This window comes from Arthrobacter sp. MYb213 (assembly GCF_002979915.1).
GTDB lineage: Bacteria > Actinomycetota > Actinomycetes > Actinomycetales > Micrococcaceae > Glutamicibacter.
The window spans coordinates 1-57,671 of record NZ_PCQA01000009.1 but is presented as its reverse complement, the minus strand read 5'-3'; the positions used below and the strand labels follow the sequence as shown (position 1 = coordinate 57,671).

At 59.4% G+C, this 57,671-nt stretch carries 52 protein-coding genes and 2 pseudogenes (1 of these 54 running past the window's edge); 26 read left to right on the top strand and 28 right to left on the bottom strand.

Annotated features, from left to right (window positions below):
• From CQ011_RS17260 to CQ011_RS17250, 3 genes are all read right to left on the bottom strand, one after another.
• A protein-coding gene (locus CQ011_RS17260) for a GMC family oxidoreductase (RefSeq protein ID WP_105678942.1) crosses the window boundary here: on the bottom strand, positions 1–184 show its 5' end (the start). Its footprint begins 1,337 nt before the window's first position; only the first 184 of its 1,521 coding nucleotides appear in the window; the start codon lies at positions 182–184; the stop codon falls past the left edge of the window.
• A 16-nt stretch (positions 185–200) separates the two neighbouring features.
• Positions 201–1,631: an aldehyde dehydrogenase family protein gene (locus CQ011_RS17255; RefSeq protein WP_105678941.1), complete on the bottom strand. Its 1,431-nt coding sequence runs from the start codon at positions 1,629–1,631 to the stop codon at positions 201–203.
• Between the two features lie 121 nt (positions 1,632–1,752).
• Positions 1,753–2,652, bottom strand: a complete 900-nt coding sequence (locus CQ011_RS17250; protein ID WP_286161250.1) for an AraC-like ligand-binding domain-containing protein — start codon at positions 2,650–2,652, stop codon at positions 1,753–1,755.
• A gap of 730 nt (positions 2,653–3,382) precedes the next feature.
• Here CQ011_RS17250 and CQ011_RS17245 point away from each other — a divergent pair.
• A complete protein-coding gene (locus CQ011_RS17245) occupies positions 3,383–3,805 on the top strand; it encodes a hypothetical protein (protein WP_105678939.1) in 423 nt (140 codons plus the stop codon).
• Between the two features lie 217 nt (positions 3,806–4,022).
• Here the strand turns inward: CQ011_RS17245 and CQ011_RS17240 are convergent, their stop codons facing one another.
• Positions 4,023–4,376, bottom strand: a complete 354-nt coding sequence (locus CQ011_RS17240; RefSeq protein WP_105678938.1) for a hypothetical protein — start codon at positions 4,374–4,376, stop codon at positions 4,023–4,025.
• 498 nt (positions 4,377–4,874) lie between these two features.
• On the opposite strand from CQ011_RS17240, the gene mobF reads away from it, so the two are divergent.
• A complete protein-coding gene (mobF, locus tag CQ011_RS17235) occupies positions 4,875–9,206 on the top strand; it encodes a MobF family relaxase (protein WP_105678937.1) in 4,332 nt (1,443 codons plus the stop codon).
• A 190-nt stretch (positions 9,207–9,396) separates the two neighbouring features.
• Here the strand turns inward: mobF and CQ011_RS17230 are convergent, their stop codons facing one another.
• The 9 genes from CQ011_RS17230 to CQ011_RS17190 are packed head-to-tail and all read right to left on the bottom strand — an operon-like array spanning position 9,397 to position 19,945.
• Positions 9,397–10,101, bottom strand: coding sequence for a DUF3800 domain-containing protein (locus CQ011_RS17230; RefSeq protein ID WP_105678936.1), 705 nt, complete (start codon positions 10,099–10,101; stop codon positions 9,397–9,399).
• Positions 10,102–10,149: 48 nt separating this feature from the next.
• Entirely contained in the window at positions 10,150–10,776 is a 627-nt protein-coding gene (locus CQ011_RS17225; protein ID WP_105678935.1) for a DUF4913 domain-containing protein, read from the bottom strand.
• Positions 10,760–12,505 (bottom strand): type IV secretory system conjugative DNA transfer family protein, encoded by a 1,746-nt coding sequence (locus tag CQ011_RS17220; protein ID WP_105678934.1) that lies wholly within the window; start codon positions 12,503–12,505, stop codon positions 10,760–10,762. Before CQ011_RS17220 ends, CQ011_RS17225 begins: the two co-directional genes overlap by 17 nt.
• Complete coding sequence (locus CQ011_RS17215; RefSeq protein WP_105678933.1) at positions 12,486–13,973, bottom strand: putative type IV secretion/conjugal transfer ATPase; 1,488 nt, start codon at positions 13,971–13,973, stop codon at positions 12,486–12,488. The genes CQ011_RS17220 and CQ011_RS17215 overlap by 20 nt, the downstream gene beginning before the upstream one ends.
• Positions 13,970–15,559, bottom strand: coding sequence for a hypothetical protein (locus CQ011_RS17210; RefSeq protein WP_105678932.1), 1,590 nt, complete (start codon positions 15,557–15,559; stop codon positions 13,970–13,972). Before CQ011_RS17210 ends, CQ011_RS17215 begins: the two co-directional genes overlap by 4 nt.
• Before the next feature lie 6 nt (positions 15,560–15,565).
• On the bottom strand, positions 15,566–17,659 hold the full coding sequence (locus CQ011_RS17205) for a TrbL/VirB6 family protein (protein ID WP_105678931.1): 2,094 nt from the start codon (positions 17,657–17,659) through the stop codon (positions 15,566–15,568).
• A complete protein-coding gene (locus tag CQ011_RS17200) occupies positions 17,656–18,417 on the bottom strand; it encodes a DUF8175 domain-containg protein (protein ID WP_105678930.1) in 762 nt (253 codons plus the stop codon). Before CQ011_RS17200 ends, CQ011_RS17205 begins: the two co-directional genes overlap by 4 nt.
• Positions 18,417–18,743, bottom strand: a complete 327-nt coding sequence (locus CQ011_RS17195) for a hypothetical protein (protein ID WP_105678929.1) — start codon at positions 18,741–18,743, stop codon at positions 18,417–18,419. The genes CQ011_RS17200 and CQ011_RS17195 overlap by 1 nt, the downstream gene beginning before the upstream one ends.
• 2 nt (positions 18,744–18,745) lie before the next feature.
• A complete protein-coding gene (locus CQ011_RS17190; RefSeq protein WP_105678928.1) occupies positions 18,746–19,945 on the bottom strand; it encodes a MinD/ParA family ATP-binding protein in 1,200 nt (399 codons plus the stop codon).
• Between the two features lie 89 nt (positions 19,946–20,034).
• Between CQ011_RS17190 and CQ011_RS17940 the strand changes: the two genes are divergently transcribed.
• Genes CQ011_RS17940 through CQ011_RS17180 form a run of 3 tightly spaced genes read left to right on the top strand, consistent with a single transcriptional unit; the run spans position 20,035 to position 22,325 of the window.
• Complete coding sequence (locus CQ011_RS17940; protein ID WP_181148187.1) at positions 20,035–20,508, top strand: hypothetical protein; 474 nt, start codon at positions 20,035–20,037, stop codon at positions 20,506–20,508.
• Entirely contained in the window at positions 20,508–21,728 is a 1,221-nt protein-coding gene (locus tag CQ011_RS17185) for a M23 family metallopeptidase (protein ID WP_181148186.1), read from the top strand. Before CQ011_RS17940 ends, CQ011_RS17185 begins: the two co-directional genes overlap by 1 nt.
• Positions 21,729–21,761: 33 nt before the next feature.
• Complete coding sequence (locus tag CQ011_RS17180; protein WP_105678926.1) at positions 21,762–22,325, top strand: phosphatase PAP2 family protein; 564 nt, start codon at positions 21,762–21,764, stop codon at positions 22,323–22,325.
• Here CQ011_RS17180 and CQ011_RS17175 read toward each other — a convergent pair.
• The 3 genes from CQ011_RS17175 to CQ011_RS17165 form a co-directional block, all read right to left on the bottom strand.
• Positions 22,302–23,054: a hypothetical protein gene (locus tag CQ011_RS17175; protein WP_105678925.1), complete on the bottom strand. Its 753-nt coding sequence runs from the start codon at positions 23,052–23,054 to the stop codon at positions 22,302–22,304. The genes CQ011_RS17180 and CQ011_RS17175 overlap by 24 nt on opposite strands.
• Before the next feature lie 6 nt (positions 23,055–23,060).
• Positions 23,061–23,690 (bottom strand): hypothetical protein, encoded by a 630-nt coding sequence (locus CQ011_RS17170; RefSeq protein WP_219844229.1) that lies wholly within the window; start codon positions 23,688–23,690, stop codon positions 23,061–23,063.
• Between the two features lie 456 nt (positions 23,691–24,146).
• Entirely contained in the window at positions 24,147–25,061 is a 915-nt protein-coding gene (locus CQ011_RS17165) for a hypothetical protein (RefSeq protein WP_105678923.1), read from the bottom strand.
• Positions 25,062–25,411: 350 nt separating this feature from the next.
• Between CQ011_RS17165 and CQ011_RS17160 the strand changes: the two genes are divergently transcribed.
• Entirely contained in the window at positions 25,412–26,413 is a 1,002-nt protein-coding gene (locus CQ011_RS17160) for a hypothetical protein (RefSeq protein WP_105678922.1), read from the top strand.
• Between the two features lie 440 nt (positions 26,414–26,853).
• Here CQ011_RS17160 and CQ011_RS17155 read toward each other — a convergent pair whose 3' ends face one another.
• The 4 genes from CQ011_RS17155 to CQ011_RS17140 form a co-directional block, all read right to left on the bottom strand.
• Positions 26,854–28,062, bottom strand: a complete 1,209-nt coding sequence (locus CQ011_RS17155; protein WP_105678921.1) for a site-specific integrase — start codon at positions 28,060–28,062, stop codon at positions 26,854–26,856.
• A 358-nt stretch (positions 28,063–28,420) separates the two neighbouring features.
• Complete coding sequence (locus CQ011_RS17150; protein WP_105678920.1) at positions 28,421–28,762, bottom strand: helix-turn-helix domain-containing protein; 342 nt, start codon at positions 28,760–28,762, stop codon at positions 28,421–28,423.
• A complete protein-coding gene (locus CQ011_RS17145; protein ID WP_105678919.1) occupies positions 28,759–29,868 on the bottom strand; it encodes a tyrosine-type recombinase/integrase in 1,110 nt (369 codons plus the stop codon). The genes CQ011_RS17150 and CQ011_RS17145 overlap by 4 nt, the downstream gene beginning before the upstream one ends.
• A gap of 343 nt (positions 29,869–30,211) precedes the next feature.
• Positions 30,212–30,685, bottom strand: a complete 474-nt coding sequence (locus CQ011_RS17140) for a DUF6036 family nucleotidyltransferase (RefSeq protein WP_286161249.1) — start codon at positions 30,683–30,685, stop codon at positions 30,212–30,214.
• Between the two features lie 66 nt (positions 30,686–30,751).
• Here CQ011_RS17140 and CQ011_RS17935 point away from each other — a divergent pair, with 66 nt between their 5' ends.
• Complete coding sequence (locus tag CQ011_RS17935; RefSeq protein WP_181148185.1) at positions 30,752–30,913, top strand: hypothetical protein; 162 nt, start codon at positions 30,752–30,754, stop codon at positions 30,911–30,913.
• A gap of 28 nt (positions 30,914–30,941) precedes the next feature.
• On the opposite strand, the gene CQ011_RS17135 is transcribed toward CQ011_RS17935, so the two are convergent.
• Positions 30,942–31,730, bottom strand: coding sequence for an IclR family transcriptional regulator (locus tag CQ011_RS17135; protein ID WP_105678918.1), 789 nt, complete (start codon positions 31,728–31,730; stop codon positions 30,942–30,944).
• 149 nt (positions 31,731–31,879) lie between these two features.
• Here CQ011_RS17135 and CQ011_RS17130 point away from each other — a divergent pair, with 149 nt between their 5' ends.
• The 3 genes from CQ011_RS17130 to CQ011_RS17930 all read left to right on the top strand — a co-directional run bounded on the left by CQ011_RS17130 (position 31,880) and on the right by CQ011_RS17930 (position 33,979).
• Entirely contained in the window at positions 31,880–32,449 is a 570-nt protein-coding gene (locus CQ011_RS17130; RefSeq protein WP_219844228.1) for a helix-turn-helix domain-containing protein, read from the top strand.
• A 337-nt stretch (positions 32,450–32,786) separates the two neighbouring features.
• Positions 32,787–33,758 carry a zinc-binding dehydrogenase gene (locus CQ011_RS17125; protein ID WP_105678917.1) on the top strand — a complete coding sequence of 324 codons (972 nt, stop codon included), beginning with the start codon at positions 32,787–32,789 and terminating at the stop codon, positions 33,756–33,758.
• Between the two features lie 44 nt (positions 33,759–33,802).
• Positions 33,803–33,979 carry a hypothetical protein gene (locus CQ011_RS17930; RefSeq protein WP_181148184.1) on the top strand — a complete coding sequence of 59 codons (177 nt, stop codon included), beginning with the start codon at positions 33,803–33,805 and terminating at the stop codon, positions 33,977–33,979.
• 470 nt (positions 33,980–34,449) lie between these two features.
• Here the strand turns inward: CQ011_RS17930 and CQ011_RS17120 are convergent, their stop codons facing one another.
• Positions 34,450–35,316, bottom strand: coding sequence for an alpha/beta fold hydrolase (locus CQ011_RS17120; protein ID WP_105678916.1), 867 nt, complete (start codon positions 35,314–35,316; stop codon positions 34,450–34,452).
• Positions 35,317–35,718: 402 nt separating this feature from the next.
• Here CQ011_RS17120 and CQ011_RS17115 point away from each other — a divergent pair, with 402 nt between their 5' ends.
• From CQ011_RS17115 to CQ011_RS17105, 3 genes are read left to right on the top strand one after another with little or no spacing between them, the layout of a single operon-like run.
• Positions 35,719–37,395, top strand: a complete 1,677-nt coding sequence (locus tag CQ011_RS17115) for a class I adenylate-forming enzyme family protein (RefSeq protein ID WP_219844227.1) — start codon at positions 35,719–35,721, stop codon at positions 37,393–37,395.
• Positions 37,392–37,850: a hotdog family protein gene (locus tag CQ011_RS17110; RefSeq protein ID WP_105678914.1), complete on the top strand. Its 459-nt coding sequence runs from the start codon at positions 37,392–37,394 to the stop codon at positions 37,848–37,850. The genes CQ011_RS17115 and CQ011_RS17110 overlap by 4 nt, the downstream gene beginning before the upstream one ends.
• An 8-nt stretch (positions 37,851–37,858) precedes the next feature.
• Positions 37,859–38,959, top strand: coding sequence for a YkvI family membrane protein (locus tag CQ011_RS17105; RefSeq protein WP_105678913.1), 1,101 nt, complete (start codon positions 37,859–37,861; stop codon positions 38,957–38,959).
• Between the two features lie 42 nt (positions 38,960–39,001).
• Here CQ011_RS17105 and CQ011_RS17100 read toward each other — a convergent pair whose 3' ends face one another.
• Entirely contained in the window at positions 39,002–39,577 is a 576-nt protein-coding gene (locus CQ011_RS17100; RefSeq protein WP_105678912.1) for a TetR/AcrR family transcriptional regulator, read from the bottom strand.
• Positions 39,578–40,145: 568 nt separating this feature from the next.
• Between CQ011_RS17100 and CQ011_RS17095 the strand changes: the two genes are divergently transcribed.
• Both CQ011_RS17095 and CQ011_RS17090 read left to right on the top strand, forming a co-directional pair.
• Complete coding sequence (locus CQ011_RS17095) at positions 40,146–41,285, top strand: mandelate racemase/muconate lactonizing enzyme family protein (RefSeq protein WP_105678911.1); 1,140 nt, start codon at positions 40,146–40,148, stop codon at positions 41,283–41,285.
• A gap of 87 nt (positions 41,286–41,372) precedes the next feature.
• Complete coding sequence (locus CQ011_RS17090; protein ID WP_105678910.1) at positions 41,373–42,530, top strand: YkvI family membrane protein; 1,158 nt, start codon at positions 41,373–41,375, stop codon at positions 42,528–42,530.
• A gap of 171 nt (positions 42,531–42,701) precedes the next feature.
• On the opposite strand, the gene CQ011_RS17085 is transcribed toward CQ011_RS17090, so the two are convergent.
• From CQ011_RS17085 to CQ011_RS18115, 3 genes are all read right to left on the bottom strand, one after another.
• Positions 42,702–43,412 (bottom strand): TetR family transcriptional regulator, encoded by a 711-nt coding sequence (locus CQ011_RS17085; protein ID WP_181148182.1) that lies wholly within the window; start codon positions 43,410–43,412, stop codon positions 42,702–42,704.
• Positions 43,413–43,489: 77 nt separating this feature from the next.
• Positions 43,490–43,924 (bottom strand): transposase, encoded by a 435-nt coding sequence (locus tag CQ011_RS18165; RefSeq protein WP_146112662.1) that lies wholly within the window; start codon positions 43,922–43,924, stop codon positions 43,490–43,492.
• Positions 43,925–44,051: 127 nt separating this feature from the next.
• Positions 44,052–44,183 carry a hypothetical protein gene (locus tag CQ011_RS18115; protein WP_286161248.1) on the bottom strand — a complete coding sequence of 44 codons (132 nt, stop codon included), beginning with the start codon at positions 44,181–44,183 and terminating at the stop codon, positions 44,052–44,054.
• 147 nt (positions 44,184–44,330) lie between these two features.
• Here CQ011_RS18115 and CQ011_RS17080 point away from each other — a divergent pair, with 147 nt between their 5' ends.
• On the top strand, positions 44,331–44,531 hold the full coding sequence (locus CQ011_RS17080) for a hypothetical protein (protein WP_146112656.1): 201 nt from the start codon (positions 44,331–44,333) through the stop codon (positions 44,529–44,531).
• A 72-nt stretch (positions 44,532–44,603) separates the two neighbouring features.
• On the opposite strand, the pseudogene CQ011_RS17075 reads toward CQ011_RS17080, so the two are convergent.
• Positions 44,604–45,719, bottom strand: a pseudogene (locus CQ011_RS17075) (ammonium transporter).
• Positions 45,720–45,887: 168 nt separating this feature from the next.
• Between CQ011_RS17075 and CQ011_RS17070 the strand changes: the two are divergent.
• The 10 genes and pseudogenes from CQ011_RS17070 to CQ011_RS17015 all read left to right on the top strand — a co-directional run bounded on the left by CQ011_RS17070 (position 45,888) and on the right by CQ011_RS17015 (position 57,401).
• Complete coding sequence (locus CQ011_RS17070) at positions 45,888–46,796, top strand: class II glutamine amidotransferase domain-containing protein (protein WP_105678907.1); 909 nt, start codon at positions 45,888–45,890, stop codon at positions 46,794–46,796.
• The gene (locus CQ011_RS17065) at positions 46,784–47,533 is read left to right on the top strand and encodes a GltB/FmdC/FwdC-like GXGXG domain-containing protein (RefSeq protein ID WP_105678906.1); all 750 of its coding nucleotides are present in this window, start codon (positions 46,784–46,786) and stop codon (positions 47,531–47,533) included. The genes CQ011_RS17070 and CQ011_RS17065 overlap by 13 nt, the downstream gene beginning before the upstream one ends.
• 9 nt (positions 47,534–47,542) lie before the next feature.
• Positions 47,543–48,853, top strand: a complete 1,311-nt coding sequence (locus CQ011_RS17060) for an FMN-binding glutamate synthase family protein (protein WP_105678905.1) — start codon at positions 47,543–47,545, stop codon at positions 48,851–48,853.
• Between the two features lie 20 nt (positions 48,854–48,873).
• Complete coding sequence (locus CQ011_RS17055; protein WP_105678904.1) at positions 48,874–50,019, top strand: FAD-dependent oxidoreductase; 1,146 nt, start codon at positions 48,874–48,876, stop codon at positions 50,017–50,019.
• Between the two features lie 109 nt (positions 50,020–50,128).
• On the top strand, positions 50,129–51,376 hold the full coding sequence (locus CQ011_RS17050; protein WP_181148191.1) for an allantoate amidohydrolase: 1,248 nt from the start codon (positions 50,129–50,131) through the stop codon (positions 51,374–51,376).
• Positions 51,377–51,415: 39 nt separating this feature from the next.
• Entirely contained in the window at positions 51,416–52,003 is a 588-nt protein-coding gene (locus CQ011_RS17045; protein ID WP_286161247.1) for a helix-turn-helix domain-containing protein, read from the top strand.
• A 1,018-nt stretch (positions 52,004–53,021) separates the two neighbouring features.
• Entirely contained in the window at positions 53,022–53,981 is a 960-nt protein-coding gene (locus CQ011_RS17035) for an alpha/beta fold hydrolase (protein ID WP_105678902.1), read from the top strand.
• 298 nt (positions 53,982–54,279) lie between these two features.
• Entirely contained in the window at positions 54,280–55,785 is a 1,506-nt protein-coding gene (locus CQ011_RS17030; RefSeq protein WP_105678901.1) for an MFS transporter, read from the top strand.
• A gap of 745 nt (positions 55,786–56,530) precedes the next feature.
• Positions 56,531–56,972 (top strand): annotated as a pseudogene (locus tag CQ011_RS17025) (IS5 family transposase); the annotation flags it as partial.
• Positions 56,973–57,089: 117 nt separating this feature from the next.
• Entirely contained in the window at positions 57,090–57,401 is a 312-nt protein-coding gene (locus CQ011_RS17015; protein ID WP_105678900.1) for a transposase, read from the top strand.
• Here the strand turns inward: CQ011_RS17015 and CQ011_RS17925 are convergent.
• Positions 57,398–57,571, bottom strand: coding sequence for a hypothetical protein (locus CQ011_RS17925; RefSeq protein WP_181148181.1), 174 nt, complete (start codon positions 57,569–57,571; stop codon positions 57,398–57,400). The genes CQ011_RS17015 and CQ011_RS17925 overlap by 4 nt on opposite strands.
• Between the last annotated feature and the right edge of the window lie 100 nt (positions 57,572–57,671).

Here is a 57,671-nt window from a genome sequence, read left to right as displayed (position 1 = left end):
TGTAGTAATTCCAATCCTGCTCACTGTGCCAGAGCAAGCCCAGTGTATAGAGCTGAGCAATGTTGGGGTTGGTGTCTTGGTCGCCAGCTTCCAGAATCGCCACGCGCTTTCCAGCGTCGAGCAGTCGGCGGGCGATGACGTTGCCGGCGGAGCCGGCGCCAATGACGAGATAGTCGTAGTTCATGGTTTTCCGTTTCTGGTTAGTAGCTGATGATCTGAGGCTGGCCCAAGTGCTTAAGACCGGCGACACCGAATTCCAGACCGTAGCCGGACTGCTTCGCACCGCCGAAGGGTACTCGTGGGTCTACGGCGCCGTGCTTGTTGATCCATACGGTGCCTGCCTGGATGCGGGCAGCGACTTCACGGGCTGCCTCAATGTTGCTGGACCAGACGGAGGCGCCCAAGCCCACATTTAGCCCGTTGGCCATTTGAATGGCCTGTTCGGTGGTGGAATATTTGATGATGGGAAGGGCTGGACCGAACTGTTCCTGTGCCACCAGCGCATTGGTGTTTTCGATGTCCGCGACCAACGTGGTCGGGTAGAAATATCCCGGCTGCCCGTCCTGTGGGTCTGCACCTACCAGCACTCGAGCACCGGATTCCTTCGCCTGTTGCACCAGAGAAGCCACGATATCGAACTGTGCTTTGTTCTGTAGTGGGCCCAGCACATTGTTTTCATCCAGTCCCACGCCCATCGGCATCTGGCTTGCAACGTCAACTAGTGCATCACACACAGCATCGTAGATGTCCTCATGCACGTACAGACGTTTGAGTGCAGCACAAGTCTGACCGGTGTTGATGAAGGCGCCCCAGAAGAGGTCCGTTGCAATAGCCTGCGGATCGGCGTCAGGCAGCACGATACCCGCGTCGTTTCCGCCAAGTTCAAGCGTGATGCGTTTGACCGTGTCTGCGCTGGAACGAATGATCGCCTTGCCCGTGGCGGTGGACCCGGTGAACATAATTTTGTCGATACTCGCATGGCCGGACAATGCTTCGCCAACCTCGCGTCCCCCGGAAATTACTTGGAGCACATGCTCTGGCAATGCGCTGTTGATGATTTTAGCCAAAGCCAATACCGAAAGCGGTGTGTATTCCGATGGTTTGAGAACCACGGTGTTGCCCATGCGTAGTGCCGGGGCTAGCTGCCACACTGAAATCATCATTGGCCAGTTCCATGGGCCAATGGCTCCCACCACACCCAACGGACGATAGTGCAATTCGGCTTTGCCGCCTTCGTCGTCTACGAGAATCTCTGGCTCCAGCTCGAATCCAGCCGTCGTACGCAGCCACGCAGCACAAGCTCCGACTTCGAAGCGTGCGTTGGGTCCGTTCAACGGTTTGCCTTGCTCTCGCGATAGCAGCACTGCCAAGGTTTCGGCATTGGATTCGATGGCATCCGCGGCGGCATTCATTGCCGCGCTGCGGGCTTCATGACCTAGTGCCGCCCAGGCTGGTTGGGCGGCATGGGCGGCATCGATGGCGGCATTCAGGTCGCTCACCGTGTGTTCTGGTGCACGACCTACCACCTCGCCGGTGGCCGGATCGAGCATTTCCCGACCGCCAGTTACAGGCTCAATGGAAGCGAGTAGATCTTCCGCGGTGGCAAAGATTTGGATGGATTCGGTGGACATAAGAGCTCCTTGAGATCGGGTCGTCCGGGGAATCCCGGCGGATAACGACTTACCTCAAGTGTGTCCCAGGTCATAGCACGGGGTCTTGGCTTTCCCCGCATGCTTCTTGTCTGTTCGCGTCCTAGCCTGTTAGTGGTATCGGATTGCTCCGATATTGAGTCGGCGAAAGGCCGTAGGTTGCACGGAAAACCCTGCTGAAATGAGCGCCGTCGGCGAATCCCCAACGCGCACCGATCTCACCCACGGGAACGTGGTTGCATAAAGGATCGGCAAGGTCGCGTCGGCATCTTTCCATGCGGCGTTCGCGGATCCAGCTGGCAACCGTAATCCCGGAGGCGGAGAAAATTTTCTGCAGGGTACGGGTGGCCATGTGGTGGGCACTGGCAATGGCATCAGGGCTCAAGTTCTGGTCCCCGAGGTTCGCCTCGATATGATGCTGGATCCTTCGCAGCAACCTTGCATGGTTATCGGTGTTCTGTTCAGGGCGGGAGTAGATTTCATCAGCCAGCATAGTAGATAGCAAATCAACGATATTCAGTGCCAGCCGGTGGCCAATCGGGCTCTTAAGCTCCGGAAGTTGCGCCGCAATACTTGCCACAAAAGGTGCTACAGATTCGGCTAGTCGGTTGCCCTTGCCCATGCGTACGGCGGTGAGCTCGGAAACGTCGTCAACTGACAGCCCGAGTAGGTGTTGCGGGAACATGAGTACTACACATTCGAAGTTTTCCTCGAAAGTCAGTGAGTAGGGGCGCTGGGTGTCATAAATTGCCACATCTCCTGGTTCCAGCACTGCCTCGCGCCCATCTTGTAACAGCAACCCATGACCAGAGAGCTGAAGGCTTAATTTGTAGTGCCCAATTCCCCCTCGAGCAATGAGTGATGGGGAGCGGAACACTGTTTGGGCACCAGCTTCCAGCCGCATGATGCCAACGTCATGTAGCTGCCTGCCATCAAGTCGGCCAGTGAATGGCGCGGAGGATAGCGGTTTGGCTTCTAATGGCACAAAGGTGCTTGAGATCATTTTCTTCCACTCAAGAAACGAATGTGCCTGCTGGCTTTGATACATGGAACCCCCAACGACATGTTCCTCTGTAGCTTACGCCACCTGGTGACTCGACTGTCTTGGGATTTTCCGGACTAGGCTGATAAGGAGCGCCGCGCGCTGTTAAGTAGCTATCGGATTTTGGGTGCTTCAAGTCAATATGCCAGCAAAAACACGCCAAGGGGGTCACCTAAAATATTCGCGTGTCCTCCAATAAACTCATGCCTGAATCAGGGACTGAGTCTTCGGCTCCGAGAACCAAAGGGGCTTCTGCTGCAAATTCTGATGGATCCGCCGGCTCGGCTCAGTCAAAGACGTATTCGGCAAGCTACGGGGTAACGGGAGAACCTAGAGCTGCTGTCTAGAAGAAGCGGGCGTCCGCTGGTGCGGCCGGCTGTGGACCGGCCTGGCGGCCGGTCTTCTTTTCTGTTTTTTGCTGCTGTCCTTCGGAGTGTACGGGCCACCTCCAAACCCACAAGCCACTCGCTGCGCTTCGGGCGTGCTCCACCCAGAAATTCTTAGGTCCGCGCTCCTTCGTCGCTTCTTCCGGCCAAAGATTTTCTGGGTGGAGCACCCCTGACGGGTTGATGGGTTTTCCGGCTAGCCCCGCTTCATTTCATTTCGCCAGCAGGCAAAAAACAACTGGGGGAGACGTTGGGCAGGTGGTTAGTTCCCTGTCCCTCTCACCCAAGGCGAAAGGAACCAAAAGATGCAGGCCAAAACCAAAGACACCCAGGAAACTGTCGCCGTCCCAGCCATGCCCGAGCGGGACGTCTACGGCGAAGGGTATGACTGGATGGCGAGCCTGACGGGCACTAGCTGGAATGAACTCTCAGCATGGGGACGGGACGGATGGGATCTAGGATCCTGGCCATACATTATCTTCGCCGTCGCGCAGACCGAAGACGAGCAAGGAAAGCTATTTGGGTACTGCACTTATGTCGAAGGGGACGTAACCGCACGTTGGTATCGCACGCGTGACGCGCGAAGTCTGGCGATCAGTAAAGAGGCGTACTGGTATTGGGCGAGTGGCCAAGCTGATGGGCCGGAAGCTCTGGAAGGGTTGGACCCGCAGGAGTTCCGACCCATTGATGGACTGTGCGAACCGTTTAACCCCAGCTGGGCTCAATAAGGTTCAAAGTGCCCTTCGTACTTCTTAGAGGAAGTGCGAAGGGCACTTTCGCGCGTGGCGCAGTAATCTTGCCGCGCTAGTCGTTCCTGTGTGATTTTGGGTCATTCCTAAAACGAGTCGGACAATCCAGAGCGTGCTTAGCTAAGGCACTGCTGGAGAAGTCAGCGGTTCGTGACTAGCGACAGATCACTGCTAAATATTGCACACGATGTCCCGTTTACTTTTCTTCCTGTGGCTTCGGGGCTACCGGCGGAATATACATTTTGAGCTCTGCGCTGCTCAACCCGAGACGTTCACCGATCGATTTCTTGGATTCACCCGTCTCCAGCATCTGGCCCACCACCTTCATGGCTTCGGCTTGCGTGGTGGTCTTTTTCTGCTCAGCTGCCGCGCGAAGTTCCGCAATCTTCTGTTCGGTGTCTTCGTCAATCTTGGCGAGCTGATCCTCGTGGACGAAGAACCCTGCCGCCAGCTCGATCAGCTCCTCGTTACGGCGGGTGATCTCTTCGGCCTTCGCGCGTGCTTTCTCCCTGGCGGCTAACGCGGCGGAGGATTTGCGTGGCTTACTCATCTAATATCTTTTCCTTCACCATCTACAACAACAACTTTTTGGCGAGGGGACACCCCTCGCGCACCCCGGCCCAAAAATGCGTTAACGGACTTCGCTGGCGCTCAGGCTCTGTCCTGCGTGGAGTTTCCCACCTGGGGACGGCCATGAGATCGCAAAACATCTCCACCCGCCCACACGTGGAAAACTCCACGCACGGTTTAACACAAGAGACTTGACCGGGCACAGCTGCGACCCTATCAAACCCACCTTGGCCACACCTGCACACAGCCAAGATCGCATGTGCAAAACCGCACCAAAAGAAAAAAGTTTTGATGGTCAGATCAATCTTTCTTCCCGTGTGCCCTCCATCCTCGTCCCTCAGCTGAACACGTCCAGTCGACTTTGAGAAACGGTCAACGACCTCCGGCCAGTATTTTTACCCGATTCTCAAAGACTTGGTCTGTCACACCTCTTGCATCTTCGATAACTTTGGCCAGGATTGCTAGAATCGTGTGTGTGATGACCCTGCATAAGCTCAGCGCAGGGGACGGGTATCAGTACTACACCCGTGAAGTCGCCTCGGCCGATGAACTGCGCACCGGTGACCGGACGCTGGGGGATTACTACACCGTGACGGGCCACCCGCCAGGGATCTGGGGCGGGCGTGGGGCGAAGAATCTTGGTGTGTCCGGCGCGGTGACTGAAGAGCAGATGGAACTGCTCTACGGACTGGGACAGCACCCCCTCGCAGGGCAGCTCGATCCGCAAACCGGTGCGAAGATTGACGCGAAGCTCGGCCAGCGCTACAAGCGTTTCGACCAGTTCGATGCAGCCCTGACCAAGAAAATCACCACAGCCATGGGTGACTTCACCCGCCTGAAGCACCGCGAACCTACCGCTGATGAACGCCGCATCATCCGTGCCAAAGCCGGCGGACAGCACTTCCACCAACTGCATGGACGCAAGCCCAAGAATAAGGAAGAGCTCTCCCAGTTCATCTCCCGCCAGACCCATAAAGGGTCCAACGCGGTCGCCGGATACGACATGGTGTTCTCCCCCTCCAAGAGCATCTCCTACCTCTGGGGAGTCAGCGACCGCAACGTCCAAGCCGTCATTGAGAAGGCGCATCATGCGGCGATCGAGGACGCGATGACGTACCTGGAAACCAACGCCACCTTCACCCGGCGTGGGAAGAACGGTGTGCGGTCCGAAGACGTGGCGGGAGGGTTGATCTACACCTCCTTCCGGCACTACGACTCACGTGACGGTGATCCGCAGCTGCACGATCACATCGTCGTCTCCAACAAGGTTCTGGGTATGGATGGCAAGTGGAGCGCCCTTGACGGGACGGTATTGCATAAGTACGCGGTGTCCGCGTCCGAGCATTACAACGCCAAAGTGATGCAGTACGTCTGCAAAGAACTAGGCGTTTCCCCAGTTGCTCGAGCGGTGGAGGGCAAGCGTCCGATCATCGAAATCGGCGGCGTGCCGGTGGCCGCGATCGAAGCGGCTTCCTCACGCCGGAGCAGCATTAAAGAGAACCTTGCACAGCTGGTCACTGATTTTGAAGAACGTCACGGACGCGCCCCGAATGCGAAACAGCTGATCAAACTCTCCCAGCAAGCCACACTGGAAACCCGTGCAGAAAAGAAGAAAGGCCGTTCTCTGTCTGAGCTCACCGGGCACTGGCAGACCAAATTCAGCGCTACTGAAGGCGCCCTGGTAGGCGATGACTTGTTCACCGCGGTGCGTTCCTATTCCAAAACTCGGAACCCGAACTACGACCTGGTGGACGTCCTGCCCGCCGAGCAGATCGAGGCTCTGGCGCAGTCGACGATCACCCGTCTGGAACAGAACCGGTCCACGTGGACGACGGCTCATGTGGAAGCCGAAGTGCGCCGACAACTCACCCACGAGTACCAAGCACAACCCGTCGCAGACAGCATCATCGTTCAGATCCGGGCCGCTGCTTTGGACTCCTTGAGCCTGAAAGTCACTCCTGATCTGCCCGTCCCAGCAGCCGTTCCCGGGGCAGTCACCGCGGTGCACCGGTACCAGAAACCCCACGCCGCCCTCTACACTTCCGAGACCATTCTGGAAGCTGAACATACCGCCGTGCAGGCCGCCCGCACAGATGTCATTCCTGCGGTGACGCAGGGTGAATTCCAGCGCGTCCTGGAGAACTTCGACGGCCGACTGAACGCCCAACAGATTGCGCTGGCTCAGCAATTCTCCTGCAGCCCCAAGCTACTGGTCGCCGGGATCGGGCCGGCCGGCACCGGCAAAACTACTTCCATGCGTCTTGCTGTCACGGCAATGCAGCACAGTGGCCATCATGTCGTCGCTGTCGCACCATCAGCGAAAGCAGCCTCCCTGCTAGGCAGCGAAGTCGGCGCAGAAGCAATGACCGTTGACCGTCTCCTGCGTGCACCGGACAAGCTGAACCCCGGTGACATTGTTCTGGTTGACGAGGCGGGGATGCTTGGCACCCCGCAGTTCGTGACCCTCATACTGCAAGCTAAAAAGCGCGGTGCTTTGGTGCGGGCCATCGGCGATGACAAGCAGCTTTCCGCCGTCGGAGCCGGCGGACTATTGCGTCTGCTGAACGCCGAAGAGCAGCTGGTGAACTTGGAGGAGATCCACCGTTTCCGCAACGAAGACGGCACCGCGAACCTGGAAGAAGCCGCCGCCTCCCTAGCACTGCGTGAAGCACCAGCTGTGGGTAAAGACGACCCGTGGGCGTACTACCGCGCCGAAGGCAAGATCCAAGCCGGCACTGTGGACCACATGGCTGACCAGGTTTTTGCTGCGTGGCAGAAAGACACCAACGAGGGCCGTAAATCCCTCATGCTCGCTGGAACCAACACGCACGTTGATCGCCTGAACCAGAAGGCCCAAGCCTACCGACTGCACCATGGACAGCTTGATGATGCTCAGTCATTGAGGGGTCGGAACAACGCGCAGATCTATGCTGGCGATGTCATCCTGACGAAGAACAATGACCGTCGGATCAGTGTCCATCAGGGCAAAGACTTCGTCAAAAATAACGATTCCTGGGTTGTTGAAGGCATTGAAGACGGCAACCTGCTGGCACGCCATCAGCAGCATCAAGGACTCGCAGTGATCCCCGCTGCCTATGCGGAAAAGCATGTGATCCTTGGTTACGCAGACACCGTCCACACCGCTCAAGGTGCCACCGTTGATACGGCCCATGCACTGCTCACCGGCCAGAGCGATCGTGCTGGTGCGTATGTGGCGACCAGCCGCGGCAAGTATGACAACCAGATCTATGTGGGACTGGCAGAGAACGAACGCCCAGATGAAGTGCTGAAGGGCATCGCTGGACGTACTGACCTGAACGTCACTGCGCACGAGTCGATCACCCGCGAACACGACAAGGCACGCGATCTGAACGGACTGGGAGAGATCTATCGGGATCTGGCAGATCAAGCGCGGAACGCGCGTTTTGAGCAGGTCTTCCGCAGCGCCGTTGGCGTTCGTGTGGCCGAACCGTTCCTTGCCGATCCTGCGTGGGGAGCCGTCACCCACCACCTGCAGAACGCAGAAGCCCGTGGGATTAAGCTTGAGACGCTGTTGGCTGATGCCTACCACCAACGCGAATTCGCTAATGCCGACCAGCCAGCAGCCGTGCTGGCCTGGCGCATGGAACCGCTGATCGAAAACCGTACAGAAACACTTGCCGAAGCACATCGCCCATTGCGCGACGTAGCCACCGAACACTTGGAAGAGCTGGAACGCCGAGCGACTGCGCAAGCAGACATCCTGGCTGTTCCTTACCGGGAGACTGCCACGCAGCTGGCCACTAAGGAAGGACTGAGCCCCTATACGCGCCGGCTGTATGGCCATCTCACCGATGACGCACTAGCTAACCGGGTCAAAACCACTGGCGACGATCTTCTGCGCCAAGTTCCCTCAGATCCGGAGAACAACGAGAAACTGTTGTCCTGGTCGCTGGATAAGCTGCGCGAAGAGCAGCAACGACGAGAAAACTTGCCAGAGTTGCTGCGCCAAGCAGAGACCTTGGGCCGCAGCCATGAGCTGCACAGCACCGCTGCGGCAACCATTCTGGAACGCATCAGCCGCGAGCTGGAACTGCGCGAGCTCGAACAGCCAAACCTTCAACCAGCACATATTCGCAACGAATTAGGGGAATGGTACGCACCATCGGCCGAGCTGCATGATCCGCGCACCCCAGATGCGTGGAAGCAGCAGCTCACCGGATACCGTCAGACGTTGGATACCGAGCATCAGCGGGTCGGCGCGGAACTGGCGCAGAACCCACCGGCATGGTTGGACGCACTAGGTCCTGTGCCGGGACGTAGCGACCGTGCCGAAGAATGGCGCCGGGTCGCGGCCGAAATCGCAGCCTACCGGCGCACCTACAACATCGCTGACTCAGAACCAGCACTACTGCCAAAAACGCACCTGAAGAAAAGCGAAGTCGCGCAAAGTCTGCGTAACCGCGCGGCTGCGCTGCACAAGCACTCGGAACTGACCACCCGTGAGCCAATGTTAGAAGCAGCTAAAACCGAGGCAGTGCAGCAGAAGAATGATCAGGCCACCACTACGCTCAGCCCTACTAGCGCTGAAGCGAAACTTGCCCAGCTGCGCCGACTGAGCCAAGGCACCACGCAACCCACGACAGAGCAGGAGAACACCGTGCCGGCAGAATTCGAGCATGAAATGAGCGGACAGAAGCCAACCCCGGCGGCGGAGTCGCTGCTGGAAAAACTGCGCAGGAACCGCACTGAACTGCATGATGAGAAGAAGAACCGTGTTCAGGATGACGAGCTACGCCGCAAAGGACCTCACGGACCGACGCTTACGTAGGGTAGGAACTTAACGAAAGTAACCCACGAAATCCGTGGGTTTCTTCGATGTATGAAGCACGAGTCCTTGTCCCTTGCTATATACCCCATGCTATTACGGGCGGGTTGATTTTTCCACGCGCGCACAACTATAGTTATAGGTGCAGACCCCCCTCATACACTTGAGATCAGGGGGTCTAGCTGTTTAACTCCTAGATTGCTTTGGGCAAGCGCTCTGGATCGCGTTCTGAGAGGTATTTCGGGTACCAGTCTTGAGCGAACCCATTTTTGGGATGCTGGTCGATGAGGGCGTTGGCACTCCATGCAACGAGATCAGCCATCTGAACCAACTGCGAAGTTTTTGAGTCGAGATGGATAGCATCTTCAATCACGTGTCTTTTGCTGAGTTCTAGGCTTCGATGGGTATTTTTGTAGGAATCATCAGTGCCATCGCCGTCCATCATGATCATCGCTAAAGAATTCGATTCCTCTAGTTCTGACTCAAATCTGTTGACGAGGGACAAGTAGGTTTCTGTTCTCGTCTGCGCGAGAGCTTTAGGCTCGCCGCTTCGATAGACGGCACCAAGTCGCAGGCCTTCGGTGTAGCGCAAAGTTTCTAAACATTCTAAGGCTACTTCTCTCCCAAAATCTTTCCAGAACTCAATGCCATTATGGATAAATCTATCTGGCATCTTGGTTGAGATGCGTCCACGGCCGTTGACGTACTCGGTGGTATGCAGTTCTTCAGTGACTGGGATTCTGTACTCGCGCCAGAGTCTTTTGCGTAGGTCTAGCCAGGTCCGCAGTACTGATGACCACCGATCGGGTGAGAACTCAATCCATCCGTAAACGACGAGTCCGCTTTTGGGATGTCCAGAATCATCGATGTAGATGAGGCGATCTAAAGGTAAAGGCACGTGAACAGTCTAATTTTGGATGCAGGTTATTCCTATTTCTTCTCTCATTCACTGGCGAGCCGTAGATTGTGGGACCAAAGAGTTCGGATCGTTGTTTTGGGTCGTGAGGTAGGTATCATCAAGCCACTGAGTGAATTGTTCATTCAGCGGTTCGGGAACTGGATCGACCCGCTCTGGGGAACGATGCTCGCGCCTGCATCCGGCCATGCCGCCCTTATCGCTGGGGGCATTGATGATGTCCAGGACATCAGGCAGATAGCGCAAGTTCCAATACACCAGATCACTGTTGGGGCTCGTCGTCCCGTAGTTGGCCGATTTCCAAGACAGGTAGAACCCCATGAGGTGGGCTACGACGTTGGGGTGGCGGAACCAGCATGAAGGGATCATGTTGGTGCTTTGCCCAGCCCCGTAAGTGGTGTTGAACCACGGCAGCCACTGGCTGATCTCTTCCAGCAGCTCAGCGTTTTTCTCGGGTTTGCCTTGATAGAGGTTCCAGGGGGACGGCTCTGGCTCTTTGCTCTTTTTCAGCAGTGTTTCCAGCTGGCCAGCGAGCTCTACAAGGACTGCTTCTTGTTCCTGAAGCCCTTGTTCGACTTTCCCCTGGCGTTCCACCAGTGGCTCCACGATCGGGACCAGCAACTCGATCAGCTCATCGCGGTTACTCGGCTCGCTCAACGTCCACCGCCTTTCCTCCGACATAGTCGGCATCCAGGAAGACCTTGCCGCAGGTACGCAGTGTCTGGTCTTTCATGTCTTTCAAGTCCTTGTGGTCTTTGCGCTGCCACACCATCTCGGTGTGCACCACATGTGGTGGCAGGTTCCGGTACACGGCGGTGGCCTGCCCGAACCGTAGATGCTTGAGCTCTTCGGCGCGCACGATCGCTTTCTCCTCCGTACTGGTGGTCCTAGAGCCACCCGTCTTGCTGGAGGAATGGCTGATGCGGGCTTTGTCCCGGACGCCCATGTCGCTGGCGTAGGTTTTCAGATCTTCGCTGTTGATGCCAGGGAAGATCAGCTTGAGACTGGCGTTGGATTCGATGGCTTTGGCTTCTTCCTTGCCCCAGCGTGCTTCGTTCTGGATGAAGGACTGGCTGATGCCGATCACTTGGATGCCGCGGCCGCCGGTATCGGTGATCAGTTCGGCCATATTGCTGAATGCTGCCACGTTGGGTGCTTCATCGAGCACCATGCGGAACACCGGCCAGAGCCGGCCAGAGGCGAATTGGCTGGATTTGCGCCTCGCTGCCCGGTAGACCTGATCGGCGAACATGGTGCTCAATGTGCCGAGCGGGGATTTTTCTCCGTCCACCACGATATGCAACGTGTTGGGTCCTTCGAGGAACTCGTTGATGTCGAAGGCTTCGCCGCGGCGGAACCGGAACTGGGAGAGGACCTTTTCGGTGACCAACGGTTCGGCCAGGGAGAGCAGAGTGGATTTGATGGAGTCTTCGGTTTCCCCGGCCCGTGATTCGGTGCGTTCACGCAGGGGCTGGATGAAGGCCCGTGATTTGCGGTGGTCTTCCAAGATGGTGATGGGTTCTGGGTTGTGGGAGTCGAAGATCCATAGCAGCAGGTCATCCATGGTGCGGTCTTCCAATGCGGCGGCGTGCAGCAGCCGGCCGAGGACGGAGCCTGCTTTGGCGCTGAACCAGGACCCGTTTTTGGTCCCTTCCATGGGGGCGGCGTTCGCCCAGGCTTTGCCGCGTTCCAGTGCTTCGTCTTCGTCCTCGCACCCGTAGATCGGAGTCCATTTCACCCTGTGGGGCCAGCCGGTGATGTCCTCCCAATCGCAGACAAATACTTCGCCTTGCGCTTGGCGTGCGGTGGCAGTCCACGCGACCACGTCTGGTTTGGTCGACGTTGCCAGGACTGGTCCGGGGGCGCTAAGCACCATGGGGACCACGATGCTGGAGGTTTTGCCGCCGCGGGCCGGGGCATAGACCCAGAGGCTGTCTTCGAGTTGGATATACAGTGGCACTTTTTTGGATGCGTTGGTGTAGACAGCCAGTGCGATGAATGCTTCCGCGGTTTTCCTGGTGACCGACGGCCCATAGATCTGGCGTGCTTTATGCCAGGCGGCGGTGAACCCCATCATCGAGGTGATCGCAGCACCCTGGGGATTGAACGTGGCGGTGTTCTTCCGCGGGGTCACCCAGAATTCGGTGATCAGCACGTAGCCCACAATCAACAGGACCGCGATGCCGCCGAGGATGAACCAGGACGCGGCCGGCCAGGCAAGATCCCCGTCCACGCCTGCCTCGAACAGATCCAACGGATTCCACGACACCTTCGAACCGGTAGGGGTGATGGCTTCGCCCCAATTCAACGCAGCCAGCACGATCCCGGCAAGCACCGCGATGATCAAGAAAGTGGTGAAGCTGCTTTCACGCTGTGGGGAGGCCATGGTCCTGCTCCTTTTCACTCGTCGTCCTGGCAACCAGGGCTTTGTCGGTGTCGGTGAGGATTGTTTCCACGTCGCTGCGCAGATGCTTCACCTCGAAGGGGGCTTCGTTGCCGATTTTCATCAGGCAGGTGCCGGTGGCCAGGTTCAGGATCGTGGGGTAGCTGGAGGCCGGAAGGTCGAACATATCCACTGCTGCCCTCGCGTCCGGTGCTTTCTTCTGCTGGTACACCAGCACGGTGTCGCATTCTTTGATGATCGCTTCCGCGTCGGTGCCGGCAGGGATGTCTGAGACGTGGTGGAAGAAAAACCAATTGGACAAGCCGATGGCGCGGGAGACTTTCTGGTTGCGGCGTATCACTTTGGCGACCGAGGTCTGGACCAGGTGCCAGGCTTCTTCGACGACGAAGTGGGTTTGGCGGCGGTTCTTGGCTTTGAACAGGCGGTTGGTCATCCACGTGTTGATCACCGTCATGACAATCGCCAACGCTGGCCCGTTTTCGGGCAGCTGGGAGACGTCGAAGACGGTGAGTCCGTCTTTGAGTTTCACATCCTTCGTGGTTTCGTTGTCGATCATTCCCGCCAGGTCTTCTTCAACGAAGCGTTCGAGTTCGAAGGCGACGTCGTACCCCCATTCACGCAAAGTAGTTTTGTCGATCTCCAAGTAGCTGGAGTCTTCTTCGGCGGGGTCGATCATCCGGTTGATCACCAGACGAATCGTCGGGGTGATGCTTTGAGCTTTTGCGTCTTTGAGTGCGCGGCGGTGTGCTGTGCGCAGGGCTTTGCCTTCGCGGGGGCTGATGGGCCGGCCGAGGACTTCTTCGGCGACTGCGCGCAGCAGCATGGACTGGCTGGGCGGGGTTTCGCCGGTGGTGCTGTCTTCTTCGGTTTCAGCGGAGATGGAAGGGTCGAAGATGTTGATGCAGGATCCTCCTCCGCCGATCTTGAACGTGACAGGTTCCCCGCCCTGGTACCGGCACAGTTCGGCGTATTCGCCTTCTTCCGGGTTGGAGTCGCTGGGTTTCTTGTCGATGACGATCACGTTGCGTCCGATGATCATGGGGCGCAGGCATCCCCAGGTTTTCCCGGCCGAGCTTTTCGCGGAGCCGATGTCGCCGATGACGACGACGTTGGCGTTGTTCACGGTGTGGGGGTAGGCGAAGATCGGGTCGTGCATGACGCCCCACCCTGATTCCAGATCAATGCCGAACAGCAGGCCTTTGTAGGAGGTGGGGGACCAGGGCACGGCGAGGTTGCTGACTTCGGCCTGCCGGGTGGTGGAGATCGCGCCTTCCGGGGCTGGATCATAGAGTCCGTAGCGTGAGCCTTTGCGTGTTTGGCGTCCGGCATCCCAGGTGATGTCCGGGCGCTGTTCCGCCAGTGGCGCCGAGACGGACTCGGGAGGCAGGCATGTCTTTTTCACTGTGTTTTTGATGGTTTTCTTAGGTGCTCGAGTGAAGATGCTGATCATTTGCGGATTCCTCTTCCCATGGGCAGCACGGCCATGAGGGCCATGTCGTGGCGGTTATCGAGCCAGTACAGCCGGTCTATGCCGCAATCGGTGGCGACGGATTCAATCTGGGTGGAGACCTGCAAGAGTTTTTCTTCTGAATCCACGGTGAAGCTGACGTAGGCTCCCCATTTCACGCCGTGGTGACCGCTGCCGGGCGTCAGGTCCACTGCGCGCTGGTCGGAGGAATTGGACATGACCTGTTCGGTGCCATCCGAAATCTTGCCTTTGGACGCGTTCGAGTGGCGTTTGGCTTTGTCACTGGTGCGGTCAGACATCGCTTGGGCGCGCGCTTCTTTGGCATCAACGACTTCATTCACCCAGGACACTGAATGGATGACTGCGGGAACAATCCCGGAGACGAGCTGGCGCATGGCTTGGACTGGCAAGGCTGATCCGGCCATGAACCCATCCCTGGGGATATAGGCGACCCGGGTGTAGGCGTGGTTGTTGACCACGACCGCTTTGGGCGTCTGTTCCTGGTCGAGTTTCTGCCAGACCGCCTCTAACCCGAGATCGGTGTCATCAATGGCGTACGTGTAGGGGTCTTGCAGGTGGGCAAGGATCCCGGCAGCCATCTGCGAATCCACAGCCCGATAGCCGCGGATGGCTTTGTGCGCGACGGCTTGCGCCATCAATGCCTGGGCTTCTTGGACGATTGCTGCGTGCACGGCCATAGGCCCTGGCTGCTGGGCGTTGGCGGCCCGGTGCAAGGCGGTGCGGTTGTCGAACCGCAGCACCCAGTAGCTGCGGTGCTGCTCGGCCCGGTCTTCGACCTGCAAGCACAGCTCTTGGTAGGAGCGCACCAGGTTTCCGTGGGCGTTGGGGTCCACGTAGTCGGCGAGCCAGGAGACGTGGTCGGTGATGTCCAGGGGGATGGAGCGGGTGAAACTCTGGATATGGGACACCGCACTGGTGCGCCGCGCCGCCCTGGCCAGCACACGTCCGAAGCCGAGGTGGGGGATGTCTTCCACGTCTTCTTCGACCACGCCGCCGGCACTGCCGCGAACTTCGAAGATCACGGTGTAGAAGGCCGGATCTGAGTTGGCGTGGCGGAAGACGGCGAGGCGTTCGCGGGGGTTGAAATCAACTTCTTTCACGCTCAGCCGTCCCACCATCAGCGGGGCCGGCTGCACGTGCTCTTTGCGTCGTTCGGCGCGGCGCACCGCGAACCCGCGGGGCCGGACCGTTTTCTTCTTATTCTTCTTCGCAGCCCGGTATTCGCGAACGCTGGCCAGCGCGGTTTCTTCATGGACGGGGTCATAGATCCCCAGTCCGGCGTGCTTACGGTAGGCCCGGTAGGCGGTTTCGGTTTTCAGTGCCGCGTAGCTGCGTCCTGCGTGGATGTTCATGGGAACGGTGATCACCACGCTGAACACCGCGATGACGAGGCCGGCGAAGAGGAAGAAGAACTGGTCCATGCCCATCAAAACCACGCACGCGGCGATACCCAGGCCGATCCATAACACGACCTGTTCGGGGGTGGAGCGGCCTGAGAGCAGTCCGCGTTTTTTGAACTCGCCGCCGAGGGCTACCTGACGTGCCATGAGTGATCACCGATCCTTGAAGGAGTCCCACGAGTCTGGGTCTGCGTCGTTTGCGGCCATTCGTGCTTGAGCAGCAGCGTTGGCCGCGGCGTATTTGGTTCCGGCCAGCAGGCCGACCGCCCCGGCGGTCAGGGGGCTGAAGGCTGCTGTTGCCGCCACGGAGGCCACTGTTTTCGCCCGGCCGGACGGCGGGTTCTGCCTTCCCTGTCCAGAAGAGGCGGAGGGTGCATCTGGCCCGCTCGAGGCAGGCGCAGAGCTGTTCTGGTCAGTGGAACTTTGCCGTGCTGGTTCAGTGCCGCCAGCCCGGGCTGAAGGAGCTGAGCCAGCTTGCTGGCCGTCCTGATTCGGGGATGCTGGAGGCACAGGATTCTGGCCTTGCTGCGGGGTGCGTGCTGCAGCTGGTGCGCCAGTGGGTGCACCGGCCTGGTTTTGGCTGGAGCGTTCGTGCGCGCCATTGGTTTTCTGCGGTGAACCGGTGCCCGGACTCTGGGCAGCAGTGTTGCTGCCACCGTGTGGGGAACCACCAGGCACAGGAGCGCCAGGTCCGGCAGAGCTGCCTTCTCCATCGCCCGAACTGCTGGGACCGCTTGAACGGCCAGAGCTTGGTGCGCTGCGGCTTGTGGCGGAGCCGCGCCGGTTGGAGATTGCGCGGCGCACCGATCCGGCACCGCTGCCGATCGCGCCGCCTACGGCGCCGCCGACACCGGCAGAAATCTCCGGTGAGATCCCGCCGAATTTCGCTTCGCGGCTTTCGAGCACTGGCATCCACCGGAAGATCGCTGCGGGGGACAGGACGATCATCAGCATGATCGCAGCTGTTGCCCCCAGGTTGCCGACGTTCACCAGCACGTCATCGACCCCGTCCTTGAAGGCTGGCTGCGAGGCGAGGATCCCGAAGACCGCACCCAGCACGAGGAAGGCAAAGGTTTTCAGCAAGGCCATGGTGCCGATGGTCGTGGCGATCTTCATGACGTAGCGACGTGTCTTGGGTGAAAGCAGCATGCCGATGAGAAGCGCAATGGCCAGTCCCATCAGCTGCTGGAAGATCGGGATCAGCAGGAAATACACCAGCAGGGCCAGCGCTCCGACGAATAGCAGTCCGAAGAACAGGATGGCGGCCAACGGGCCGAACCAGCTAGTGGATTCCAGAGAGCCGAACCGGGAGATGACGGTGATGAAGTTGCTGATTGATTCGGCCGCCCAATCACTGGTTCCATCGGTGAGCGGGGCGACACGTTGCTGCAGTTCATTCATGACCCAAGGGCCGTAGATGACCATGAACAACGCTGCGGGCAGGTAGTAGAGCAGGGATTTGCTGAAATCGTCGTCGCTCATCTCCCCGTTGCTGTGTTGTTTGAAGAGGAACATGATCATCAAACCGAGGCCAACTACACCCAGGCCGGCGTAGAGTGCCCAGCGGTCTTTGAATTCTTGGGCAGACGCGTCGAATTCGGTGGTTGAGGAGATCTCCTCGAGCACTTTGGAGGTCATCGCGATGGATTCTGACTTGCTGCTGTTGGCCAGTTCTTCCAGGTTCGATTTGGGATCCGCCACGAATTCGATGGTGTTGTCGATGGCATCGGTGACATTGAGCAATGAGCGGCCGAGTTCGCTTTGCTCAAGGAATCCACGGATTTTCTGGCCGGTCCAAGACTTAAATTGGGAGTTAATTCTCTGTTCGAGGCAGTAGCTTATGCCTTGGCCACTGGAGCGGCTTTCCTTCAGAGCATCACAGAAGTCCATTTTTTCGCCTTCACCCAAGATGAGGGTTTGGGCCGTGGGATACATCTGATGCAAAGCGTCACGAGTCTGCTCTTCACAGTTCCTTTTCTGGAAAGAAAAGACGCTCTCCATCTTCGTGTAGTACTTAAACTCGCCGCATTTCTCCTTGGCGATCCCGGACAGAACCTCATCAAGAAGTTTGGTCTTTTCCTTCTCAGGCATTTTTTCGAAGCGTTTCACCTGGTCCTGGGTGAGAGTCTCTTCCACTTTTGTGGTGTCTTCATCGGCGTGGGCCGGCGACGGCGAAGCTACAAGTAAGAACGTGGAAAGGAATGCGATCACTGCCAGAGAGGAAAGAACGCTGAGAAGCTTTGTCACTGGGCCAACTCCATCCATCCATCCCGGCTCAGTGGGTTGCCGTCTGAATCGGTGAACAGATCACCCAGAATCTCGCTCGCTGAGGAGGGTTCTTTCTTGCCCTGCGTGTAAAGAAGCTGGGTTTCGGGCCGGTAGGTGCCGTTTTCGCCGCTGAGATCAAGTTTCCAATCGTCGTTTTCCCACACCAAGAGCTGCTCAGTAGCGCGGATCTCTACTGCTGCAGGAACGGTGCGCCCATCGAGTTTGAACGCATTAGTTTTGATGCGTTGAGCCACTGCGACGGATGCTGCTTTACCTGCTTCGCAGCGGACGACTTTGAAAATCGGGGGATCAAAATGAGTCTTTGTAGAGGTGGCACCATTCTTGGCCATGGAACGCAGCGCGTCAATGTATTCTGCGCCGTCCTCGTTGGAGGCAATGATCTTTTTCAGGGTTGCTTCGCGCTGTTCCCAGGGACCGGTGCCATAGGACTCAGCCGGGACATAGTTGATCGCTGCGCGTACTGCGTCATCGCATGAGGCGGTGTATCCGATGCGGGTTTGGCCATCTGCCGCGGTCTTGGTTCCGCCTTCGTTGGCGCGGAACGGGGATACCGGGAATCCGTTGTCGCTGATCCGGGTGGGTTCAGTAGCGGTCGTGGGTGTAGCCGCCGAAGTGTTGTCCTTCGTGGTCGATGAGATGAAGTAGCTGGCGACAGCAACCAGCACGATCGCGATGATGACTATGGTTGCGATGATCAGGCTCCGGCGGCTTGTCATTAGAGCATCCCCGCCACTTTGAGTACGGCACCGATGAGCACACCAAAGGCCGCCACCGCGATGACCGCCACGCCGCGGCGTTTGAGCTCGTCAGTGTGTTCGCCCATCTCCTCGTAATGGCCCTGTTTTCTGGCTCCGGAGAATTTTACGAAGCTGGTCAGAAGCTTCACTGATACATAGATCAGCACCAGTCCCCAGATGACGCCGAGGATCACGGTCAGAGCATTGTCGAACCCTGAGCCAAGCGGTGCAATGTCGGGGGATACTCCGTCGAAAGGGTTCTTGACTTCTGCTGTTACTTGCAAGGTGGGGATGAACGGTTCCATGGTTAGTTTTCTTTCTTGTTTCGTTTGGTGGATTCTGCTCGGACTGCTGCGTGGTGCATGCCTTCGCTGACTGTGGCAGCAACTTTTTCAAAAGCTCGTACGGACTCATCTGTGGCCAGCTGCCAGTCGATCAGCCCGTTGGTGTCCAGAGCTGGTTCGTAGGGGACGGGAAGGAAAGTAGCTTCCTCTCCGAGGGCTTGCTCGAGCATGGTGCGCAGTTCTTTGCGCCGTTCCGGGGCCACTGAGCGGCGATGGGAACCGGGGGAGATGACGAGGACCGCGTGGCGGCACAGCGCGGCGTAGTGGTCATTGCCAGAGAGCTGTGACATGGCTTGGAGCTGTTCGATGGTTCGGAGCACTGAGACGACGGACTTATCGTTCATTTCCACGGGGAAGACCAGCTGGTCGGATCTTTCAATGCCGGCCAGCCAGTTCTCGGCGCGTGTGTTGTTGCCGGTGTCCAGGACGATGACGTTCCAGAAACGCTGGACTACTTCGAGCAGTTCGTTGAGGGTTTCGCGGGTGAGCATCTGCATCCGGTCAGGATCTTCATCAGAGGCGAGGACTGCGAAACGGTTGTCCCCTTGCGGGCGGGTGAAGTACTGGACGTCGCCGCTGCGGGTGTGTTCATTTTTGAGCTCTTCGAGGGCATCGAGCAGGTCGATGATGGTCAGCTTTGATCCGTTGGAACGGGTGCGCACCCCGAGGGTGCCCATGGTTTCGTTGTTGTCCATCGCTAAGACCGCATGGTCAGAGGTGTTGCCGATGGTGGAGGCCAGAGCCACGCTGATCGAGGTTTTACCTGACCCGCCGGCCGGCTGGGCGACAGTGACGGTGACGGGACGCGGGTAGACACGCCGGATGGACGCGAGCGTGGTACGCCGAGCTAATTCTTGGGGTCCTGGTTTGGGGGAGATGAGGCCGCCGGTCCATGTGCGGATTGTGCGCTGCCAGCCTTCTTCGGCAGGCAAGGGTGTTTCCAGCGCGTCTGATCCGGTGATCGCGCTGCTCAGTGTTCCAGTGACCAGCGGTGTTCCGGCGGCCAGAGGCGCTGCGCGCGTCGGTTCTGGTGCGGTGGGTTCTACTGGTTCTGGGTTGTTGAGGATCTGTAACGAAGCTTCTGGTTTGTCGGAAGCGTTCGATACGGTCAAAACATCGGTCTTCGCTTTTCTGCGTTCGTCGCCTGGCCACTCGGTGCCCATCTGCGTCCCCTTTCCTTGGATGAACCCATAGTATCAACTAGTCTTGATATAGTCAGTTTCATTCCAAAATAAGACTTTGAAGGGTTTTGATGACACGCCGAATCATCCTGTCCACCGCCGTGCTCCTGGCAGTCTCACTGAGCGCCTGCACCCCCGCGCCGGACCAAGGAACCAGTGATCCGCACGCGGATCACGGCCCCATGCATGAGATCGAAGCATCCCCAGAGCAAGTGCAGATCGATGAATGGAACCCGCAGGTTTCGGCTGAAGCGAAACACACCGCAACCAAGGCCGCCAAAGCCTACGCCCGCCCGGACCTTGACCAATCGGCATGGTTCAAAGCCTTGGCGCCGTATCTGTCCCAGAGCGCACGGACCACGTTCCAGCAGACCTCAAATCTCAACATCGCCTCCACCGAAGTCATCAAGGTGCACGAACCTGTTCAAGGCGTTTCGCCGGCCATCGCCACCGTGGAGGTGCAGACCAACGCCTCCACCCTGGAATTCTTGCTCAGCCGGTCAGATGGTCAGTGGATGGTCGAGAAAATCACGAGCAACAGCTGATGAAACGCACCAAACGCCGGGGAATCTTCACTGCCCTGGGCCTGATCAGTGTGCTGCTGTTCGGTATGGTCTTTGGCGGGATCCTCCTGCTGGGGGACAGTCCGGGCAGCGAGGTCGACACCGAAACTGACTGCTCACCTGACAGTGCGGTGCCGAAAGAAATCAACGTCAAGAACCTGCCCACCACGAAGGTCGGATCCTACAACAAGCAGCAGCTGGCCAACGCCGCGGTCATCATCAACGAAGCCAAGTCAGCAGACGTCCAGCAGCAAGGGGCCATCATCGGACTGATGACGGCCATCCAGGAAAGCTCCCTAAAAATACTGGCTAATGACGGGACCTGGAAGTACCCGCAAGACACCAACGTCATGACCGAAGCCCAATGGGTGCAAGCGCGCAAAGTCGTCATCAAATCCCTGGATCTGCCACACCAGGGAGTCGGGCACGCCTGGGATGCGCTGAGCCTCATGCAGCAGCGGCCCAGCGCCGGCTGGGGGACCGTCGAGCAGATCATGGACCCCTCCTACGCAGCCAGCACCTTCTTCGACAGGCTGAAAAAAGTTCCCGGCTGGCAGTCCTTGCCTTACGAACTGGCCGCTGAAAAAGTCCAAGTCTCAGGACTGCCAGATAACTACGCAGAGAAGCGCGCTGATGCGGAACTGCTCTATGCCGCATTGCAAGGCTCAAAGATCGAAGTCAGCGACGACGAGGAAGCCTATGCCCAGTGCAAGGACGGGGGAGACACCAGAAAGCCGGACTCAGGGGACCCCTACGATGGGCCGAAGAGCAATTCCGGGTGGGTGTTCCCCGTGGAGAGCATCTCGAAAATCCAGTACAACTACGGCGAAAACCGCGGCCCGTGGCCCCACGCTGGCGAGGATTTCAGCTCACCGAAAGACACCCCGATTTATGCTGCGGCCGATGGCCAAGTCATCCGGGCCAGCTGCTCAGACCTGGTAACCGGGCGCTCTCCCTGCCAGATCCAGATCGACCACGGACAAATCGACGGACAGAGGATCAGTACCCTCTATGTGCACATGTACGAAGACGGGGTGCTCGCCCACGTAGGGGACGAGGTCAAAGCAGGGGATCAGATCGCCAAGGTCGGAACCAACGGCAACTCCACCGGCTACCACCTGCACTTCGAAGTCTGGGAAGGCAAAGCAGACACCAACCCGGTCGAATTCCTCAAAGAACAAGGGGTAAGCATCCCCGGTTGAGGAATCCAATGCGCTTGTTGCTAGGCTCGAACGGTGGAAAAATACGCCAAGTTCATCAGCCATATTGCCTCACCACCAGCGGTCGTCACCCTCGTCCTGCTGAGCACCCCACTGCGGTACCCGGGCGTCGCGTGGCCGCCAACCTTGCTGGCCACCTTCTTTGCCGGCCTGGTGCTCTGGGCGGCGCTGATCTGGATGCGGCTGCGCGGACGGGTCACCGACGTGCACGTCACCGAACGCCGCCAACGCTGGCCGATCCTGCTGATCACCCTGGTTTCAATCCTTGGCGGCATCGCCGTACTGCTGGCAATCTCCGCACCAACCCAGATCCTAGTGGAAGTACTGTTCATGCTTGCCGGGCTGCTGATCGTCGGCCTGGTGAACCTGGTCTGGAAGCTGTCCATCCACGCAGCCCTGACTACTTTCGCGGCCTTGCATTGCCTGCTGGATCTGCCGGCAGGAGCGCAGATCGCGGTCGCCTTCATCGTACTGGTGGGATGGGCAAGAATCCGCGCCGGTCACCACGCTCCCACCCAAGTCATGGCAGGAACTCTCATCGGCGCGCTGGTGAGTCTAGGAGACTTGCTGGTGGTTTAAGCGTGCAGCCGGCTGGAGTTCATGATGATGTGACAGCAACGCAGAGATCCATCCCAGCGTGACACCGGCCAGAACACACATCATCGCCGGGTAAACAAGCAGATCCGTGAGCCAATCCAGCTGGCGGTTCGAAAGCTCCACCAGATGACCCATCGGGGAGATCATGCCGAAGGCAAAGCCAAATGCCATCAGCTTCTTCGAATAAAACGGCACCCGATACACCGAACCAGTGTTGGCCTTCATCAAAGGGTTCACCAGCATCGCAGACACCACCGCCGGATAGACATACATGGACAGCTTGTAGAGCACAACCGCGGTGTCGGTGTCCCTGAAATCATCTAACCCCATGCTGGAATATGAGAGGTCTGCAGCGAAGAACAACACGGTCATCAGTGCCACGCATAGAGGAAGGCCGGCAGTTGAGAACCTGCGGATCTTGGTTGCGACGTCGCATCGGCCGATGCTGTGGGCGATCTGGACCCCGGCGGCCAAGAACACGAAGTTGATGCAAAAATGCGAGACGAGATTCGCTAAATTAATGGAGCCGAGCAGGCGATCAATTGTGAGGTAGATCGGTTCCACTGCAAGCCATAAGCCGATGCTCATGCCCAGATGAGTAAGCCATAACCAGAGGTTGCCTGTGCCTTGAATCAGGCGGGGGAGCCTCAACCCAAGCACTAAAGTGAAGACGCTTGCTAAGATCATTGCTGCCCAGCTAGAAAAACCCATAGGCTTTTATCCTAGATGGTTTTCAAATGTCTCCAAGCTGCGCACCTGTTTTCCCACCTCGCGCAGGCGTTTCTCCGATTCGGCAAGTAACTGACCTAAAGGTACTGTGTTGAGCCAGCGGGAACGGCACTCTGGCTCCCATCCTGCCTCGCCACCCGTGAGCACACCTGACACCACCAACGCGGACGCTAAAGGGAAACTGGCATACTGGGCGACCTCGAGAGCCACATCTTCTCGTAACCGGCTGCGCAGCATCTTCCACAAGCTCGGCTGCGCGACGCCCAGTTGCTGTTGGATATGGGATCGCAGATTTCCATCGTCGGCGCAATCAAACCAATGCAACGCCAAATGATCGTAAGATTCCTCGCCGAGTTCAGCCTCGTTAACTGTCTCTGAGTTCAAACGATGAACTGTTCCCTGCAAAAGGCCGGCGGTAGGGATGAACGCTGCCATTTCGTCTGGGACGGGCGCGGAGGTGGTGATGCTTGCGAATTCCTGGAACCGGGTTAACTCATCCAAAGGATCAAGATCGAGGCCCCGCGCGATGGTAGTAATGGTTGAAGGGGCCACACTGCCACGGCTGACTTGCTGCGTGATACGTAAACGTGGAAGCCCAGACAATTGGGCAAGGCGCACTAAACCAGAGCCTGGTGCCACTGCATCCAGCCACGATTGAACTTCAGATCTACCGAGTTTCACGTGCTACCCATCCGAACCGCCACTTCAACCTGAGACAGGCGTGAAAAACTCAGATTATTGTTCCCCATTCGTCCTAACTTATCGTGACTGGCGCCCACTTCAGGCGACATCCGCAACGTAGCAAGACACGATTTGGCCACAAATCCCCGGCGAGACAGGCCCTGCGCGGATGGCGGGGAAGACAAATCGATGTGAAACGCGGAACAGGCAGATACCGGAGTATGGAACGCGCATGGCTGGCAGCAGGAGCCACTGTGGAACTCGGTTCTAATAAGAAATTAGAGTGTTCCCTACTGCTGCTAGCCGATTTCGACATACGCAACGGAAGGGTGAACTGAACATATTTGGCAAGAATCAGACGTTTGAGTGCTCAATGCGAGCTATGAATGATAATCATTCGTCAAAACGATCGCGAGCATCGCTTGCTGTTAGATGTGCGATGGACTTCAAGTACTCAGAACTAAGTGATGCAATATGGGTTCCTCGGCTGAACCCTAGCTGCGTCAGTAAGTTACTTAATCTCTGAAAGCTCTTATCGGGGTTTGTAGCCCAGTACTGTGAGAATATCTGGCGATTACCAATGAACTCGCGAGAGAAATAATCCCTGAGCCTCGACTCCGCATAGCATTGAATGTCCATTTTTTTGATGGCGGCGCTATCGAATGATTCAACGAGGCTTTGAGTTGCCGCGATGAATGAGGCCACCTCCTTGAATGTCGGTGCAGTTCCATTCTCAAAAGTTTCGATTGATCGCTTGATATCCAGTCCGCGATGGGTTTCGGCTATTTGAGCCGCTACAGAGATCAACTTTCTACTCAAGGATGCGTTCAAGCGAGTTGACGACTCTGAGTGGACGAGCGTATTGCGCCATTTAATTGCAAATAACGTCATCAGCAGAGCTGGATCATTTAGCTGAATTTGTAAATTCGATGCCAGAGCCGACAACCGTTCCGCACGTCCGTCGATCCTGTTAATTGAATCCTGAATCGATCTGTCAAATACTGAATCCGTTTTTTGGACTTGTTTTCGGTAAACGTCAATGAGGTCCGTAATCCATACGAGTGAAGTGACTAATGCATACTCGCGGCTACGAAGAGCAGAACGAGATCTGTCTTTGGGAGACCAGGACGTTGAAAATTCGTCTTTTAGGGAAGCTGTGCCATCCCGAACAGACTCAAGCCCGACAAGAACAGTGATGAGAAGGTGATTGTTTTGTCCAGCATTCTTCTTGAAGCCGATCCTTGCGGGAGTTCGGTTGATGCCAAGTTTAATTCCATGCACGTGTGCTGGTTCGGTTCGAACGAACATCTGCAGCTCTTAGGGACCCGGAGGTATATGAAGGCTGCCGCCTTGACCAGTTAGACCATCAGCACTAACGAAAGGATACACCGAGCAGTAATGTCAAGTAGTGCATTCGGCCTGATGACACGAACTATTAGCTTCTTATTTGACTTCTAAGTATGAAACCGAAGGTAGCAAATTCAGATACTTTCGGTTTAGTCAGGGAATGCAGCTATATGAGTCTCGCACTGAATCGTAGTTTTTACTCTCGTGAGCTTAGAAGAGCCGAAGTATCATCCTAAAAAGAGCTGTGTAATCTGATAGTTGTGAGTACGCCAGTTCAGACACCAATCCGTGACCGTATCCATCGAGGATGGATGTTATCCCTCTTATCGCTTGGGGCACTCCTGACAGCTCTGGCGTTTCCGACTCACGCCCTGTGGAGCTGGTTGCCGGAGACCAAGATTTCACTAGTACAGTCCATTTTGATAAGTTTCGGCGTCGCGCTCGTATCTGCGGGCGTGTTGCTGGTCTTCGAACCGAGATTACGTACGGCGGTAAGGAAATCAGCCGAATCGGGGGTGCACGCTGCTGCAGGGTCTCTCCGAGAAGAAATTCTCAGCGATGTTAGGGATGACATTGATTCGAAGATCTCATCGCTCGAAGAGCGGATGAGCAGTACTATCAGTTCTGGAATCGAGTCTGAGAACCAAGATCTCGAGAAGTTTAGAACTGATTTTAGCTACGATACTGTTCGCCAAATACTCGAGCTAGCGGTTAGTTCAAACGCGTTAGTCGATGACAAGCTTGTCGTCGACGCGACGGGCGACCCCGAGGGGCTTCGGATCGGTATATGGTTGCGCATGCCCCCGCGAGCTACACAGTTTGACTTCGCGCCGGATCCAACCGTTGAAGACGCAGAGATCTATGTTGTCGGTAGCATAGGTGCAGAGCGAAATTATGTTGAATCCATATGGCATCACAGTGAAGATTCCACCGACGCGTTCCATGAACTCATCCTCCAACTAGAAGCTGCAGGCCAGTGGGGACGGTCGAAGACTGTTGACTGGGGCGGGGTGCATAAGCGTTTGGCGCATGGGCTTGGCCTCACTGTAAGGACAAGACGGCAAGACCCTGACAGTTATCAATTACGGGGAAGGCTCAAAGAAATCGTTGGCACGAATCAACTTTGGTTCATTACGGATAAATCTATTGAATGCCCGGAATTTGATTGGGCTCATGAGTCCCCGGTTGCGGACAGGGAAACTGCCTTCAGGATCGAGTTCAAGGGCGAAACGCCCAAGATTCCTGCCGTCCCATCCAAGCCTGACTGGGCGGAGCCTCTGATTTGGAATTATCTGAAACAGCGGTTTGTCTAGGACCCGAGCTAGCCTTACGAGCCAATTTTCATAAATGCACCACAGTGGTGAAATCACTGACAGATACACACAGGAACGAACGAGCTTAAGTGCAGCAGTGCTGCTCTATTTCAGGTATTGCATTCTGATCCTTCGTGACGAGCAACTTTCCGCTCCGGACGGTTGACCTGCAGACGCACGCAAAGCCCGCCTGACGTTCAGGTACGTTGGATTCGCTGACGGACGGGAGCACTCGCAGCTACTTCTGCTCCCGTGAGTTAAGAGCCGATAATTCTGATTATGTCAAGTGATATTTATCCGATTTCAAAAAATGTAAATAATTTGCATTTTGATGGGAAAGCCCGTTATCCGTTTCCTCCGGATCCAGGTACTTTTGATGGCTCCCTGATGAGACCTTCAGAGTTGTAGGTCAGTGATCCGATGCTTGAAGAACCTCAAGACTAGGGGTTCTCTGCAATCTGAGGAGCAGACCTCTTCAGATCAATATAGTCAGCCATAGGTGCGGCTGCTCTTGACGCATGTTGGGCGATGATTCCAGGACTATAGCCAAGCAAGTCCATGAGGGTGCGTCCGTCAACTTCTTGGGTGAGGCTGCGCAGCGTCGCGTTGCGTGCTCTTTGAGGATCTATGCCGAGGACTTTGAGTCGTCCGGCGAGGGTGTCCGGGTGTAGATGCTGGCCAGCACGAGTGCCGGGGAAGAGCCAGTCGGTGCCAGCATTCGTGGTGTTGCTGTTCTCAGGGTTTTGTAATTGTTGCCAGAACAGCTCAGTGAGGGCTGTGGGTACGGCGGCCGGTGTTGCTCCGAGCTTGATGCGCATGCCGTCCGGAGCAGTGATGAGATGTTCTCGGCGAAGCAGGACGATCTTGTTCAGCGGGTGTGCCCATAGCAAAAGAATCAAACCAGCCAGGCGCGTAGACTGAGCTACTTGCTGGTGTTCTAAACAGTTCCTCACGAGTTCAGTCCGCTGCATGTCGGTAATCATTGGGTTGGCTTGAGCTTTTCGGAAGGGCGTATCAAGCCCATGGGTGCGGCTGTTTGGCTGACTATTGAGCCAGCGAACGAAGTTTCGGATGTGTTTTCGGGTGCTGGGGCCACTGCTCAGGTAGTCATCGATGTGCTTCTGTTGGAGCTTTTCTGCGCCGATATCGTGCGTCTCCTTGAGCCAGAGGAGAAGTTTCCCTGCCTCGGTGATTTCCTGTTTCGCGGCGCTGATGGCGGTACTGTGGTTGGTCTCCGGGTCTGCGGCTTTGTCGCGGATTCGTTTGAGGTGGCGCCACCTGGCGAAGAGTTCGACTATATGGCTTGTCCCGTCAGTGGGCAGGGAGGCGACTCTGGCTGTGATCCACTGCTCGAAACGAGCGAGGTTTTCGTTTCCGCGCTCGGGCATCGTGCGATGGTGAATCAGCAAGGCTCTTAGATGCTCAGCAGCGGTTGAGGTGGGTAGCTCGTCGAAGGCCTCATGGGTGAGTGCGAGGTTTCGGTTTCCAATCATTTCTAGGAGTTGGCGGGCTTTGGTGCCCGGACGCATGTAGGTATAAATACTCTCGGGCCGCCCTGTCTCTGTGAGCAGCTTTATGAGGCGGTGAAGTCGTAGATCTTCGTTAGGTTTGAGGACAGCAGTAAGGTCGTCGGTGAGAGTGCATTGCATGCATAAGCCTGCGCGGAATCGTTCTGCTTCGCGTCTGCAGCGCGTGCAGGTCAGCTCTGTGGCAATGCCGGCGCAATCGCGGCAGATCGGTTCACCAGTGGCCGAGGAGATGCCAGGGAGCATCCGGTGCTCGCGACAGTCTGGGCAGGTGCCGTACGTGTGCGTTGCTTCAGAGAAGCATGCGCCGCAGACTGATCCGTCTGGCCAACGGACTCGGGTCTTCGCGACTAACTGCTGACAACGGCAGCAGGTGTAGTTGCCCGTTGAGCGGGGACGGCCTCGCTTCTTCTGAGGTGTGAGGTTCACGAGCGTGGGCATGCGGGCTGATCCGTTACCTCCCGTGGCCGGACGGCCCGGGTTACTCATCGTCTTCAACGATTCGTGCGCGCACTGGCCTGTACTGGCGCAGTTCAGGAAGGTTCTGCCCTGTTGCATTACTACGCTGTCTGAGAGTCTTGGTGTCCGTCACGGTGTAGGCGATTAGGTCGTTGGGAGTGACATCGAGTGCGTCACAGAGTGCAACGAGGACTTTGAAAGCGATTCGTTCCGGCTCTTGGGTAACGATGCGCCAGATGGCGTTGGGGGTCAAAGTAATACCGCGTTCGTGAAGCAATTCGGTGAGTTCCTTAGCGGTATGGACACCGCGTCGTGCCATGATTTCGCGTAGCTTCCAGTTGTAAGTGATCTCGCGGCGGCTCATGAGTTCCTCCTCGATGGTTTCAGCCCAAGGGCGGCCTGGATAGTGTGCTCATGGGCCCGTTCGAGCGCAAGACGTTGGTAGTCGGGTGAAGGCATCGTATAGATCGAAGTTGTCGCCGCGTGCTCATGGCCCAACCGAAGCTGAACGAAGGTGACGTCGAATCCTTCACCGGTGATCAGATGGGTGGCGTAAGAGCGCCGGAAAGAATGGAGATCAAGTCCGGGAGGGAAACCGAGTTCGTCGATGAGTGTGTGTAGCTTACCGAGCAGGTGGGACTCACCGACAATAGAGCCCCCTGTGGTGGGGAAAAGATCATTTACGGGATGCCCGTAGCGGGGGAGACCATTGCGGATCCAATCCTGGATCATTTCCACTGACCAAGGCCAGATGGTCAGTACTGAGCGGGGTTTCTTCGCCGAACCGCGGTGTGGTTTCCCCCAGCGCACGCGAAGCACCCCGTGCTCGCCGAGATAGGGTGCCTGCGCATTACGCGAATAGTCCACGACCTGAAGGTGGCGCAACTCGTTGGCACGCAAGCCCCAGCTGTAGGCGCTCTTGAATGCGATCGCGTCACGCCAAGCGGCCAAAGCGCCTTTGCGGCCGGAGTCCAAGATCCGTTCGACTTCAACGTCAGCTAAGTCGAAGAGCTCCTGCAGCTCGCGCTGAGTGAACGGCCGTTTGGCAGGGCGTGCCTCGGAGGGTTGGGCGTGGGTGATGTGGTTCAGTTCGGTAACTACCTGAGCGAAGACTTGCCCGAACAGCTTCGCACTCTGTTCGCACCAGTCATAATGAGGGTCGCAGACGTACTCGCAGAAGAGCTTAATATGACCCTGATAGGCGCGAACGGTCCCATGGGAGAGGTTTCGGACAGCCCTGGCATGCGAGAAAAAGTCGTCAGCATCCCCGAGGCTCCATTCCCACGGATAACTACCAGCGAAGTCCACCATACTCATCACCACGTTCCGTCGGGTCCGAATCGTGGCTAGCGCGAAGTCTTTCGCTCTTTGCTGCTGGGCCCAGCCATCTAAGACCATGCTGAGGAAAGCGTCCGGGTCTGGATCGTTCCCACCGAACGGAGCAAATAAAACATTTTCGTTGTTGCCCATCGACCGTCCTCAGCGCTCGAAACTGGATTGCGATTCTCGCACATAATTTGCGAAACTCGCAATAGCTAAGTCGGAAAAAGCACGTCAACACATACATTGCCGCTGGATCTTTAGCGTCGTCCTAGACCAAGAACATCGCCAGCCTGACGGACGTCACCACTGATAAAGCTCAGGTCAAAGGGTGGTTGGGGGTCAATGCGGTTCGTTACCCGAAATGTCATCATGTGCGGTAGGAGCACATAATGTCTTTTCAAATTAACATAAGATCGATTATCGGCGTTTCCCAATGGGGGATTGACCAGGCGAAAACACGAAGTTCACGCTGCACAGCCGCGAATGGCGGTCAACGTCGTTTCAAAGCCGCGGCCGCGGCAATGGCCTCTTCGGCCACGATCTCGTAGTTTTCCCGCGATGCGGAGAGCGGAACGGAATCCTCACCATATTTCTCATAGGCGATCCGCACAAGATCCGCAGGGTCGGTGATGCCCAGCGCATTGGCAATCCGCCCCAGGTCCTCGATATCTTTTTGCCGTTCGGCGGCAAGCTTCATGGCCGCGAGCGTGGGCAGATCGGCCAGCCATATCGCAGCGGAGGTCCCTTCCTTCCCGGCAACCCATGCGGCATCGTCCGGCAAGAAAGCGGCGGCCTTCGAATTGAGCCAACCGACGGGCAAGCCGTATTCGGTGGCCATCTCCCGGGCCACCTCCTCGACCACGGAGGCGCTTGCGTATCTGGCATCAATGTCTTCCGTGGAACGATCCAGCAGCCCGTGCAGCAGCAAGGCCGCCCCGCCGACGATCTGGATGTTCAGTGCCACGCCGCCGATCGCGGCCGCCTATCCCGCGGGGGCGCGGATCCGGCCTGCCGCCGACTTGTACTGGCGGTGGAGGAAGGCGATGTTGTCGGAATTGCCCGCGGCGAGGCCGCAGGTTACCGGTACGTCCTGGACGTCGACATGCACGGCAGGTCATTGTCGCTGCTCATCGCCGAGCCGGACTGGGTACTCGAAGATTCGCGCCATTTGGACGCCGTACCCACCAAGTAGCCCCTCAAGCGCCCAGGGCCAGCCGCAACTATTGCTGCCGGTGCGCGCTGGCCGCTGCAACGGCACGGCTGGCCGCATAGCAGACCTTCCGCAGCACATTGGCCTGCGAGTCCGGCGCAAACTTTCCGGCAGGACCGGACACCGACATGGCGGCGACCGGCCTGCCGTTGGCACCCATGACCGGGGCCGCAATGCAGTTCAATCCCACTAGGATTTCCTCCCGGTCAAAGGCGATGTTGGTTTCCCGCACTTTGGCCAGTTCTGCCCGGAACGCGTCCGGATCCGTGATGGTCGCGGGAGTCCAGGCTGACAGTTCCGACCGCAGGACCTGCTCGGTGGCATCGGGATCGTAGGACAGTAACATCTTGCCCACTGCCGTGCAGTACGCAGGGGCCCGACCGCCGATGCGCGAGGGACTGCGGACCTGCAGGTGGCCGTAGAGCTTATTCAGGTACACTACGTCGGTGCCAACCAGGACCGCCAGATGGACGGTTTGGCGGCTCATCTCATACAGGTCGGCCAAGTAGGGCGTAAGGGCATCTCGGATCCGGCCATGGCTTGCGCTCTCGTGGCTGGCCCCTAGGTTATTGATCAGTTTGCCGAGCCGATAGGCATTACCTGCCCTCTCCACGGCCCCGCTGCGCTGCAGCATGGCCAACACGCGGAACGCGGTGGACTTAGACATGTCCGCCCGGCGGGCGAGTTCACTGACGCCGGCACCGGTGAGAGCATCATTTCCAAAGGCGCTCAGCAGGGCCATGGCCTTGTCGACGGCGGCGCGGTCATCGCGACCGGCGGCAGCAGCAATGGATGCCATTTTAATCCTTCAACATGAGGTGCGACCGTCCACGGACCGTGAACCCGATTGGCTAAGGCTGGTCCTCTAGGACCGGCCATTTCATTTTGCGCTCAACATCAGGGTATGTCAAACATGACTATGCGTCATTTATAAGTGACAATGAAATCATGTCTCTAAACGACCTCGTATCCAGGAATGTCCGCCGCTTCCGTTCCGAACGGAACCTCACCTTAGGCGACCTTGCCCGTAGGGCGTCATTGTCCAAACAGACACTCTCCAAGATCGAACAAGGCGAGGGCAATCCCACAGTGGGCACTCTCGAAGCGATCGGCGAGGCGCTGGGTCTCAGTTTCCGTCGGCTGGTGACAGAATGGGGATCCAAAACCGCTGTTTCCCGGGTGGATGACGCAGTCTGGGTTCGCACGCCTGTGGGTGAAGAACGCAACCTGGACCGGATCTACGGCACAGGTTACGTCCGCACCCAGTTGGTCACCGTGGAGCAGACCCAGCGTATGAAGCTCGTTCCCCCCCAAAGCCCAGGAACCCTGCACCAGCTCTATGTCATCGAAGGCAGAATTGAGGCGGGTCCGGAGAACGAGATGCTGGTCCTCAACATCGGGGATTTCGCGCGGTTCCCCGGAGACGTGGGCCACGGCTACCGCAGCCTTGACGGACGGGCCGTGTTCCACCTGACAACGACGGCCCCTGAGGTCCCGCAATTCACATCGGCCGAATGACCGACTGGCCTGCGATTGCCTAAGCGGCGTTCCTACGGAAGGCCGTGCAGGTGGGCTCCGAAATCTTCGACCAGGAGGTTCGAAATGAGGCTTTGGTCGCCGCCTTTGCTCGGTCCACGACGCCTTCCGCGTTTGTTCAGTCTCTTCCATCGTGAGGCGCCGATATTTTCGTAATGCCCCCAGCAAGCCTGGGCTGCAGGCCCGTGCGCACACGCCCATTCCGTCTGGCAGCACGCTTTGTGGCCGATTGCACTCAGGTTTGCCACGATATGACACATAACCAGCGGTCGGCTGCCCGCCCTGCTGCCCCACACATCTGAGGAGCCTCGAAATCCATATGCTTGCCGCTGTCGCCGTCCGTCAGAACGCCGCCGATCCACTGTCCGGACTTGAGTTGAGCGACGTCCCGCTGCCTCAGGCCAAGCCCGGGTGGACGCGGGTGAAAGTGAAGGCATCGTCCCTGAACATGCATGATCTCTGGACACTCCGGGGTATCGGACACGATCCGAAGAACATTCCCATCATTCTTGGATGTGACGTTGCGGGGGTCACCGAAGAGGGCCGCGAGGTGGTTGTGCACCCGATAATTGCCGATGCCGCCGCAGGTCGCGGTGACGAAACGCTCGACCCCAACCGGGCGCTGCTCTCGGAACGGCACGACGGCGGTTTCGCCGAGTACATCGTTGTACCAGACCGGTGCCTGGTGGACAAGCCATCCCACCTGAGTTTCGAGGAGGCTGCCTGCCTCCCGGTGGCGTGGTCCACCGCCTACCGGATGCTCTTCACGCAGGCCCGCGTCACTGCGGGTGACCGGGTCCTGGTCCACGGAGCTGGAGGCGGCGTGGCCGGTGCTGCCATTGCCATGGCGGCGGCGGCAGGAGCTACCGTATACGCCACCAGCCGGACCGAAGCCAAACGCCAGCTAGCACGGGAGCTCGGCGCGCACGCCGCCTTCGAACCTGGAGCACGCCTCCCGGAGCGCGTAGACGCCGTCATCGAAACCGTTGGAGAAGCAACCTGGGCACACTCGCTGAGGTGCCTTCGCCCCGGCGGGGCGATAGTCATCGCTGGGGCCACCAGCGGCACGTCTCCAGAGGCGGATCTGGGCCGGATCTTCTATCAGCAACTGCGAGTACTGGGATCCACCGGTTCGGCCCTGCACGAAACAGCCGCAATGTTGCGGCTTATGGAAACAACTGGGCTGCGCCCCCGCATTGACCGTATCCTGCCCCTAGAACGAATCCACGAAGGCTTCCAGGCGATGATCGACGGCGAGCTCCACGGAAAAATTGTCATCAGCGTCGCCTAACGTGTGTTGCTAGACCGCGCATTTGATCCAGATGAGGGGTCGAGATGGGGGACGCCAGCGAAGTAGCTGCGAACTGTTTTGTCGATTCGGGTCGCGATGCCGCGCCAGTGTTTGAGCCGGTTGAAGCACCGTTCGGCAACATTTCGGCCCTTGAAGGCTTCGTTGTCGATGGGCTGGGGTGCCGACCTTCGGAACCGCGCCGAGCCTGCCCGGCGATCTGATCTGACCGGTCGGATATTGTGACTTTGATTGCCCAGCAGGCCATGTAGCCTCGGCTGTGGATATTGCACGTTATTCGCCGTGGGACGTACCCCCCGGACAAGTCCGCGAAGCGGCCGTAGACTGAGATCCAGTTTCCGGACCTCTCGGGTATTTCACGGGCGCCCCGGTGCGGAACCGCCATAAAATGTCCTCAGTGTCCGCTGCATGTCCATGATCGGACGCCGGTTCGCTTTCCACGACGGAAAATGCGGTGTTATCAGAGCCCGTGCCGTGTAGGAAATTTCCTGCCTCGCTGCAATCAATCCAGCCTGACGGATCGACCTTCTTAGGTGCAGCAACTCACCTAGCCAGTGGTTGCGTGCGATAACCAGAACGTGCGGGTGTAGTTGCCTGAGCCGACGCAAGTACTACGGGTGGCCGGCTTCCCTGAAGAGGAACTGGCCACCCGTATTTTGGCGCCTGGTGAGATTTAGAGGCTGACGCCGCGGGCGGACAAGTACTGCTTGATGATCGTGTTGAACTCTTCGGCGCGCTCGACCTGCGACCAGTGTCCGCACTGGCTGAAGATATGAGCATCAGCGGTCGGAATGATGTTCAGCAGCTCCCACGTGCGTGAAACCGGAATCACCACATCCTGGACGCCGTGGATTAGAAGGACGGGGATATCTAGTTTGGCGAGAATGCCAAGGTCGAGCGGAAGTGCATCGCGATCGCGATCACGCGCGGCAACCACATCAGCCAAACGATCCGACGCCGTATCGTTCAACGCGGACTGGTAGCGGAGTGAGACCAGCTCGTCCGTGACGAGGGACTTGTCCACAACGAACAGCTCCAGGGTCTTGCGGATGCCTGCTTCTGAGAGGTCAGGTTTGGAGTGTCCGGCTAGCGCGCCGGTCAGCTTCGCGCCGCCCGTGCCCATGGAAATGATGCCCAGCAACCGCTCCGGGTAGTCGATGGCGAATTGGAAGGCTAGCCAGCCACCTAGTGAGTTGCCCACAATCCATGTTTTCTCGATGCCCAGCGCGTCGAGGACGCGAACCGCGTGGCGGACCCATTCCTTAATGCCATACAGGGTGCCCTCAGCCACCACTGACTGACCGTAGCCAATGGAATCGATCGCAATACAGCGGGCCTGTTCGCTGATCTCCGGCAGGTTCAGCCACCAGTTGGCAGCCGCGGTAACTCCAGTGCCCGAACCGTGAAGGAAGAGGATCGGGACCCCCTCGCCGATGTCATGGTAGTGGGTGATCTCGCCCTCAGCGGTTTCAACCCATTTATCTTCCAAACCAAAGAACGGGGCGGTGACGTAGCTGGGAACTTGCATTTGGGTCGTCATAGCTGTGGCTCCTGAACTGACGGGCGGCTAGCCGCGGGAATCGCAAGGCGGGCCTTGCAGGGGGTTCCGTATCACGTTAGGCATATTCGGAGCGTGCGTGTGGCCGGCGTTCCATCGTGCGGCACGCGGGACCGTCATTGTGCCCCTACACCCTGCGTTCCAAAAAGGGGAGCTGGGTTTTGAGCGCGCTGCACTCGGATCTGGTCGTTGTCGAGTGCCGCCATAGCTACCTTTGTGGCGTCGCCTGTTACCGCCATGGTGGGGAGAAGGGGTAGACGCGGCGCTTTCAGGGAACGCACAAGCGCCCAAAGATCGTACAGCAGTCCGGAGACGAGGGCTGTGTTCCGCTCACACCCTTGTTTAAATACAACGAACGTTGTACAACAGTACTTACATATAAAAGTGGCTGCCGTCACGCCGGTACGTGGCTGCGGTCACGTACGTCGCTACGAAGGGATATTCGTTTTGGAAAGCACACCGCAGGAGTTAGCCAGACGCTGGAACCAGCAGCGCGGCGAAATCGAAGGTATCGAGATGCCACGGAATATAAGGGCACTCGTTGAGGCGGCGGCCCGACTACACGGGGATCGCAAGGCGTGGGACTTCTTTGAGGCTGATGAGGCAACAACGTTCACTGAGGTTGCGGAGTCGGCGGCCAAGGCGGCCAACGCACTACGAGCGGTGGGTGTCAGGAAGGGCTCGGTCGTGGCGGTCATGTTGCCCAACTCGGTCCTCTTCCTGGCCACGTGGCTCGGGCTGGCCTACTTGGGGGCTGTGATCGCGCCCGTGAACGGTCGCTACACCGCCCGCGAGGTAGAGCACGTCCTGCGCGTTTCCGGCGCAACGAAGCTGATCGTCGGCCCCCGCCATGATGAGCTGAGCGGCGCCCTCGACCCGTCCGTACTGGCGCACGTGGACCTTCTCGATGGTGGCGACGGGCGATCCGGCCCGTGGGCTGCCAGCGTCGCCGCTTCCGATCCTTCGTTTGCTCCGGTCGACGATGTCTCATCGTCCGATGTTTCCAGCGTCCAGTTCACTTCGGGAACCAGCGGCTTCCCCAAGGGGTGCCTCCTAACCCACGGTTCCTGGATCTACTCAGCGACTGTGTTTGCGAACTACGCCGGGCATTCCATCGAGCGATTCCTGTGCAACCAGCACCTGTTCTACCTCGACGGACAATTCAACACCCTCGTAAACCTGTACCGGGGCACCACGACCTACTACTGCTCCACCCCGAGCGTGGCTAAATTCGACAGCTGGCTGCGTAAGTACCGGATTCAGTCGGCTTTCTACTTTGACCCGCTCTTCGCTGCTGAGCCGCAGGGTGCGCCAGAGGACTACGACCTCCGGATCCTTCACATCGCCGGGTTCAATAAAAAGCGCCACCAGGATCTACAGGACCGGTACCCGGGGTCCATCGTGCGCGAGACCTTCGGCATGAGCGAGTACGCGCCGTCGCTGGTCATGCCGCTGGACGCCGATGCGCTCAACGGTTCCGGGTCCTGTGGCTTGCCGGCCCCGCACACGCGCCTTCGCATCGTCGACGAGCAGGGTTACGATGTCGTTCCGGGGGCGACCGGAGAACTCCTTGTCCAGGGACCGGGCATGATGCTTGGCTACGCCAACAACCCGGAGGCCACCGCCGATTGCATCCGCGATGGATGGCTACACACTGGAGACCTCTTCCGCCAGGACGAGCACGGCTTCTTTTACATCGTAGGCCGCAGCAAGGACATGGTCCGCCGCAACGCGGAGAACGTTGCCTGTGCCGAAGTCGAAACCGTGCTGCGCCTGCATCCGGGCGTCCGGGAGGCCGCCGTCGTCCCCGTCCCGGACGAAACCGTTGGCGAGGAAATCAAGGCGTATATCCAGCCCGCCGGACCACCCGTGGATCCACAAGATATCGTGGATTTCTGCGCCGGCCACCTGGCCAAGTTCAAGGTGCCCCGCTACATCGCCTTCGTGGATACTTTTCCGATGACCGAGTCCGCGCGGGTGGAGAAGAAAAAGCTCGTCTACGGCGTAGATGACCTCACCGCCGGTGCCTACGACGCCGCCGGCATCAAGGCGGACGCGTGAGCCCGGAGCAGCCACGAAGCATCGGCGACTTCCCCTCCAAGGTCGGACAGACCTACACGGGCGAATGGATGGGTCTGGACCCGCAACGCATTGCCGGCTTCTGGGTCGGGACCTACTTGGACGAGACTTACGGGCAGTCCTTGGGTCCTGAATACCCGCCTGGCCTCGTTGAGGGGTTCTACCAGCTCGCCCTTCTGGACTATTTGAGTGCGCAAATCATCGGACGCTGGCACGGATTCAACTATGGTCTGGACAAAGTCCGCTTTATTCGCCCGCTCAACGAGTCGCAACAGGTCCGTCTTGCCCTGACCGTAGCTGAAACAGCAAGCAGGGACTCGGGCCTTCTCGTCACCTACGACGCCGTCCTCGAGGCCAGTGGCCAAGAGAAGCCAGCCATGGCAGCCCGCTGGCTCGTCCTGCTCCAGGATCTTCAACCCCACAACTACACCCAATAAGGAAAACCATGTCGATATCCACGTCGTCCACGACAGGCCAAAGGCCAACTCTCCGGCAAAACATCACCCTGGCGGGCGCCGTCTGCAGCCTCCTCATCGGTTCGGGCTTCGCCACCGGACAGGAAGCACTTCAATACTTCGCCGCACACGGGTGGTGGGGCATCGCCGGGGTCCTGCTCGTTACCGCGATCTTCCTCTGGATGATATCCACGCTCTTGGAATGGGGTCGCAAAAACCCCGAGAGACTACACGACGCCTTCGTGGACTTCTGCGGAAAATACATTGGAACCGGACTGAAATACCTCGTGCCGTTCTTCCTTTTTGCGGTTGTCGTCACCATGATCGCCGGAGCCGGAGCCCTCCTGAACGAGTCCTACGGACTGCCAATCTGGGCGGGATCGACCATTATCGCGGTCATGATCGGAGCCACACTTCTGGTGGGCCTCAAGAGGCTGGTCGACATCCTGGGGTCCCTTGGACCTGTCATCATCGTGTTGCTGGTCCTCATTGGAATCGCCGTCCTCCTTACCAACCTTGACGGGTTGGGCGCTGCCTCCACGGCAGTACAGGAACTGCAACCGCCCAAGGCCATGGATAATTGGGCCCTCGGTGCACTGCTCTACGCCGTGTCGATCATGCTTATGTGCGTCCCCTTTCTGGCAAGCCTCGGCGCTACGGCGTCCATGCAGCGTACGACCCTGCCCGGAAGCATGCTTGGAACCCTGGCGGTGGGGGCCGTCCTGCTAGTGATGACGCTGGCTCTGCTGGCCGCGATGCCACTTGCCTTCAACAAAGCAACGCCGTTGGTGAGCCTCGGGTCTTCCATTAGCCCGATCATCGGTGTCCTGTTCGCCATCGTGACGTTCCTAGGCATCTATTCCACAGCCGCACCGCTCATCTGGAGCGTGGCAGACCAATTCTCAGCGAAGTCCGCGCGCAACTACAAGCTGATTTCGGTCGGACTCACTGCTCTGGCCCTGGTCGGCGGAGCGACCCTGCCCTTTGGAACCCTCGTGGGGCTCATCTACCCGTTTGCCGGGTACTTCGGCCTGTTCCTCATGGCCTGCATCGCGTACCGCCAAATCAAGAACAAGTTCACCAACAGATAGGTCCAGCTGGGTGTCGGGCGGTGCAAAGCGCCGCCCGACACCCTAGACCGAGATGAGCAGCAACCCCACCAAGCGCTTCAACGTGGCCTCTTGGCGCTCCGAGGACCATTTGTGTTCCACTGTCTCCAGCTCGATCCCCGTGGCGACGGCACGAAGCATGTCGATGACGTTCTCCATGTCATCGGCCGGGACCTCATCCGACAGCAAGCCTCGGAAGCACCCTCGAACATAGTGGTCGAACCGGTCCAAGACCCTGGCCGCGCTCGGAATGCGGTGGCTCACCGCCGAAAACTGGATCCTGCCCCGTTCAGCTCTAACCTTTTCATCGGTGTTCGGGATCAACCACAACAACAGGCGCCGCAGTGCATCCGCCGGATCATCCGCAGCGGAGAGCAACTCATCTATCTCCGACTGCCATCTGACCGCCAAAATACCTGGTAGGTCATCAAGGAGTTCGTCCTTGGTGGAATAGTAGTGTGTCACCAACGACGTGGATCCACCTAAGGCCTTCCCGACCTTGCGTAACGTCAGGCCCTCAAAGCCATGCTCAGCGAGCACCACCATGGCCGCCTCGATGATGTCGCGTTTGCGGTCGCCGGCTTCGACAAATTTCGGCACGACCCCTCCTCTATGTTATACAACGCATGTTATACCAAATTCTTTCTCGGTCGATCTGGTAAGGACCGCCAAGGAAGATTCGATTGTCGTCTCGTGCGCCGCATCCGGTGCCGTATGACTCGCTGATTAGCGTTGCGAAACAACCGTTACGCTCGCGTCTGCCAGTCGATTCCAAACCTAGGACCCTTCATCGGAGAGGCCCGCAACGCAGAAGCGACCTCCCGCCAGGATGGTGAGTCGGCGTCGGGCTGCAGGCGCATGGTCGCACCAGCGACCGAAGCACTCGCCTAGGCGGGGGAGTGCCGTCCCGGCATCCCGGCATGCGGCCGAGGGCCGTGAAGCGCGCGCTCATGGAGGTAAGGAGGGGCGCCTCTTTGTTCGACCCGACGGGGATCCGCGCCGCAGGGCAGGACGGCGGGCGCACACAGTTGCCCAGGCGAAACCCATTGCGTGACTCAGGACACACTTGTATCCTAAAACGGTGTGTTAGATCTAACACAGCGTTTTACGACTGACCTCCTACACAGGCCCCCGAGCATTGGCTCCGCAGAGAGAGAAGGCTGAACTCATGAAAATAACGGACATCGATGTCATCGAATTGAGGGGCGCTTCGACGACGCAGGCGGACAGCACCCAACAAGCCTCAATCATTCGAATTGAGACGGACACTGGTCATGTCGGTTACGGACAAAGCGAAGCCGCAGCCGCGATAGTGCGCGCTGCGGTAGACATATCCGCGCAATACGCGACGTCCGAAGGGTTGCGCTCAAGCATCTTGGGGCAGGATCCGCGACGGATCCATCACCTCTGGGATCGCATGTACAACAACAGCTTGTACTTCGGTCGGAGAGGAGCGGTACCAATGGCGATGTCCGGGGTCGATATCGCACTCTACGACCTAGTCGGAAAGACCACTGAGCTCCCCATCTATCAGCTCCTGGGGGGAAAGCGGCACGAGCGCATCCCCACCTATGCGAGCCTCCTGGCACCGACATCGGGCACCGAAACCTCCACACTGATCAGAACATGCATCGATCGAGGATTTAGGGCGGCCAAATTGGCCTGGGGCGGATTGGGATCCAGTCTAGAGAACGATATCGAGCTGGTTGGTGCCGCCCGAGAAGCCGCAGGCCCGGACTTCAAGCTCATGTTGGATATCGGATTCGCGTGGGAAAATTCGGACCGTGCAATCCGCACCCTTAATCAACTGGAACGCTTCGGTCTTGAATGGGTCGAGGAGCCGGTGCATCCGGACCGTCGCGCCGATTACCGCCGTCTCACCGCACATTCTCCCGTTCGCATAGCTGGCGGCGAAGGCCTCACCACCCGCTTCGAATTCGCCGACCTCCTTGATAACGAGGGTGTGCAGGTGCTCCAGCCCGACGTCATGAAATGTGGAGGAATCACCGAGATGCGGCGCATTTTCGAGTACGCCGACATGCGCGGTGCCACTTGCGTTCCTCATTGTTGGAACACAGGGATCGGCCGAGCGGCCGCCATCCACGTCCTGGCCAGTTCTGGCAATGCACCACTTCTGGAATATTGCACCGAGATCAGCATCACGGACTCCCTCATCAGTGGCGCGCCCCAGATGATCGACGGATCCGTCACCGTCAGCGACGCCCCAGGCCTCGGCATTTCCATCGATGACGAGGCGCTAGGGCGCCTCGCGGCCAACCCGGTCAATATCCTTTCTCCCATCCAATGAGGCAACCGCTCCGCCCGTTTCGGAACTCAAGACAATCACCAGCCCGATTCCATCCCGTACCCATAACGACCTCGCAAGGACACTGAAATGGCACAAACACAGGCAGTAGGATCTACACGTATCCGCCTCAGGGAAATACTGACCATTATCGGAGCACTATGCTCGCTTCTGATCGGTTCAGGATTCGCCACGGGGCAGGAAGCATTGCAGTACTTTGCCTCATATGGTTGGTGGGGGCTTGCCGGGGTGGCAGTTCTTTTCGTGATTTTCACGTGGCTCCTGATTGAGTTCCTTGAATGGGGACGCCAGAACCCCGAGAAGATCAAGAACGTGTTCGTCCATTACTGCGGTCCGATCATCGGCAACGTGCTGAAGTATTTCGTTCCCTTCTTTCTCTTTTCTGTAGTCGTCACCATGATGTCTGGGGCCGGAGCGCTCCTTTACGAGGCCTACGGCATCCCCGTCTACGGTGGAACCCTCATCATCGCGGCGATGATTGCCATTACTCTTCTGTTGGGATTGAACCGGCTCGTGGGCATAGTCGGAGTTGTTGGACCGTTCGTGATCGTCTTCCTGCTAGTTGTCGGGGTGGCCGTCGTCGCCACCCATGCCGGGCAGCTTGCCGAAGCCACTTCGGCCATCGCCGAATTCCATCCGCCCCAGGCCGGCGGGAACTGGTTTCTAGCCGCCGTTCTCTACGCTGCTTCAACGATGCTGGCTTGCGTCCCTTTCCTGGCGAGCCTGGGAACTACAAGCAGGAACAATAGGATGTCCTTCGCCGGGGGCTTGTTCGGCTCCTTCGCATTCAGTATCGTGCTGCTAATCATGACTTTGGCTCTCTTGGCGACCATGGCCGTCGCCCATGACAAGGCAACGCCACTCGTAGTGCTGGCATCCGGCCTCTTCCTACCGCTGGGGTTTGTCTTCGCCATCGTCACGTTCCTCGGTGTGTACTCGACAGCTGCACCGCTGATCTGGAGCGTGGCTAACCAACTGACACCCGCTTCCGGAAGGTACTACAAGACGATCTCCATTGCTCTCACTGTGGTCGCCTTGATCGGAGGAGCCACGCTCCCCTTCGGCACGCTGGTAGGCACGATTTTCCCGATCGCCGGCTACTTCGGACTGTTCCTCATGGCGAGCGTGATATACCGGCAGTTGACCGCGCGTCTCAAGGAAAAAAGCTCCCAGAACGAATCTTTGCGAACCGAAAAGAGTCCTGCATCGATACAGGAGGCACCCTAGTCAACTTTCCTTTTGACTGAAAGGGACGCCGCGCGGCCACATCCGTGCGGCGTCAGCCTGTGTGGTTCAAACAGTCCGAGAGAAGAAATTGAAGGATTCACGGAACGACTGACACCGTTCCACGAAAGGCAGCAGAGCTGTGCACAGGGGAAGCGGACCTTCGGCCACTGATCAACCTGAATGCGCCAAACGGCCCAGACCCGCCACCAGGATATCCAAAGCCATCTCAAAGCTTTCATCCAAAGGCTCAACGGCACCGTTGTTCCACCGGGCGAGGAACGACCTGTTAACCAGGTTCGACGAATATCGGTGGATTAAGGGAAACTCGACCTCGCTTACGGAACGTACACTCTTTTCCAACTCTGCCTCCCATCCGTCAGGTGCGTCCTCCGGAACAGGCGCAAACTCGCTAAAGACCCATCCGAACAGGAAACCGACCACAGCGTTATAGGCAAATACAAGATTCTGCGAGGAGATTCCCGCCGCGTGCAGGGCGCCTAATGTCCCTTCCATGAATTCGAGAGATCCCGGCCTGATTTGCAAAGAGTCCAAAAGCGGGACCGCGTTTGGATGTTTCCTGACTTCTGCACGCAACGCAGCCGCGGCTGTACGGAGCCACAGATCCCATGTTGCCGAGCTATCAAAAGGAGGCAGAGCCAGGTCCCCCAGCAGAGCCTCGCACACGGCGGCCTGGAGCTCCTCCTTGTTTCCAGCATGCCAGTACACGGTAGAGGTGGATACACCGAGACGCGCGGCCACACCGCGCATTGTCATCGCTGCCATTCCGCCCTCATCCAACAAGTCAATCGCTGCGTCGACGATGGATGAGAGCTTTACTCCCTGACGTTTATATTGCGAGTCGGAAACGCGGCTACGAGGCATAGTGCTCCTCTCGGGAATTGCTGTTTCCTGTAACCCTATCGTTGAAAGAATCAGAACTGATTCAATCCTTCCAGCGATCATGGCATGTCTACTCTCCTGCAGGCAGACGTTCCAGTGAGTAATCCCTGGCCCTCGACGGAGAAGAGGTCAGGTTCATTCGCGTGGTGTATTGGAGTTGCTGTGATTCTTGGATTGGTTAGGCGCCGAGCGTCCAGTCGGTGCCTGCGCCGGGCGTGGTTCCGATGGCCACAGATTGCTTGAGCGCTGACGGGTCGGCTGCGAGGACCGGGTAGAGGCCGGCATCCAGCGGGCGGGCGCGGGACGGCTCGACCCGCTCGTCGAGGCCTTGGGCAGTGAGCGAGTCCTTGGGGCTTCCTGAGCCGGGTGATCACGCGAATCTCCACGAGCTTTTCCATTCGGCGGGTGGAAACACCATGGACGTAGCTGGTGGCCACGGTCCTGATTAGCGCGGCCTCGGCCCGGAACCGACTGTTGAGTAGCCAGTCAGCCAGCCAGTGAGATCAGGCTCGCAGCTGGAATGCGAAGTCCAGGGTCCCGGCGCGGGTGTCGAACCGTCTGTGACGGCAGCGGTCCCATCTCGGACCGAGTCCCTTGCGACGGGTGGGGAGATCGGTTCCGTCACACGGCGCGGACAACGTCCGAATCGTGGAGTCCATCGTCGCAGATCTCAGCGCTACGCCCTCCGTCTTCGCTCATAGCCCCTGGCCTGCGACGTCCGCCGACAGAAGTTTCGCCCACTGCAACTGTCATACTTCTCATCCAGACAACGGCCCAGGTCGACTCTTCTGGGTTTAGCCGTGGTCGACCTACTCATGCCCGTCAATTTCCTGCTGCTGCGGGGCCGTTTTGTCGCTGGTTAAGGGCAATCGGTGTTTTCTGCTCGGCTCTGATATGGGGGTGTTGCGGCTGTATCTAGCGCGGACCAAGGTTCCGGCGGTAGGGTGCGCCGCCGTCTCCGATGGAGACGAGGATGGTCGGGAAGTCGCTGTAGGACAGGCCGGGATCGTCGCGCCCGACGGCGCTGACCTCGCCCGTGGCGCAACCGTAGCGACCTACGGCGGCATCGTCGCGGCCAGCCCAATTTGGCGCATCATCTGACCAATCACCATAACGTTGTACTGCAATATCCGGTATGCGCCGGTGAAGATACGAGGGTCGACGACGGCCCGGCTAGGTGAGGGCGCGGTGGGGTGGTCCCAGCTCCACCGGTTCCTCGTCGCTGAGGTAGGCCGCCTCGGCGTGGGCGGTGATGTCGATGCCGTGCAGTTCGTCGGCCTCGTTGATGCGCAGGCCCAGGGTGAGGTCGAGGGCCTTGGCGATGACCCAGGTCAGCGAGAACGAGTAGGCGAGCACAGCGAGCGTCGCGAGCGCTTGGACGCCCAGGAGTTCCAGGCTGCCCCCATAGAAGAGGCCCCTGACCTTGTTGGGGGCAGCGTCGGTGGCGAAGAAGCCAACCAGCAGCGTCCCCAGGATTCCGCCGACCAGGTGGACGCCGACAACATCGAGTGAATCATCGAAGCCGAGCCGGAACTTCAGTTCGATCGCCAGGGAACAGACGGCGCCGGCGATGAGCCCGATGGCCAACGCTCCGAGGGGGCTGACGGCACCGCAGGCAGGGGTGATCGCGACAAGGGCGGAGATGAGGCCGGACGCGGCGCCCATGCTGCTGGTGCTGCCAAGCCGGATGCGTTCCATCAGGGCCCAGGCGAGCAGGCCGGCAGCGCCGGCGACTGCGGTGTTGAGGAAGACGACGGATGCTGAGTGGCCTGCCGTGAGTGCCTAGCCGGCGTTGAAGCCGAACCATCCGACCCAGAGCAGGCCGGCGCCCACCAGGACCAGGGGGCGGCTGTGCGGCTTGGTGTGTGCGCTTTTTGGCCAGCCCGCGCTGCGGCCGAGGACCAGGGCGAGAGCCAGGGCGGCGATGCCGGAGTTGATGTGTACGGCGGTCCCGCCGGCGAAGTCGATGGCTTTGAGGTTGTTGATGATCCAGCCTCCCGTGACGGAGCCGTCCGTGGACGAGAATGCGAAGACCCAGTGGGCTACGGGGAAGTAGACGACCGTGGCCCACAGCGCGGCGAAGGTCAGCCAGGCGCCGAACTTCATCCGGCCGGCTGCGGCCCCGGCGATGATGGCCGTGGTGATGCCGGCGAAAAACAGCTGGAAGCCGGCGAAGAGGACGGGCGGCAGCGCCGCTTCCGGGTCCTCAACGAGCATCTGGTCCAGGCCGAAGTATTCTGTGGCGTCGCCGACCAGGCCGGCCCCGCCCACGGAGTTGCCGAAGACCATCGAGTACCCGAACACGGCCCACAGGACAGCGGCGATGCCGAGATCGGCAAGTACTACGCGGACGCCAAGGAAGAGGAATTCCTGAGCTGGCACAACCAGGTCAGCGACTGGGAAATCCGCACCTACCTCACTTCGATCTGAGAACCCCTAGCAAGTAAAGGACACGCCATGTGTGGAATTGCCGCGCTGCAGCTGCGCAACCCCTTGCTGCACCCCCAAATGGGCAGCCTCCTGTCCTCCATGATGTGCCAGATCGTGGACCGGGGACCGGACTCGGCCGGTCTGGCCGTCTACAACACCCCCGGCCTCGTCTCGGAAGGAACCTCCACGCTGAGCCTGCTCGGCAAGGAGCAGGGCCTGCCCGTAGCCGAGATCCAGCTTGCCATCGCCGGCATGCTCCCGTCGGACGCCGAGGCGGCCGTGCGCGTGGTGGGCGACACCACTTTGGTGAGTGCCGCCGTCGGGACCGACCTGCTGGTGAAGGTTGTCAGCGAAACCCTCCCGGCAGCCACCATCATCGGCCGCGGCGAGCACGTGGCCGTGATGAAGAGTGTGGGCCACCCGATGGACATCGCGGCCGAGCACGGGCTGGAGGCCATGGCCGGCAGCCAGGGCCTTTCCCACACCCGGATGGCCACCGAATCCGCGGTGACAGCGGGCGGTTCGCATCCCTTCTCGGTTGCCGACGATCTGTGCCTGGTGCATAACGGCTCATTCTCCAACCACGCCACCATCCGGCGGGGCCTGCTGCGCGAAGGTGTGGTGTTCGACTCCGAGAATGACACCGAGGTGGGCGCCCGCTATGTCGCATCCCGCCTGCAGCAGGGCGACACCCTCGAAGAGGCCCTGGTGAACCTGGGCAAGGTCTTTGACGGTTTCTACACGCTGGTGGTCACCACCGCGGACAGCATGGCCGTGGTCCGGGACCCGATCGCCTGCAAGCCGGCCATCATCGTCGAAACCGACGACTACGTGGCCATGGCCTCCGAATACCGTGCCCTGGCAGCCCTGCCCGGGATTGAAAACGCCCGCATCTTTGAACCGGAACCCGGAAAGGTCTACACATGGTCACTCTGACAGCCCCCGAAACCAGCACTGACACAAACGTTGAAACGACCCTGCCTGCCGTCAGCACTGACTCCTTCAGTGTCGACCTCGCCGGCAGCCCGGTCCGGGACCTCAACCAGGAACTCCACAACGCCATCGACGGCCAGGCCTGGACCGTAACCAGCCCCGGCGGCAAGCACAGCCTCGCCGTCGGCATCAACGCGGACGTGACGGTGACCGTCGAAGGCCACGCCGGCTCCTACGCCGCCGGGATGCACCAAAAAGGCGACGTAACCATCAACGGCAATGCCGGCGTCGGACTTGCGGAAAACATCATGTCCGGCACCGTGCACGTAAAGGGTGACGCGTCCCAGTCCGCGGCCGCCACCGGCCACGGCGGCCTGGTGGTCATCGACGGGAACGCCGGCGCACGCTGCGGGATCTCGATGAAGGGCGTGGACATCGTGGTGGGCGGCAACATCGGCCACATGTCCGCATTTATGGCCCAGGCCGGCCGCCTGGTGGTCTGCGGCGACGCCGGCGAGGCGCTGGGCGACTCCATCTACGAAGCCCGCATCTACGTCAAGGGAACCGTGGCCTCGCTCGGCGCGGACTGCATCGAAAAGCCCATGAAGGCGGAACACCTGGCCGAACTCGGCGAGCTGCTGGCCGCCGCCGGCCGCACCGACAACCCTTCGGACTTCAAGCGCTACGGCTCAGCCCGGAACCTCTACCACTTCCACGTCGACAACTCGACGTCGTACTAGGAGCCCACCATGACCATCACCTCCGAACCCCTCACCACCCAGGGCGCCGCTCCCCGGGACCTCGCCGCGCTTGGCCTGCGCGAGTCCGCCACGTTCGACCGCGCCACCATCGCGGACATCCAGCGCGCCGCCGCCACCGGCGTCTACGACATCCGCGGCTGGGGCGCCAAGCGCCAACTCCCGCACTTTGACGACCTGCTTTTCCTCGGCGCCTCCGTGTCCCGCTACCCGCTGGAGGGCTACCGCGAAAAGTGCGATACCGACGTCGTCCTCGGCGACCGGCATGCCACGCGCCCCCTGCATCTGCAGACCCCGGTGACCATCGCCGGGATGAGCTTCGGCGCCCTGTCCGCGAACGCCAAGGAGGCGCTGGGACGCGGCGCGTCCGAGGTGGGAACCTCCACCACAACGGGCGACGGCGGCATGACGCCTGAGGAGCGCGGCCAGTCCAAGCACCTCGTGTACCAGTACCTGCCGTCCCGCTACGGCATGAACCCGGACGACCTCCGCAAGGCCGACGCCATTGAGATCGTACTGGGCCAGGGCGCCAAGCCCGGCGGCGGCGGCATGCTCCTGGGGCAGAAGATCACCGAACGCGTCGCCGGAATGCGCACGCTGCCGGTGGGCATCGACCAGCGTTCCGCCAGCCGCCACCCCGACTGGACCGGACCGGACGACCTCGAAATCAAGATCGGCGCCTCCCGGCCCTACTACGACACCGCTTTGGCGGTAAAGTCCGGCGCCGACGTTGTGGTGGTGGACGGCATGCAGGGCGGTACCGCCGCCACGCAGCAGGTGTTCATCGAGAATGTCGGTATCCCCACCCTGGCCGCGATTCCGCAGGCCGTCCAGGCCCTGCAGGAACTGGGCGTGCACCGCAAGGTCCAGCTGATCGTTTCCGGCGGCATCCGTACCGGGGCCGACGTCGCCAAGGCCATGGCCCTGGGCGCGGACGCGGTGGCAATCGGGACGGCCGCTTTGATCGCCTTGGGCGACAACGATCCCCGCTACGCCGCCGAATACTCGGCGCTGGGCTCCGCCGCCGGCTTCTACGACGACTTCCAGGACGGCCGCGACCCCGCCGGGATCACCACCCAGGATACGGAACTCGCCTCGCGGCTGGACCCGGTTGCCGCGGGCCGCCGCCTGGCCAACTACCTGCGCGTCCTCACCATGGAAGCCCAAACCATCGCCCGGGCCTGCGGCAAGTCGCACCTGCACAACCTCGAGCCGGAGGACCTCGTTGCCCTCACCATCGAAGCCTCGGCCATGGCCCGTGTCCCACTCGCCGGCACGAGCTGGATCCCCGGCGCCAGGTAGCACCGGAACAGGAGCGTGCCATGACTGACTTCTCCGACTACGTGGTGGTGGGTGCCGGCCTGGCCGGCGCCGCCACGGCGTGGCAGCTCGCGTCCCGCGGCCATCAGGTCACCATCCTGGAACGCAACGTCCCGGCCAGCCACGACGCAAGCTCGCACGGGTCCGCCCGGATCTTCCGCTACGCCTACCCGGATCCCTTCTACGCCCACGCGGTGCAGGAGTCCAAGGAACTCGGGGACGTCCTTGCGCTGGACAGCGGCTCACGGCTGATCACCCCGGCGGGCGCCGCGGACTTCGGTGTCGAACGCCACCCGCGGCTGCTGGCCGGAGTGCTGGCAGCGGAGGGGATCGAGCACGAGCTCCTGGGCGCGGACGAGGCCTCGGCGCGCTGGCCGCAGATCGCCTTCGACACCGAAGTGCTCTGGCACCCGGACGCGGGAGTGATCGACGCCGAGACGGCCGTCAACGCCATGGTGGACCAGGCGGTCAGGCACGGCGCGCGGCTGCTCACCGGGTGGCCGCTGCAAGGGCTGGCGAAGACAGCTTCCGGCTACCGGCTTCACTCGGCCACCGGGGAAACGTTCGACGCCGGCAACGTAGTGATCAGCGCGGGCGGCTGGCTGCCGGGGCTGCTGGGGGAGCTGTCCCTTCCGTCCGGTTTCCTGGCCGGGCTTCCCGAAATCACCGTCCGGCAGGAGCAGGCCTTCCACTTCCGCTACAGGGAACCGGAAACCGCCACCCCTTGGCCGACGTTCATCCACAAAAGGGCTGACATCCAGGTCTACGGCCTTCCCGGCGGGCGGGACGCGGACTTTGCCGGGCAGAAGGTGGCCGAGTACAACGGGGGCCGGTTCCTTCCCAGCGCCGCCGCACAGACCGGCGACGTGGACCCCGGCAACCGCGGCCGGGTGGTGGACTACGTCCGCCGCTTCCTGCCAGGGCTGGACCCGGAACCGTACGCCGAGACCACCTGCCTGTTCACCAACACGCCCAACGAGGACTTCATCATCGACCGCGTCCACAACCTCACCATCGTCTCGCCCTGCTCCGGCCACGGCGCGAAGTTCGCACCGCTGATCGGCCAGTGGGCGGCTGACCTGGCCACCGGAGCAGCCAACGTGCCGCTGCGTTTCCGGACCGCGACGACGGCAGTCAGCAGCCGCTGACCGCCCACCACCCACTGCCTCCCCTCGAGAACGGATCCCCGTGACTGCCCCCACCTCCTCCTTCGTGTCATCCCAGGCAGCAGCACCACAGCCGGCCGCCGCGACGGCGATCCCGGCTGAGCCGCCCGCCGCCACGGTGAGCGGCCTGCTGAGGGACATTGCCGACGTCGGCCGTGACGGAACGCGGGGCGGCTACTCGCGGCCGGTCTTCTCCAACGCCGAAACGGGGTTGCGGAGCTGGTTCATCGCGGAGGCCGGGCGCCGCGGCCTCGACGTCCACACTGACCACAACGGCATCATCTGGGCCTGGTGGGACACCGCAACGGGAACGAGGCGGAACGCCGTGGTCACAGGCAGCCACCTCGATTCAGTCCCCGGCGGCGGGGAGTACGACGGGCCGCTGGGAGTCGCCTCGGCGCTGGTCGCCGTCGACCTCCTCAAAGCGCGCGGCCTCCGCCCGCGCCGCCCCCTGGCCATCGCCGTGTTCCCCGAGGAGGAAGGGTCGCGGTTCGGCGTGGCCTGCCTCGGATCGCGCCTGCTCACCGGCGAACTCGACCCGGACAAGGCCCGCCGGCTCAAGGATCCCGACGGCAACACGTACGCGGATGTCGCCGCCGCCAACGGGCAGGACCCGCGGCTGATCGGTGCCGACTACAAAACGCTGCAGCAGCTGGGCGTGTTTGTGGAGCTGCACATCGAACAGGGGAAGGGCCTGGCGGACCTCAACCAGCCGGTGGCCATTGGGTCATCGATCCTGGGCCACGGCCGCTGGAAACTGACGCTCACCGGTGAGGCCAACCACGCGGGCACCACCCTTATGAAGGACCGGAAGGACCCGATGATCGCCGCCGCGAAGGTGATGGTGGGCATCCGCGACACCGCCCGCAAGTACCGGGATGCGCGGGCCACCGTGGGGCGGATCCAGCCTGTCCCCGGCGGGACCAACGTGATTGCGTCGCGCGTGGACCTGTGGATTGACGTGCGCCACCCGGACGACTCCATCACCGCGGCCCTCGTCGAAGCCATCGGGCTCAACGCCCAGGTAATGGCGGCGGAGGAAGGCTGCACAGCCAGCCTCAGCATGGAATCCCTGAGCCCTACCGTCCATTTTGATGCCGCGCTGCGTGACCAGCTTCAGGGCTTCCTGCCCGACGCGCCCGTCCTGGACACGGGGGCAGGGCACGACGCCGGCGTGCTGGGTTCGCAGATCCCCACGGCCATGCTGTTCATCCGCAACCCCACGGGTGTTTCGCATTCGCCGGACGAGCTGGTGGAGGACTGGGACGCCGAGGCAGGCGCGGTTGCGCTGGCAGACTCGCTGGCAGGGCTGCTGGGCGAGGCGCGCGGCATCGGCTAGCAGGGGGAGCATCACTCGCTGCCCACTAAGATGGCAAACATGACGCAACATGCCCGGGAAGAGGTTACCGGTAAACTCGAACATGTAATTGCTTTCCAGTTGCGACACTACCGTACGGCCCAGGGTCTGTCTTCTGCGGACCTCGCTAGCCGCGCCGGCGTGTCCAAGGCCATGATCTCCAAGGTCGAAACGGCGAGCACATCCTGTTCCCTGACCACGCTGCAGAGGCTCGCCGACGGACTGAAAATTCCCGTAACGGCGCTGTTCCGCGGCGCGGACACTGACCGTGATGCAACTTTCACCAAGAACGGCGAGGGCAGCCTCACCGTCCGAACGGGCACTCAGCACGGGCACGAATACCGTGTCCTTGGCACGCTGAAGGACCGCGCTGATGCATTGGAACCTACCTTGGTGACACTGACCAATGCATCCGATGTGTTCCCGCTCTTCCAGCACCCCGGGACGGAATTCATTTACATGCTGTCCGGAAAAATGATGTACGGCCACGGCCAGTATGAATACTCCATGGAGCCGGGTGACTCGCTCTTGCTTGACGGGGAAGGGCCCCATGGCCCACTGGCACTGCTGGAGCTTCCAATTCGATTCCTAGCTGTGTCGGAAAGGTAAGCCGCCTTCCTCTAGCCCGAACGGCTGGAAGCAACTTGCGACAGAGCAATGACCGGCCGGTGCCGAATGGCGTGAATTGCACGCGCTCGTCCGCCAATTGGCGAGCCCGCATCCGTTTAGGAATACTAACCTGAGAGGGTAAAGTTCTGGGAGCGGAGAATTGCGACGGCCAGGCCAGGAAGATGTCGTGCCGCGGGCGGTCCGCCGCTTCAGTGTGGCGCCGATCAGCTCGTCAGTAAGGGGTGCTCGCCCCAATACGTCCATCAACCCGGCCGAACACCCTGAGAGCACCGCCGCACCGCGGATGTGACCGTCGAGGCCGGCGCGGGACTCAGCAAGAGCATCGAAGTAGGCGATGACGCGCACGTCATTCTCCGCCTCTGGGTCGAGTGCGGACAACCGCCCGATCAATTCCTGCATGATTCCAGTGCCTCCTTCGTCAACATTGACGTCTGCCACCGTTCGCGCGGCGAACCCCCGCGGGTGGTTCAAAGATAGAAGATTCTAACGCGCTTGGGCCGGTGCCCGCAGACTGCGGCCACCGGCGTGGGCGTCAGCTCGGGCTCGGTATCGAGCGCCGCAAGAGAATCGTGCGGGTGACACACCCGAGGCCGCACCGCGGCGTGTCGCCTACACATCGAGCGACTGCTAGGAGGCTCGCAGCCTGTTACGTCGGATCGACGGGTTCCCTTACGTCCGCCAGGCCGACGCTGTGGCGAGCGCATCCGCCGGACATTTCGTCCCCATCCCGGGCGATTCAGATTTCCGCCGACTCAGCAACTCGCCCGGCTTGCTGCACACGGTCACCGCTGTCCTACAGCTGTCGGAGAGAACATTCGCGAAGCGCGCCTCAGCGTGCCCATAGGCGCAATGTTGTAAAGAAGGCGGGTGCGCGTGCCACTCTCCGGAACGAAACCGCGCCCGCGGGATACGGAGTGGGTATTCTTGACGAGCGCACTATGAACGACACAAGCAGGTACTTCAAAAAACACAATTTGTCCGCATCGAGGAGAAAATAATGGAGTTCGTTAAGAAGTTTGCGACCACCAATGATGGCGTAACTCTGGAGTACATTGACGAGGGCGAAGGGTCCACGATCGTACTTATTCCAGGCGGGGTGGGCGGCCCTCCCGAGATGTACACGCCGATGATTAATAATTTGAGTCACGATCACCGCGTCATAAGTATCGGCTCCCGAGGCACTGGACTATCGGGCCGGCCCACGTGGGGCTTCAACGTCTTTCGTCATGCCACTGATATTCATGACGTTATCGTGGCCCTGGGCCTTGAAGATGTTGCACTGTTCGGATACTCCGGAGGTCAGGATATCGCCTTTGCCTACTTCGAACTGTTCCGCGCTGACCGGATTTCGTCGCTGATTCTGGGCGACAACCCGGTGGCCAATGTATTCTTCCCTGATTGGTCCGTCGAGCGTGCTCTGAACTCCGGTTCGTACGCCACGCCCGCAGAGTGGTTCAGCTTTTGCCAAATGATGGGGAGCGAAGAGTTCCTAACAGCTGCCCTCACTGAGAATGTGGAACCGATGAACGGCGAGCTGCTGACAGCCATGTGTATCAGCCACGCCGGTCAGGATTGGATGGGACTGTGCACCTCTATTAATATTCCGACCCTTATCATTCGTGGGGCGACATCGAACAATGGCACCGAGCGCGGTGCAAGGTGGATGAACTGGGCGATCAAGGGTTCGCGACTGGTGATCATTGAAGGAGATCACGGCACCGCACTTCTGGGCGATGGCATTAACGACACCGTGCGAGAGTTCATCTCCGACGCCGACTTCCGCTACGGCCCAGACCGTGCCGCTGCCCTAGCTGGCAATCCTCAATTTATCGAGCCCTTTGACCCCGATGCTCCCATTCAAAGCTGCGCCGAGATAGATCTCCTGACACTACAGGAAATGATCGTGAGTGGCAGCTTATCCACTGAAATGGCCAAAGTGACTAACAGCGTGGAATAGAGCTGTCTGCGTACGCTTTTCGGGAGTTCGCAGCTGGCCAAGGCAACCACGAAGTGCACCGCCGTTCTGAATTCACCAAAGTTGCTGCCGCGGTTGGGCTGAGGTTCTCCGTTTAGCCTATGAAGCCAGAGCGAGTTCTCGGTCATTTCTGGGGAACAAACTTCGCCCTGGCCCGCGAGCATTGCCGTCCAGGATGTGAGGGCTTGTCGTCCGTATTTTCGACCACCGGTACGGGTTTCAGCCCTCTAACTCTTCGTAAAAAATCAACCATAACTACATCACCGTGGAGGCAATTTACATGTCCAATCACAGCGTCGGGTCCGAACTAGCAGAGCCTGACCATCAGATTTCAGATAATGGCTTGGCCAAACAAAATGGCTGGACACCTCAAGTTGTTCTCTGGCTCGTTCTGCTTGTACTCGTCACCGAAGTTGCCGCCTTCACGATCAGTGCGCCGTTCCTGGTTCTGCCTGACATCCTGGCCCGTTTCGAAACCGATCAGGTCGTCTGGCTCGACGTATCCGTCACGTTGGCCATCGCAGTTTTGTCGCCCATCCTAGGGAAATTCGCCGATATCTATGGCAAGAAGCGAGTCATGCTGATTATCCTACTGGCGGTGGTCGCTGGCATACTCATCAGTTGGATTGCACCAAACTACCTTGTATTTCTTTTGGGTCGGTCGCTACAAGCGGCCTCGGCTGCTCTAGCATTCATGGCCGTCACGATGGTGCGCCAAATTTTTCCGGCCAAGGCTAGAGGTATCGGCATTGGAGTCGTGGCCACAGGGGCGGGCCTCATAAATGCGGCGGTGCCTATCGTGACAGGAATGCTTGTGGGTGCCACCGACTACACCGCCGTATTCTGGGCTCCGATGGTATGGGCTATATTCGTCGGCGTGCTCTTCCTAGTACTAATGCCTGAGTCGCCGATCAAAGCACCGGGTAAGGTAAATGTCTTGGAAGGCCTATTGCTTGGCGTTGGCCTGGCTGTCGCACTCGCGGCTGTCAGTATGGGGCAGACTTGGGGCTGGGTATCTGCTCAGACGATATGCATGATCGTGGGCGGGATCGTCCTTGTAGTTGTTTGGTGGTTAATGTCGCGCCGTTCAGCCACGCCGCTCATTGAGGTCAAATATCTGAAGAACCCCCGCTTGCTGTTAACTTTTGCGATTGGCGGCGTCGCTGGTATTTTTGGAACCATCTATTATTCGATGCTTACCTTCACCGCGACAACTTCGGTCGAACTCGGCTTTGGTTACGGGCTTGGCCTTGACCCGGCGGGTATGGGAATCTTCTTCTCCGCCTATTTCTTGGGAACCTTGGGAGGTGGCACTCTCGGAGGTTTTCTGGCAGGCCGAAAGATTGGCCATGTCGGGACGCTACTAATTGGTCAGCTTGTCTTTATCACGTGTGCAGTTCTTTCTGCGGCGTCAACGTCGTCGTACTCCGGCATGTTCCTTGGCACCATTCTGGCTGGAGTCGGAGGCGGAATGACCATGGCATCCATGTACGGCTACGTGGTTTCCTTGGTGAAGCCGGAAGTTCAAGCTGTGGTTTCGGGAATGGCCTCTCTGATGTTGGCGGTAATTTCGGCGGTTGTCGCGGTCTTCTTCTACGCCGTGATTAATGCTTTGTTTTTGACGGGTGTTCCCGAAGCGCTGTATAAGTCGGAGGGAATCCAAATCGCATTCCTGTTCCTCGCCACGGTTGCCATCCTCAGCACTTTGGCATCAATTGCACTCGTAAGGATCGGAAATAAGGACCGAGACGCAGAGCCTACGGCTGTCCCGTCCGTCGTGGGCTAGGAACGACTTAGCTTGTTTGCTTAGCATGTAAGCCGTGGCCTGTTAGCTGGTTCGGCCTGTCGATCAGACGAGTGCGGCCGTCGTCTCTGATGCTTCGTGTCAGGCAACGAAGCAAAAGAAACGGCGGCCATACCCAGATTATCGGCCCCGTGGCACTCGCTAATCGGCCGCTTCCCCCCGTATGGGATCTCGTGCGCTTATCACGCGAGATCGAGCATGGGCGGCCATAGGGCCCTCCGCGACGTGACCGTGCCTACTGATTTATGAGGAGCGGTCGCGGCAGCCTATTATTCGAGGGCCCGATGCCGACGGTCGCTTTTGCCAGGCAGGAAGACGCGAATCGTGCTCGCGGTCGATGCGTCGAACTGGCGCGGACCAGACACGGCCACCCAGCCCGGACAAGGCGTTCTGCCACAAATGAACTCGGTCGCGGACAGGCACAGATGATCCTTTGCTTGCCAGTACTCATCCGTGTGTGCCATTGAGTCTAGGGCGTCGTCCTGGACGGGGCTGTCGGATCTATTCCCCCCTTCCCGCTGATGTTGCCACCGCGAGGACTATCGGCATGCCGCACTGTCATCGAGTCCTTGCAGCGGGGAGGCGACGTCTTTGCCGGTGTTCCAAAATGTTTTGATCGTTCTCGATGCGGGTTACGACGTCGCCCTTCTGGCATGGCTCACACCGACCTGCCGCTGAGGCTGATCGACTAGGCCGTGTCTCCTAAATTGGGGTTTGGCTTGCTGGAATGCTTGAGGGGTCGCGAACTTCTGTTTTGACTGATGATCAGTGGTCCCGGATCGAGCCGTTGCTGCCGAGTTCTGACGGGCGGCGTGGACGTCCCTTCCGGGGCAATCGCCAAGTCGTTGAAGGCATCATTTATCGGTACCGGTGCGGCATTGCCTGGCGGGACCTTCCCGCGGAGTTCGGTCCGTGGCAGACGGTGTGGAAGCGGCACCGGCGATACGCGTCCGACGGAACGTGGGACCGGGTCCACGGGAAGCTTCTGGCCGAACCGGACGCCGCCTGGGTGATCGACTGGACTGTTTCGGTGGACTCGACCATCAACCGAGCCCACCAGCACGAGGCCACGCGCCAGCTTTTGCGCACGCCAGCCAATCCAACATGGCCTCGAAAACACAATCCTCGGCCCGCAGCAACCCGACATTCACGTTCGTCAGAAAGGCCGGAATCCGCCCAGATTCGATACTCAAAGATCAAATTCTACGCAAAAATCTCTCATCTAATGAGAGAATATGTGAACCGTCCCGGGTTCTATGCCGCATTCTTTTGAGAGAATGGATAGCATGCCCAAGCAGTACACCCCAGAAGTCAAGAACCGCGCAGTGGCCTACGCCATGGAACGCCTTGACCGCTACAAATCGGTCTACGCAGCCTGCGCCGACATGGCCCCGAAGCTCAACGTCGGCAAAGAAACCCTGCGCCGCTGGGTCCTCCAAGCCCAAATCGATGCCGGTGACCGAACCGGACCCACCAGCGAAGAACTCGCCGAAATCAAAGCGTTGAAAGCCAAGGTCAGGGACCTTGAAGAAGCCAACGACATCTTGAAGGCATCAGCGATTTTCTTCGCGAGGGAGCTGGACCCTCGCCGGCACTAATCACCGAGTTCATCGACCAGCAACGCGAACGTGGCTACGCAGTCCAGCAGACCTGCGACACCCTGAACACTCAGGGCGTCAAGGTCTCTGCCCGCACGTATCGCAGCTGGAAGAGCAAGGAACCGGCACCACGAGTCGTCACGGACGCAATTGTTTTGAATGCTCTGCATGATCTGCAACAGCCTGATGAGAAGACCGGCAGGCCGAAGCCTGAGGTGCTGTATGGTCGACGGAAAATGCGGGCCTGGTTACAGCGCAACGGGTTCCCTG

Bases quoted from the DNA above. Each gene is read 5' to 3' on its own strand.
- CQ011_RS18115 (WP_286161248.1), bottom strand. From the start codon at position 44,183: ATGACAGTTGCAGTGGGCGAAACTTCTGTCGGCGGACGTCGCAGGCCA.
- CQ011_RS17930 (WP_181148184.1), top strand. From the start codon at position 33,803: ATGGGGGACGCCAGCGAAGTAGCTGCGAACTGTTTTGTCGATTCGGGT.
- CQ011_RS17210 (WP_105678932.1), bottom strand. From the start codon at position 15,559: ATGGCACGTCAGGTAGCCCTCGGCGGCGAGTTCAAAAAACGCGGACTG.
- CQ011_RS17145 (WP_105678919.1), bottom strand. From the start codon at position 29,868: ATGGGCAACAACGAAAATGTTTTATTTGCTCCGTTCGGTGGGAACGAT.
- CQ011_RS17160 (WP_105678922.1), top strand. From the start codon at position 25,412: ATGTTATCCCTCTTATCGCTTGGGGCACTCCTGACAGCTCTGGCGTTT.
- CQ011_RS17925 (WP_181148181.1), bottom strand. From the start codon at position 57,571: ATGCAGAGCATTCAAAACAATTGCGTCCGTGACGACTCGTGGTGCCGG.
- CQ011_RS17255 (WP_105678941.1), bottom strand. From the start codon at position 1,631: ATGTCCACCGAATCCATCCAAATCTTTGCCACCGCGGAAGATCTACTC.
- CQ011_RS17060 (WP_105678905.1), top strand. From the start codon at position 47,543: ATGACCATCACCTCCGAACCCCTCACCACCCAGGGCGCCGCTCCCCGG.
- CQ011_RS17155 (WP_105678921.1), bottom strand. From the start codon at position 28,062: ATGCAATGCACTCTCACCGACGACCTTACTGCTGTCCTCAAACCTAAC.
- CQ011_RS17165 (WP_105678923.1), bottom strand. From the start codon at position 25,061: ATGTTCGTTCGAACCGAACCAGCACACGTGCATGGAATTAAACTTGGC.
- CQ011_RS17940 (WP_181148187.1), top strand. From the start codon at position 20,035: ATGACACGCCGAATCATCCTGTCCACCGCCGTGCTCCTGGCAGTCTCA.
- CQ011_RS17085 (WP_181148182.1), bottom strand. From the start codon at position 43,412: ATGCCTCGTAGCCGCGTTTCCGACTCGCAATATAAACGTCAGGGAGTA.
- CQ011_RS17195 (WP_105678929.1), bottom strand. From the start codon at position 18,743: ATGGAACCGTTCATCCCCACCTTGCAAGTAACAGCAGAAGTCAAGAAC.
- CQ011_RS17105 (WP_105678913.1), top strand. From the start codon at position 37,859: ATGTCGATATCCACGTCGTCCACGACAGGCCAAAGGCCAACTCTCCGG.
- mobF (WP_105678937.1), top strand. From the start codon at position 4,875: ATGACCCTGCATAAGCTCAGCGCAGGGGACGGGTATCAGTACTACACC.
- CQ011_RS17120 (WP_105678916.1), bottom strand. From the start codon at position 35,316: ATGACGACCCAAATGCAAGTTCCCAGCTACGTCACCGCCCCGTTCTTT.
- CQ011_RS17240 (WP_105678938.1), bottom strand. From the start codon at position 4,376: ATGAGTAAGCCACGCAAATCCTCCGCCGCGTTAGCCGCCAGGGAGAAA.
- CQ011_RS17215 (WP_105678933.1), bottom strand. From the start codon at position 13,973: ATGATCAGCATCTTCACTCGAGCACCTAAGAAAACCATCAAAAACACA.
- CQ011_RS17135 (WP_105678918.1), bottom strand. From the start codon at position 31,730: ATGGCATCCATTGCTGCTGCCGCCGGTCGCGATGACCGCGCCGCCGTC.
- CQ011_RS17125 (WP_105678917.1), top strand. From the start codon at position 32,787: ATGCTTGCCGCTGTCGCCGTCCGTCAGAACGCCGCCGATCCACTGTCC.
- CQ011_RS17015 (WP_105678900.1), top strand. From the start codon at position 57,090: ATGCCCAAGCAGTACACCCCAGAAGTCAAGAACCGCGCAGTGGCCTAC.
- CQ011_RS17250 (WP_286161250.1), bottom strand. From the start codon at position 2,652: ATGATCTCAAGCACCTTTGTGCCATTAGAAGCCAAACCGCTATCCTCC.
- CQ011_RS17150 (WP_105678920.1), bottom strand. From the start codon at position 28,762: ATGAGCCGCCGCGAGATCACTTACAACTGGAAGCTACGCGAAATCATG.
- CQ011_RS17030 (WP_105678901.1), top strand. From the start codon at position 54,280: ATGTCCAATCACAGCGTCGGGTCCGAACTAGCAGAGCCTGACCATCAG.
- CQ011_RS17175 (WP_105678925.1), bottom strand. From the start codon at position 23,054: ATGGGTTTTTCTAGCTGGGCAGCAATGATCTTAGCAAGCGTCTTCACT.
- CQ011_RS17220 (WP_105678934.1), bottom strand. From the start codon at position 12,505: ATGGCCTCCCCACAGCGTGAAAGCAGCTTCACCACTTTCTTGATCATC.
- CQ011_RS17185 (WP_181148186.1), top strand. From the start codon at position 20,508: ATGAAACGCACCAAACGCCGGGGAATCTTCACTGCCCTGGGCCTGATC.
- CQ011_RS17065 (WP_105678906.1), top strand. From the start codon at position 46,784: ATGGTCACTCTGACAGCCCCCGAAACCAGCACTGACACAAACGTTGAA.
- CQ011_RS17035 (WP_105678902.1), top strand. From the start codon at position 53,022: ATGGAGTTCGTTAAGAAGTTTGCGACCACCAATGATGGCGTAACTCTG.
- CQ011_RS17090 (WP_105678910.1), top strand. From the start codon at position 41,373: ATGGCACAAACACAGGCAGTAGGATCTACACGTATCCGCCTCAGGGAA.
- CQ011_RS17245 (WP_105678939.1), top strand. From the start codon at position 3,383: ATGCAGGCCAAAACCAAAGACACCCAGGAAACTGTCGCCGTCCCAGCC.
- CQ011_RS17070 (WP_105678907.1), top strand. From the start codon at position 45,888: ATGTGTGGAATTGCCGCGCTGCAGCTGCGCAACCCCTTGCTGCACCCC.
- CQ011_RS17045 (WP_286161247.1), top strand. From the start codon at position 51,416: ATGACGCAACATGCCCGGGAAGAGGTTACCGGTAAACTCGAACATGTA.
- CQ011_RS17055 (WP_105678904.1), top strand. From the start codon at position 48,874: ATGACTGACTTCTCCGACTACGTGGTGGTGGGTGCCGGCCTGGCCGGC.
- CQ011_RS17200 (WP_105678930.1), bottom strand. From the start codon at position 18,417: ATGACAAGCCGCCGGAGCCTGATCATCGCAACCATAGTCATCATCGCG.
- CQ011_RS17190 (WP_105678928.1), bottom strand. From the start codon at position 19,945: ATGGGCACCGAGTGGCCAGGCGACGAACGCAGAAAAGCGAAGACCGAT.
- CQ011_RS17095 (WP_105678911.1), top strand. From the start codon at position 40,146: ATGAAAATAACGGACATCGATGTCATCGAATTGAGGGGCGCTTCGACG.
- CQ011_RS17130 (WP_219844228.1), top strand. From the start codon at position 31,880: ATGTCTCTAAACGACCTCGTATCCAGGAATGTCCGCCGCTTCCGTTCC.